The following is a 52159-nucleotide window of genomic DNA, read 5'->3' on the forward strand; positions in this document are numbered from 1 at the left end:
TTCGACGAGCAGGTGAGGCTGCTCGCGCAGCGCCGGACGATCATCGCCAGCATCGGCTCGGCGCTCCACACCGCCCTGTTCGCTCCGCCGGGCCGGTCGATGGTCGTCCTCACTCCGAATCCGGCCATCAACGCGACCTACCTGTTGATCGACGCCCTCAAGAGCAACCGGTCGCGCTACTTTCATCCGCAGAGCATGACCAGCGTCCAGGCCGGCTCGCGGCAGCTCCTCTATTTGGCCGATCCGAAGCGCACGGCCGAGGAGCTGCTGGTGCGGGTCGCGCATCCCGAGGTGTCGGATGCGTGGGACGAGCTCGACACGAGCCCGACCTGGCATACCTCGCCGTCGATCCCGCCGCTGCCGTCTCAGTTGCGGCGCAGGCGGCTGCTCAGGATGCGCGCGCCGTGACGGCCCGCCGCGTTCGCTCGCACGACTGATTCGCCCTGAACGTGGCGAGACAAGGGGGCTGCAGATGTCTCTGTATGAGATGTGAGGGACAGTACCGCGGCAGGGCGCGGCGGAATGTCCGCGGCCATCCGAATCCCGCATGACGCGCACCGCTGGGCTTCCGCGGGCGGGCTGCTGCCCACATGGCGGCGACCCCGCCTCGCCGCGGCAGACGACCGGTCGAGGCCTATGACGGTCGCGCTCAGGTGACGGCCAGCATCACGGGCGAGGCGAGAACACCGGAAGTGCGCTGCCGTTCGGCGCGAGCAATCATTCCGGCATCACATTCAAATATTATTTTCTGAAAAGAAGTAGGCGTATCCGTCCCTGCGACTCTAGCGCTCGGTTAAGCAGCCAGCAACAATTCAATGCCTCACCGCTTCGGGTCCGACTGCAAGGTGAGCAACTTCTTCAGCACGCTCGCGATGTGAACCTGTATCCTGTCCTTCTGCTCCGGAGGAGAAATGCCGGTGAAATCGTCGTCTGTCCTGGAAAGCATCAACATCAGCCCGTCTCCCATCTTCGAAGTCAAGCCCGCTTGCGGTAGACCGCTCACCCGCTTATTGTCGCTTTATCGAGTTGCGGTCGAGCATTCGCGCCGACTACCCATTTTTATCATAGTACCAATCCGAAAGAATGACAATCGCGGCGCAATTGTCGTTCTTGGATTGGTTGCCCGCGATTGAAGAACGCATGCGGGATATTTTGGTGTGGAGGGAAGGCTGTGGTTGACTGCGTAGGCGGGCGGCTACACGGTGGCCTCGTGAACCGGGCCGGGGAGAGCTGCGTGGCACAACGTTTCTACTTCGACCTGACTGATGGAAACACCATCATCCGCGACGAAGAGGGCGTTGAGGTCGACGACGCGCAGGCTGCCCTGGAACAGGCCGAAGCGGCGGTTCAGGAGATGCGGGTCGACGGCGAACTGGCCGGACTCAAAGGGTCGTGGAAGCTTCTCGTCCGGACGAGCACCGACACGGTTCTGGCCGTCATCACCATCCCGTGAGTCTGCCGCGACGATCGTCCAACAGAGCCGAGGGCAGATGACCGCAAGGCGCACGGCGTGGCCCATGGCCACCGTGCGGGTACGCCGACGGCAGCGCTGCCACGACGGGGTCGTGGCAGCGCTGCCGCACTGGGCGTTTCCTTCCTAGACGTGAGGCCGTTCGGCTGCCTTCTGTACGGCCTAGGCATCGGAACCGTAGCGTCTCGGGCAGGGCTCAGGCAAGCCCGCCAAGTGCAAAATCGTGCGCCATTGGCCGGAAGGTGGCACTTTCCTGCGCAGTCGCCCCGGCTTGAGCGGGGCTTCGCGACCATTCCGCTCGGACTCGTGCTCTTCGGCCGCCCGGTCGGCGGAGGCCGCCGGGCATTAGGCCTTGAGGCTGCGCAGGGCGGGCGTCACCACGTAATGGGCCAGCGGGATCAGAGCCGCGCCGAGGAGGAGGCCGAGCACCCCCGAGAGCGCCGCGGTGACGATCCAGGCGGCGGCACCGGCGAGCACGGGCAGCCGCTCGCCCGCGGCGTCCGCCGCGTGTGCGATCGCGTGGCCGAGGCCGGCGAGGCCGTAGCTCTCCAGGCCGTGCACGACGATGCCGCCGCCGACCCAGATCATCGCGGCGGTGCCGACGACGGCGAGGCCGCGCAGCAGGACCGGCATGCCGCGCACGAGGACGCGGCCGACGCCCTGCGTCACCGGGGCCAGCCGCCGGTCGCCGTCCGTCGGCGGGCCCTGAGGCGGAGCGCGCAGGCCGAGCGCGGTCGAGGCCGGCCGCGGCTCGCGGGCCAGCGCCACGCCCACGTCATCGGCCTTCACGATCAGCGCGACGATTCCATAGACGAACAGGGTGATGCCGGTGCCGACCACGGCGAGCACGATCACCTGGGTGAGGAAGGACGCCTCCGCCACGTTGGCGAGGGTGAGTGCCATGATCTCGGCCGAGAGAATGAAGTCGGTCTGGATGGCGCTGCGGACCTTCTGGTCCTCCAGGGCCTTCGGGTCGCCGGCCGGCTTGGCCGATCCTTGGTTGGCCGATTCGTGCGCCTCCGCGCGGTGCGGCCGGATCGCTTCGGCCACCTTCTCGGCCCCCTCGAAGCACAGATAGGCCCCGCCGAGCATCAGGAGCGGCGTGATCGCCCAGGGGGCGAAGAGGCTGAGGAGCAGCGCGCCGGGCAGCAGGAACAGGAGCTTGTTGCGCAGGGAGCCGAGGGCGATCTTCCAGACGATCGGCAATTCGCGGGCCGGGGAGAAGCCCGTCACGTAGCGCGGCGTCACCGCCGTGTCGTCGATCACCACGCCGACCGCCTTGCCGCCCGCGCGGGCCGCTTGGCCGGCGACGTCGTCGAGCGAGGCGGCCGCCACCTTGGCGAGGCCGGCGATGTCGTCGAGCAGGGCGAGGAATCCTGTGGCCATGAGGCGTCCGGGTCGGGGCTGTACCAGCCGGAGCAACTCCCGCTCCGCGGCTAGGATCCGGCCGGTGCAGCCCGGAGCCGGCGGGCAGGCTCAGTTCGGCCCGCGCGCCCTGGCCTCGAAGGCATCCGCCATCGTGTCGTCGTGCCGCCCCAGGGTCTCGAGCTGCTCGGCGCGCTTCGTCTGCGCGGCGCGGGCTTCCTCGCCGTCGCTCATCTCGGCGCCGAGCCGGACCCGGGCGGCCTCGCGGCGGTGGCGCTCGGCCTGCTCTCGGAAGAAGGCGGCCTGCTGCCCGGCCGTGGCGGCATATTCCCGGGCGTAGGAATCCGCGTCGTCCTTCACTGCCATCGCCCTCCTCGGCCTGCCGGTGCGCCGTCCGGGCCAGCCCGGCGGCGCCATCCCGCTCCCAAGGCCTGAGTTTAAGGCAGGTTCCCGCCCGATCAACCGGGCGGCCTGAGCTCAGCATCCCGTCAGGGGGCCTGCGCCGCCGCGTAGGCCATCACGCCCATCATCGAGCCGACGTCGCGGTAGCGGTCGCCGCGGGTCGTCATCATGGCCTCGAACTTGTCGTGCACCTGCGCCACCGTCAGGCTGCGGGCCTTCCGCCGCCCGACCCGCTCGTAGAAGATCGGCTTGTTGGCCCGGGCCGGCTTCGGCAGCAGGGCCGCGGCCTCCGCCTTGGGCTCCTCCACCACCTTGGCCATGAAGCGCTCGGCGTCGTCCGGCCCGAGGAAGTGGGCGAGGTAGGTCTCGCCGAGGCTGAGGGGGCGGCCGATGCGGGCCGCGATGCGGGCGCTGTCGCGCTTGAGCATCTCGCCCGCGAGCAGTGCCGACAGGGCGGGGTCGCGCCGCAGGTCGAGAATGCGTGCGCGCTCCGCGGCCTCCGCCACCGCGTAGTCCTCGGCGATCAGCGCCGCCTCGCGGGCGTAGCCGTGCTGCGCCCCGAACTCGCGCATCACCTGCAGCCACGTGCGCTCGATGAACTGGTAGAGGCCGGTGGCCGAGGAGGTGCGGGCCTGCACCTCGGTGAGGAAGCTCGATTCCTTGTCGGCCACCGCCATCAGGAGCACCGGATCCATGCCGGTGCGATAGGCCGCCTTGACGATGGTCTGCACGATGTGGCGGCGCACCTTCATCGGCCCGAACACCAGCACCTCGTTCGGATCGCCGCCGAGCGTCGCCGTGATCAGGTCGTCGTAGGAGACGCGGTCGACGCCCTCCGAGCCGAGCGCCGTGTCGAGATCGTGGACCGGCGCGCGCAGCGGCGCCTCTTTGGGCTGCGCCTGCACCCGCGGGCGCGGCATCACCAGCAGGTCGGCCATCAGGGTCACCGACGGGCGGCTCGTCGCGAGGTCCGGCCCGTAGGTGTTCAGAAGCGCGCCGAGCCCCGCCGCGAGGGCGCCTGCGATCAGCACCGTGCGGGCAATGAACGGCATCCCGCCATGCGCGCAGCCGGCGGATCCGCCGAGCGTCAGCGCGTCTCGCGGTGCAGCCGGAACCCACCGCGTGCCCCGTGCCGATGGTCCGATCGCGCGCTGATGCATCGTGTCCTGTGCCCCGGAAAGGCGCCGGGTGTGTCCGGCGCGTTTCCGGCAGGAAGCCGGGGAGTTGTGGCGACATGACGGCGGCGCTCGCGCTCCCGTGAGCGCGTCCAGGGCAAGCTTCGCCTTTTTCCCGTCAGGAAACGGCCGAGCTTACGGCCAAGCTTTGCTGTTCTCCCGTTCCGGTTAACGCGTTCGTCACCATGTTGCACTGCGAGGGGCGGCCCGTGGGCCGCCCCTGTGCTGGCCTCAGCGGGGCGCCGGCTGGGCGGCCTTGGCGCGGTCGCGCTTGTTCGTCTGGTGGCGTCCGACGACGCAGCCGGCGGCCGCTCCGGCGACGCCGTGACCGACGACGTGCCCCGCGGCCCCGCCCACGAGGGCGCCCTTGATGCAGCCCTTGGCCTCGGCCGCGCCGGCCGCCGACAGGGTGAGGGCCGCGGTGGCGGCCAGGATCGCGATCACTCTCATGCGGATCTCCTCGGGATCTCGATGCAGGATCGAAGAACCTCGCGGCACACCGCCCGGTTCCGCAGCGGCAGGCCAGCGCGGACGAAACCGGATCACAGCTTCACGACCAGCTTGCCGAAGTTACGCCCCTTGAGCAGGCCGATGAATGCTTCCGGCGCGGCCTCCAGACCCTCGACAACGTCCTCGCGGTAGCGGATGCGGCCCTCGCGCAGCCAGGACGAGACATCGGCCAGGAAGGCGGGCTCCTGCTCGGCGAAGTCCCAGACGATGAAGCCGCGGAAGGTCAGGCGCTTGCTCAGGGTGGCGCGCATCAGGGCGGGCACCCGGTCCGGGCCGGGGGGCAGCTCGGTCATGTTGTAGTTGGCCACGAGGCCGCAGACCGGGATGCGGGCGAAGTCGTTGAGGAGCGGCAGCACCGCGTCGAACACGGCTCCGCCGACATTCTCGAAATAGACGTCGATGCCCGCCGGGCAGGCCTCCGCCAGGGCCGCGGGCAGATCGGCCGCGCGATGGTCCACGGCGGCATCGAAGCCGAGGTCCTCGGTGAGGTGGCGGCACTTGTCGGCGCCGCCCGCGATCCCCACGGCCCGGGCGCCCTTGAGCTTGGCGATCTGCCCGACCAGCGAGCCCACCGGCCCCGTGGCGGCGGCCACCACCACGGTTTCGCCGGGCTTCGGCGCGCCGATGGTGAGCAGGCCCGTATAGGCGGTCATGCCCGGCATGCCGAGGACCCCGAGCGCCGTCGTGACCGGGGCCGCCGCGGGATCGAGCTTGCGCAGCCCCTGCCCGTTCGAGACGGCGTAATCCTGCCAGCCGCCATAGGCGAGCACAGTGTCGCCCACCGCGAAGCCGGGATGGTGCGAGGCGGCGACCTCCGCCACCGTGCCGCCGACCATCACCTCGTTGATCTCGACCGGCTTGGCGTAGGATTTCGCCGCGCTCATCCGGCCGCGCATGTAGGGGTCGAGGGACAGGTAGCGGTTGCGGAGCAGCACCTCGCCGTCGCGGGGCACCGGCACCGTGCCCCGCTCCAGCCTGAAATGGGCCGGACTCGGCTCCCCGTGCGGGCGCGACGCGAGAACGATGCGGCGGTTGACGTCGGACATGGCGGTCTCCCCTGGCATGGTGTCCCGAGCGGCGCTGCGGCCACGCCACCGACTTGGCGCCCCGCCCGCCCGCGTCAACGCCGCCGCGGCCCGGCGCTCCGCGCCCACGCCGCCCCGGCCGGCCCGCCGTCACGGGAGATGGGCCGCCCCCCGGACGCTCGAGGACGATCCCGTCATCCGCGCGCCGATCCAAATCCGTCCGTCGCTGCCCCTCGGACGCGAAACGGGCGCCGCGGCCAAGCCGCGGCGCCCGTCGTAGCGCGAATCGCGAGCGCGTGACGCGTCAGGCGCGCAGGCGCGTCCTGACGTCCCCGAGGCTGCGGCGGATGAGGTCCTGGGCGGCCTCGCCGCTGACCTTCTCGCGCAGGATGGTCTCCGAGACCCGCACGGCGGCCTCGGCGGCGGCGGCCCGAACCTCGGCGGCGGCCTGCGCCTCGGCCTGGGCGATCTTGGCCTCGGCGGCCTTGGTGCGGCGGGCCACGAACTCGTTGAGGCGGGCATGGCCTTCGGCGGCGGCGCGCTCGGCTTCCTCGCGGGCGCTGGCCACGATGGCCTCGGCCTCGCGCTCGGCCTCGCTCCGGCGGCGCTTGTAGTCGGCCAGCACGCTGGCGGCCTCCTCGCGCAGGCGGCGGGCCTCCTCCAGCTCGCGGCGCACGCGCTCACCCCGCCCGTCGAGGCCCTTGACGATCTGGGCGAAGCCGCCGGCCTTCCAGACGATGCCGCAGAACACCAAGAAGGCGACGGCGACCCAGAATTCCGCTTCCATCAGCATGATCGGTTCTCCGGGCTAGTGGACGGTCTGGGCGCGGTCGTAGGCGGCCTCGACCGCGGCGCGGTCGGGGGCTTGGCCGATCAGGCGCTCCACGATGGCGGTGGCGGCATCGGCCGCGACCTCGCGCACGTTGCCCATCGCGCTCGCGGTGCGGGAGCGGATCTGCTCCTCGGACGCGGCGAGCTTGGTGGCGAGATCCGCCTCCAGGGTCTTGCGGCGGGCCTCCGCCTCGGCGGCGAGCTGGTCGCGCGTCGACTGGGCGATGCCCTTGGCCTTGTCCTGTGCCTGCTTGAGGGAGGTCTCGTAGGCGTCGCGGGCGGCGTCGGCGTCGCTCTTCATCCGGGCGGCCTCGTCGAGGTCGCTGGAGAGCCGGGCCTGGCGCTCGTGCAGGATCGCGGTGATGCGCGGGATCGCGACCCGGGACATCAGGTAGTAGAGCAGCCCGAAGGCGAGGGCGAGCCAGAGGATCTGCGCCGCGAAGGTGCTGGTCTGGAACGGCGGGAAGCCGCCGCCGTGCTCGGAGGCCGGCTCTTGGATCAGGCCTTCCTGCAGGCCGGCGGGGGATTTGGGCTGCGCCATCGTGTCGTCCGGGTGTGCGAGGAGGGGACCCGCAGGTGAAGTCCGTCGGACCGCCGCGCTCCGATCCGGGGCGCGGCTTCGGAGAGAGGTGGGCGCCTCGGGCGCGCGCCGGGCCGGCGCGCGCTGAGGGCGCCCGCGGATCCGGCTGGGATCAGACCGCGAAGAGCAGCAGCAGCGCGACGAGCAGCGAGAAGATGCCGAGCGCTTCCGTCAGCGCGAAGCCGAGGAGCAGGTTGGCGCGCTGGCTGTCGGCGGCCGAGGGGTTGCGCAGGGCGCCGGCGAAGAACTGGCCGAACAGGTTGCCGAGGCCCACGGCGGCACCCGCCATGCCGAGGCAGGCGAGACCGGCGCCGATGTACTTCGCAGCAACGGGATCCATCTGAGTACTCCTGAGGTCGTCTAGTCGTCTGGCGGGTGGGATCCGGCCGCGACACGGCGAACCGGGGTGGGAAAGGGTGGCCCGGGCGCCCTAGTGGCCCGGGTGCAGCGCGTCGCTGAGATAGATCGAGGTCAGCGTCGCGAAGACGTAGGCCTGCAGCACGGCGACCAGCACCTCGAGGGCCGTGAGGGCGACCGCGAGGGCGAGCGGCAGCGGCGAGAGGATGCCGGCGGCTCCGGCCGCGAGCAGGGCCGGCACGAAGCCCGCGAAGATCTTCAGGGCGATGTGGCCGGCCAGCATGTTGGCGAACAGACGCACCGAGAGGCTGATCGGCCGCGAGATGAACGAGACCACCTCGATCCCGACGACCAGCGGCTTCAGCCAGCCGGGCACGCCCGGGGGCACGAACAGGTTCAGGAAGTGGGTGCCGTGCGCCATGAACCCGTAGATGACCACGGTCAGGATCACCACGAGCGCCAGCATGAATGTGACGATGATGTGGCTCGTCACCGTGAAGGTGTAGGGGATCATCCCGAACAGGTTGAGGACCAGGATGAACATGAAGAGGGAGAACACGAGCGGCACGAAGCGCTCGCTGCCGTGCCCGGCCGACTGGTGCACCGTGGAGGCGATGAACTCGTAGAAGGTCTCGGCGAGCGACTGCATGCGCCCGGGGACGAGGGAACGGCGGCTCGTCGCCACGATGGTGAGCAGCGCGATCACACCCACGGCGGCGAACATGTAGAGGGCCGACTGCGTGAAGGCGATTTCCTGGTGGCCGATGTGCCCGAACGAAATCAGCGGCTTCAGCTCGAACTGGTGGATCGGATCCATCTTCGCGGCCATGCCGGTCCCGCCCTTCCCCTGTCGGCACCGCGGGTGCGGCGCCTGATCCGTGCTGGCGGATGCACGGCATCCACCGGATGATCAAGTCCCCGTGCCGTCATTCTTCGTGTCCGTGACACGAAAAAACCCCGACACGCGCATCACGTTGTAGACCCCGGCCGCGAAGCCCAGCACGAGCAGGACGATCAACCCCCAGGGCTTGGTGCCCAGGAGCTGGTCGCAGCCCCAGCCGAGAAGGCCGCCCGCCAGCACGCCCGCCACGAACTCCGTCGAGAGACGCATGGCCTGGCCGAGGGGCGAGGGTTGGTCCGTCCGTCCCGAACGCGACGAAGGATCGGGAGCAGCCGGGGGCCGCTTCCGGTCGATCTGCGTTTCGAGACGTTTGAGCCTCGCGGAGAGATCGCTGTCGGCGGCAGGATCCCGACCGGTTTCGGTCTCGTCGCGCGGGTCTTTGCCGGTCATGGCGCGACCTCACGTCGGCGAGGCGATGGGATCGGACCCGGGTGCCCCCTTCGAGCGGGCGCACCATAGTTTCGCCCACCTTGGGAGTCAAGGACGCGTGAATTAGCCATAAGTCTTTGGTCCGCCTTGCTGATTCGCAACGGCCGCGCCGCCCTCACACCGCTTCGCGCAAGGACTCGGCGGTGGCGAGATCGACGGAGACCAGCTGCGACACCCCCCGCTCCGCCATCGTCACCCCGAACAGCCGGTTCATCCGCGCCATGGTGATCGGGTTGTGCGTGATGACGAGGAAGCGGGTGTCGGTGTCCCGCGCCATCGCGTCCAAGAGGTCGCAGTAGCGCTCGACGTTGGCGTCGTCGAGGGGGGCGTCGACCTCGTCGAGCACGCAGACCGGCGAGGGGTTGGTCAGGAACACCGCGAAGATCAGCGCGGTCGCGGTGAGCGCCTGCTCGCCGCCGGAGAGCAGCGTCATGGTCTGAGGCTTCTTGCCGGGCGGGCGGGCCAGGATCTCCAGGCCCGCCTCCAGGGGATCGTCCGAATCGACCAGCGTCAGCTCGGCGGTGCCGCCGCCGAACAGCGTCGTGAACAGGCGCTCGAAATGCCCGTTCACCGCCGCGAAGGCGGCGAGCAGGCGCTCACGGCCCTCCCGGTTGAGGCTGGCGATGCCGCCGCGCAGGCGGCGGATCGCCTCGATCAGATCGTCGCGCTCGCGCCCGAGATCGTCGCGCCGCCCCTCCGCCTCCGCCAGCTCCGCCTCGGCCCGCAGGTTCACGGCCCCGAGCCGCTCGCGGTCGGCCTTGAGGCCGGCGAGATGCGCCTCGATGCCGGCCGCTTCCGGCAGGGCGTCGCCCGGCGCCACCCCCGCCAGCCCGAACAGCCCCTCGGGGGTGGTATCGAGGGTGTCCTGGATGCTGCGGGCGATCTCGGCGAGGCGGCGCACCAGCGCCTCGTGCCCGGCGACGGCCGCCGCCCTCCCCTCGCGGGCGGAGGCGAGCGCGTCGAGGGCCTCGCGCGCCCGGGCATCGGCCCGGGCCTGCGCCGTCTCGGCGGCGGCGAGCCGGTCGGCGGCCTCCCGGCGCGCGGCCTCGGCGGCCTCGGTGGCGCCCGCGAGCCGGCGGCGCTCCAGCCGGAAGCCGTCGGGCGCCTCCGCGAGTTCGCCCTGCTCTTCTTCGGCCCGCGCCGCGCGCGCGGCTAAGTCCTCCAGCGCGGCCTCGGCGCGCCCGGCCCGTTCGCGCCAGCGCGCCCGGTCGGCCTCGAGCGTCTCGCGGCGGCGGCGGCGCTCGTCCTCGGCCCGCGCCAGGGCGAGTCGCGCGGCCTGCGCCTCCGCGGCCCGCGCCCGGCCCGCCTCGGCGCGAGCCCGCGCCGCCGCGAGGGCGTGGGCCGCCTCCGCGTCCTCGGGCAGCTCCGCCAGCGCTTCCGCCGCGGCCTCCATCCGGGCCGCGGCCTCCTCCGCCTCGTCGGTCACGCGGGCCAACGCCTCGGCGAGGGCGGCGCGTTTGGCCGCCCCGTCCGCCTCCCGGCGCTCGGCGCCCGCCAGGGCCTCGCGCGCCGCATCGAAGCCGCGCCGCGCCGAGCGGGCGCCGTCGAGCGCGCGCGCCTCCGCGGCGGCGGCCTCCCGGACCGCCTCCTGCACGGCCTCGAAGCGCGCACGCGCGGCCTCCGCGGCCGCCCGGGCGAGCGCCGCCTGCTCGGCGAGCGCGTCGAGGCGGTTGCGCTCGGCGAGCCGGCGCGCGGCCGGCGCCGGCGCCTCGGCGGCGGCCGTGAACCCGTCCCAGCGGTGGAGGTCGCCCTCCCGGGTGACGAGGCGCTGGCCCGGGCGCAGGGCGCCGCGCAGCGCCGCCGCCGCGGCGCGGGGGGCGACCGCGATCTGGGCGAGGCGCCGCGCGAGCGGGTCCGGCGCCGTGACGAATCGCGCGAGCGGCTCCGTCCCGGGCGGCAGGGGCGGATCCTCGGGCGAATGCGGCGCCCCCGCCCAGCGGGTGGGCGCCGCCGCATCGGTAGAGGCGTCGAGATCCTCGCCCAGCGCCGCCGCCAGCGCCGCCTCGTAGCCGGGCGCCACCGTGACGGCGTCGAGCACGGGGGCGAAGCGCGCCTCGGCCGCGGGCGCGACCAGCTTGGCGAGGGTGCGGGCCTCGGTGTCGAGCCGCGCCGCCTCGCGCTCCGCCGCACCCAGGGCCGGCCGGGCGCGCGCCTCGGCGTCGCGGGCGGCGGCCAGCCCCTCGCGCGCGGCCAGGGCGGCCTCCTCGGCGGACTCGCTCTCCTCGGCCGCCGCCGCCACGGCGGCCCCGAGATCCGCGAGACCCTGAGCGCCCGCGGGCACCCGCGCCGCCTCGCCGGACAGGCGGCCGCGCTCGGCCGCGAACCGCTCCGCCCGGATGCGCTCGTCCCGCAGGGTCCGCTCCAGGGCCGCACGGCGGGCCTGATGCTCGGCCGCCGCCGCCTGGGCGGAGGCGAGCGCGGCCTCGGCGTCGGCCAGCGCCGCGTCCGCCGCGGCGGCGCGCGCGGCGGCCTCCTCGCGCGCGTCCTCCGCCCCGGCCTCCGCCGCCAGGGCGGCGGCCTCCGCGTCGAGGCGCTCCAGCGTGGCGGCCGCGTCGGTGCGGGATGCCGTCTCGCGGGCGATGTCGCGGCGCAGGTCCGCGATCTGACGGGTGAGGTCGCGCAGGCGCTCGGCGGCGCGGCGCTCCTGCGCGTCGAGGGCGGCCGCGGCGTGCGTCAGGCGCTGGAGCGCGGCGGCCGCCTCCGTCTCGGCTTCGCGCAGGCGCGGCAGCGCGGCGGCCGCCACGGCCTGGATGCGCGCCGCCTCCTGCTGCTCGGCCTGGGCGGCGGCGGTGCGCTCCTGCGCCAGGGCCAGCGCCCGCTCGGCGGCCGCGGCCTCGGCGCGGGCGCCCGCATGGGTGATCAGCAGCAGCAGCGCCTCGTGGCGGCGGATCTCGGCGGCGAGCGCCCGGTAGCGCTGCGCTGCGCGGGCCTGCCGGCGCAGCGCGTCGACGCCCGAGGTGATCGCCGTCAGCACGTCCTCGACCCGCGCGAGGTTCTCCTCGGCGGCGCGCAGCCGCAGCTCCGCCTCGTGCCGGCGGGCGTGCAGGCCGCCGATGCCCGCCGCGTCCTCCAGGATGCGCCGGCGCGCCTGGGGCTTGGCGGCGATCAGCTCGGCCACCTGTCCCTGGCGCACCATCGCGGGCGAGCGCGCGCCCGTCGCCGCGTCGGCGAACAGCAGCTGCACGTCGCGCGCCCGCACCTCGCGGCCGTTGATGCGGTAGGTCGAGCCCGCCCCCCGGTCGATGCGCCGGGCGACCTCCAGCACGTCGGCGGCGTTGAAGGCGGCCGGTGCGGTGCGGGCGGCGTTGTCGAGGCTGAGGGTCACCTCGGCGTGGCTGCGGCCGGGCCGGTGGCCGGAGCCCGAGAAGATCACGTCGTCCATGCCGGACGCGCGCATGTTCTTGTGCGAGTTCTCGCCCATGACCCAGCGCAGGGCCTCGACGAGGTTCGACTTGCCGCAGCCGTTCGGGCCGATGATGCCGGTGAGGCCCGGCTCGATGAGGAACTCGCTCGGCTCGACGAAGGTCTTGAAGCCGACGATGCGCAGGCGGGTGAGCTTCATCGGGCGTCCGGGAGGCGCCGGTCAGGCCGGGCCGCGTTCCGGCCCGGCCCGGAGTCCCGGCCGACGGATCTGCTCGCCGCGCCTCACGCCCCGACGATCGGCTTGATGACCTTCTCCATCGCGTCGATCGAGGTCTCGCCCTGGTGCTTCTGCCCGTTGATGAAGAAGGTCGGGGTCGAGTTGACCTTGAACACGGTCATGCCCCGCTCCTTCACGGCATTGATCGCGTCGTAGAGCTTCTGGTCCTTGAGCGTGGCCTCGAACTTCTCGCGCGAGAAGCCGGCCTGCTTCATCATCTGCTCGAGGGCGTCGAGGGGCTTGGGCACGAAGGCCCAGGTGGCCTGCTGGTCGAAGAGCAGGTCGGTGATCGGGTAGTAGCGGGCGGAGTTGTCGGCACGGGCCAGCATGAAGGCCGCGGTGGCGAGCGGGTCGAGGGGGAACTCGCGCAGGGTGAAGCGCACCTTGCCGGTGTCGATCCAGCGCTCCTTGAGCGCCGGCCACGTGGTCTTGTGGAAGGCCGCGCAGTGCGAGCAGGTCATCGAGGCGTACTCGATGATCGTGCACTTCGCGTCGGCCGGGCCGAGCCAGACGTCGCCGAGCGGCCCGGGCTGCAGCAGGCTGTCGGCGGCCGGTCCCTGCGCGAAGGCGGGGAGCGCGAGGCGGGGAAAGAGCAGGGCCGCGCCGGTGAGCGTCAGCGCGTCGCGCCGGGTGATCATGGTCGTTCTCCGAAGGGAGCCGGGCTGTCGAATGAGCAGATCGGTAGAATCCCGGCCGTCGCAAGGCAAGGTTTGGCAGCGTCGCGGGGGTTCAGGCCCCGAGCGGGCGCGTCGCGCGGTCGAGCCACGCGCGGGTCTCGGGATCAAGGTCCGGCGACAGCGTCTCGCGGACCCGGGCGTGATAGGCGTCGAGCCACGCCGCCTCGGCGGGGGCGAGCAGCGCGGGCTCGATCAGGGCGCGGTCGAGGGGGGCCAGCGTCAGGGTCTCGAAGCCGAGCATCGGGCGCTCGGCGCCCGCGATCGCGCGCTCCTCCACCAGGATCAGGTTCTCGATGCGGATGCCGTAGGCGCCCGCCCGGTAGTAGCCCGGCTCGTTCGACAGGATCATGCCGGCCTGGAGCACGGTGGTGCCGGTCTTGGCGATGCGCTGCGGCCCCTCGTGCACCGACAGGAACGAGCCGACCCCGTGGCCGGTGCCGTGGTCGAAGTCGAGACCCGCCTCCCAGAGCGGGCGGCGGGCGAAGCTGTCGATCTGCGCCCCCGTGGTGCCGCGCGGGAACAGCGCGGTCGCCACCGCGATGTGGCCCTTGAGCACGCGGGTGAAGCGGTCGCGCATCTCGGGCGTCGGCGGGCCGACCGCCACCGTCCGGGTGATGTCGGTGGTGCCGTCGCGGTACTGCGCGCCGGAATCGATCAGGAAGAGCTCGCCCGGCCGCAGCCTGCGGTCGGTGGCCGCCGTCACCCGGTAGTGCACGATGGCGCCGTTCGGCCCGCTGCCCGCGATGGTCGGGAAGGAGACGTCGCGCAGATCCCCGCCCTCGGCCCGGAAGGCTTCGAGCCGGCAGACCGCCGCGATCTCGCTCACCGCGCCGCCCGGGGCCTCGCGGGCGAGCCAGGCGAGGAAGCGCGTCACCGCGGCGCCGTCGCGCCGGTGCGCCGCCCGGGTGCCGGCGATCTCGGCGGCGTTCTTGACCGCCTTCATGCCGGTGATCGGATCGGGGCCGACCTCCACCGTGCCGCCCGCCTCCTCGATGCGCCGCCGCAGGGCCACCGCCCCGGTGGCCGCGTCGAGCCGCACCCGCGCCCGGGCGGCCCCGAGCGCGTCGAGCGCCGCCGGGAGCGCCGCCGGGTCGGCCCGCTCGGCGAGGCCGGCCAGGGCCGCCTGCGCCTCCGGCGTCACCTTGGCGGCGTCGAGAAAGAGCGTGGCGCGGCCCTCCCGCGGGATGATCGCGTAGCCGAGCGGCAGGGGCGTGTGGGCGACGTCGCCGCCGCGCAAGTTGAAGGCCCAGGCGAGGTTGTGCGGATCGGAGACGACGAGGGCATCGGCCTTGGGCTTGGCGAGCGCCGCGCGCACCCGGTCGAGCTTCGCGGCCGCGCTCTCGCCGGCCAGCGCCTCCGGATGCGGGACGACGGACGCCCTGGGCGCGGCCGGCCGGTCGATCCAGATCTGGTCCACGAGGTTGAGGCGGGCCGGTTCGAGCCGCCCACCCGCGGCCTGCACCGCCCGCTCGAGGCGGGCGAGACCGTCCGGCGTGTGGAGCCAGGGGTCGTAGGCGAGGACGCCGCCCGGCGGCAGGTTCGCCTCGATCCAGGCCTCGGCGGAGGTCTCGGCGAGCGGCACCGGCGTGATCACCGCGGTGTCCACCTGCTCGGCCGCCTGCAGGGTGTAGCGCCCGTCCACCACCAGGGCGGCCCGGTCGGGCAGGATGACGGCGGTGCCGGCCGAGCCGGTGAAGCCGGTGAGCCACGCCAGCCGCTCGGCCTGGGGCGGCACGTATTCCGACTGGTGCTCGTCGGCCCGCGGCACCACGAAGCCCGAGAAGCCCTGCTGCAGCATCGCCGCGCGCAAGGCCGCGACGCGGGCCGCGCCCGCCTTGTGGCCGGGATCGTCGAAGGTCTGGAAGCGGGCGTGCATCATGCCTGCCTGGGTACGCCGCGGCCGGCGTGGCGGCAATGGGCGGCCCGCCCTCCGTCCCGGGCTCAAGGCGCCGTGACGATCGGGATCTCGTGCGCGAGCGCGACCTCCTGCGGGCTCAGCCGGCAGACATGGGCGCGGGTCTCGACGCCGGCCGCCCGGGCGCGCCGGAACGCCGCCGCGAAGGCCGGGTCGATGTCGCCCGCCACGTCGAAGCGCTCGGCGCGCATCTGCACCACCACGATCACCATCGCCCGCCCGCCCGCGCGCACGACGTCGGCAAGGTCGTCCATGTGCCGGGCGCTGCGGGCGGCGGTGCAGTCGGGGAACTCCGCGAGGCCGGCCCGGCGCATCATGTGGCAGTTCTTCACCTCGACGTGGCAGGGGCCGTCCGGCCCGTCGGCCAGGAAGTCGACCCGGCTCGCGCGGGCATAGCGCACCTCGGGCCTGAGCGAGACGGCGCCCCGCAGGGCGGGGAGCCGGCCCTCCCGGAAGGCCTCCGCCACCAGGGCGTTCGGGCGCAGGGTGTTGATGCCGACCCATTGCGGCCCGCCCGGCAGATCGGCCTCCACCATCTCCCAGGACCATGCGAGCTTGCGGGCCGGGTTGGCCGAGGCGGAGAGCAGCACCGGCCGGCCGGGCGCCACGAGGCCCAGCATCGCGCCCGGATTGGCGCAATGGGCCGTGACGACCGAGCCGTCCGCGAGGGCGACGTCGGCGAGGAAGCGCTTGTAGCGGCGCACCAGCCGCCCCTCGGTCAGCGGAGTCGGGAAGTGCACGGGAGACGGGCGGGGTTCGGCATCGCGCCCCGCTTAGCAGCCGCGCACCGGGCGGACCATGCTTGAGCGGCGCCCACCGCCGCGATAGAGCACACCGTCCTCGCCTGAAGGAGATCCGATGTCCGACCCGCAACCGGTCACGGCCGCCATCCTGGTCATCGGGGACGAGATCCTCTCGGGCCGGACCAAGGACAAGAACATCGGCTACATCGCCGAGTACCTCACCAACTCCGGCATCGACCTGCGCGAGGTGCGCGTCGTCCCGGACGTGGCCGAGGAGATCGTCGGCGCCGTCAACGCCTTGCGCGCCCGCTACACCTACCTGTTCACCACCGGCGGCATCGGCCCGACCCACGACGACATCACGGCCGATTGCGTGGCGGCGGCGTTCGGGGTCGGCATCGACGTCGATCCGCGCGCCCGGGCGATGCTGCTGGAGCGCCACGCCGAGGCCGACCTCAACGAGGCGCGGCTGCGCATGGCCCGCATCCCCTTCGGGGCGGAGCTGATCGAGAACCCGATCTCCAAGGCGCCCGGCTTCATGATCGGCAACGTGATCGTGATGGCCGGGGTGCCCTCGATCATGCAGGCGATGCTCGACCGGGTGGCGCCGCGGCTCAGGACCGGCGCGCGGGTGCTCGCCGAGACGATCGAGGCGGGGGCCCTGCCCGAGGGCGCCTACGCGTCCGACCTCGCCGCCGTAGCGGGGGCGCATCCGGGCGTGTCGATCGGCTCCTATCCGTCCATGACGGCCGCGGGCTTCCGCAACCAGATCGTGGTGCGCGGGCGCGACGCCGACATGGTGGCGGCGGCCCGCCGGGACATCGAGGCGGCGGTGGCGCGCCTGCACGCCGCGAAGGGCTGAGGGAGCGGGGCGATGGCGGCTGCCGGCGAGAAGGCGTTTCCGGTCTCCTGGGACCAGTTCCACCGCGACGCGCGGGCGCTCGCGTGGCGGCTCGCCGGCGCCGGGCCGTTCGAGGCGATCGTCTGCATCACCCGCGGCGGCCTCGTGCCCGCCGCCGTGGTGGCGCGGGAACTCGGCATCCGGCTGATCGAGACGGTCTGCATCGCGAGCTATCACGACTACCAGGAACAGGGCGCCCTCAAGGTCCTCAAGGAGGTGGCGCCGAGCATCCGGGCCATCGGCGACGGCAGCGGCCAGGGGGTGCTCGTCATCGACGACCTCACGGATACGGGCCGGACCGCGCAGGTGGTGCGCGACCTGCTGCCCCGGGCGCATTTCGCCACCGTCTATGCCAAACCCGCCGGGCGCCCGCTCATCGACACCTTCGTGACCGAGGTGAGCCAGGACACCTGGATCTACTTTCCCTGGGACATGGGGCTCGCCTATCAGGCGCCGCTGCATCCGGGCAGCTCGGGCTGACTGGCCCTCCCGTAGGGTAGCCCGCCGGAGAATTCCGGCCGATCGCGGAACCGAAGCGACGGTGGCGCTTTGCGCTGGACCGGGATCATCCGGCCGCCCGCGAGCCCCGCCATGCGCGATTCGACCGAGGACGCTCCCGATCCCGAGACGCGCAAGCGGGAGGTCGCCGAGGAGGTCGAAGAGGAGCGCTGGCCGAGCGCGGTCGTCATCCACGAGGTCATCCGCCACGAGGGCGTCGAGGATCTCGCCCGCACCGCCCCGGCCCTCGCGCTCTCGGGGCTCGCCGCCGGGCTGTCGATGGGCTTCTCGCTGGTCGGCGAGGGCATCCTGCTGGATCACCTGCCGGAGGCCAAGTGGAGCGAACTCGTCAGCGGCTGGGGCTACACCCTCGGCTTCCTCATCGCCGTGATGGGCCGCCAGCAGCTCTTCACCGAGAACACCCTGACGCCGGTGCTGCCGCTGCTGCACGACCGCACGCTCGCGGTCCTGCTCCGGGTGCTGCGCCTGTGGGGCATCGTGCTCGCCGCCAACCTCGTCGGCACCCTCCTGTTCGCCGCTTCCCTCGCCCATACGGAGGTGTTCGACGAGGGCGTGCGGGAGCATTTCCGCAAGCTCAGCCACCACGTCTACGCGTATCCGTTCGGGACCACCTGCCTGAAGGCGGTGCTGGCCGGCTGGCTGCTCGCCCTGATGGTCTGGCTCCTGCCCTCCTCGGGCGACGCCCGGCCGTTCGTGATCCTGATCCTCACCTACGTGATCGCGGTGGGCAATCTCGCGCATGTCGTCGCGGGGTCGGTGGACGCGTCCTACCTCGTGTTTCTCGGCGAGGCGACCTGGGGGGACTATCTCGGGCGCTTCTTCGTGCCGACGCTGATCGGCAACCTGTTCGGGGGCGTCGCGCTGGTGGCGGTCCTGAACTGGGGGCAGGTGGCGCCGGACGTGGAGTGAGGCGCGGATCGGCCGCATGAACGCATGGCCGCGACGTTCGTTGGGGTGGGGATTCCCACATACTCCCCACCAGGACGGAGACGCGACATGGCCCACGCCCACAAGCCCCTCGCCCAGCAGGTGATCGTCATCACCGGGGCGTCGAGCGGCATCGGTCTCGCCACCGCCCGCATGGCCGCCCGGCACGGCGCCCGCGTGGTGCTCTTCTCCCGCAACGCCGAAGCCCTGGCCGCCATCCAGGAGGAGATCACCCGCGAGGGCGGCGAGGCGACCCACGTGGTCGGCGACGTCGGCCGGCGCGAGGACCTGCAGGCCCTGGCCGACCGGGCGATCGAGCGCTTCGGCGGCTTCGACACCTGGGTGAACGACGCCGGCATCTCGATCTTCGGCCGACTGGAGGAGGTGAGCGACGAGGACAGCGACCGCCTGTTCCAGACCAACTTCTGGGGCGTGGTCTACGGCTCGCTCGTGGCGGTGCCGCACCTGAAGCGGCGCGGCGGCGCGCTGATCAATCTCGGCAGCATCGCCTCCGACCTGGCGATCCCGCTCCAGGCCATGTACTCGGCGAGCAAGCACGCCATCCGGGGCTTCACGGACGGCCTGCGGGCGGAGCTGGACATGGACGGCGCCCCGGTCTCGGTGACGCTGATCAAGCCCGGCTCGATCGACACGCCGCTGCCCCAGCACGCCCGCAACTACACCGACCGCGAGCCGCAGCTGCCGCCGCCGGTCTACCATCCCGACGAGGTCGCCCGCGCGATCCTGCACGCCGCCGTCCACCCGCAGCGCGAGATCTATGTCGGCGGCGGCGGCCGGGTGATGACCGGGTTCAAGAAGGTCGCGCCCCGCACCTTCGAGCGCCTCGGCTCCCGCCTCGCCGGGGCCCAGCTCAGCCAGGAGCCCCCGCGCGACCCGCAGGGCGCCCTGCACCGGCCCGGCCAGGACGGGCATGCCCGCGGCGAGTATCCCGGCTACGTCCGGCGCACCAGCACCTACACCCGGGCGCAGCTGCACCCGCTGGCGACCGGCGCCGTGATGGCGGGCGTGGGCCTGGCCGCCGCCGCGCTGATGAAGCGGCGGGCATGACGCAAGGCGGGGCGGGCGAGGTCGCTCCGGAGGACAAGGCCCCGCCCCGCCCTCACACCAGCACCGGCTGCGAGACCTGCGCGCCGACTGCGAAGACGCGCTTGTAGCGCTCCACCTCCTCCTCGGGGCCGAGCGCCTTGGTGGGATTGTCGGAGAGTTTCACGGTCGGCCGTCCGTTGGCGGAGATCACCTTGCAGACGATCGAGATCGGATCGAGCCGGCCCTCCGGCACGAGGCCGCGGAAGTCGTTGGTGAGCAGCGTGCCCCAGCCGTAGCCGATGCGCAGGCGGCCGTGGAAATGGTGGTGCACCGCCTCGATCGTCTCGATGTCGAGGCCGTCCGAGAAGATCGCCAGCTTGTCGCGCGGATTGCGCCCGCGCTCCCGCCACCACCGGATGACCTCCTCCCCGCCCGCGATCGGGTCCTTGGAATCGATGCGGATGCCGGTCCAGTCGGCCATCCAGGCCGGACCGTGAGCGAGGAACCCCGTGGTGCCGTAGGTGTCGGGCAGGATCACCAGCAGGTTGCCGGCATAGTCCTGCTGCCAGTCCGAGAGCACCGCGTAGGGCGCCGCGGCCAGCGCCCGGTCGTCCTCGGCCAGGGCCGCATAGACCATCGGCAGTTCGTGCGCGTTCGTGCCCACCGCCTCGATGTCGTGGCGCAGCGCGATCAGGCAGTTCGACGTGCCGAGGAAGGAGGAGCCGAGCCCCTCGATCATCGCCTCCACGCACCAATCCTGCCACAGGAAGCCGTGGCGGCGCCGGGTGCCGAAATCCGCAATGGAGAGATTCGGCAGCACCTTCAGCCGCTCGATCTTCTCCCAGATCCGCGTCATCGCCCGGGCGTAGAGCACCTGCAGGTCGAACTTGCCCATGCCCTTGAGCACCCCGCGCGAGCGCAGCTCGTTCAGGATCGCCAGCGCGGGTACCTCCCACATCGTGGTCTCGATCCACGGACCGTGGAAGGTCAGGACGTATTGCCCGTCCTGCTTCTCCAGGAGGTAGTCGGGAAAGCGGAATTTCTCGAGCCAGTCCATGAAGTCCGGCGAGAACATCTGCCGCTTGCCGTAGAAGGTATTGCCGCGCAGCCACGTCGACTCGCCCCGCGTCAGGCGCAGGGAGCGGCAATGGTCGAGCTGCTCGCGCAGTTCGCCCTCGTCGATCAGGTCGGCGAGGCGGATGCGGCTGGTGCGGTTCTGGATGCCGAAGGTGACGGCCACGTCCCGATGGCGGCGGAAGATCGTCTGCGCCATCAGGAGCTTGTAGAAATCGGTGTCGAGCACCGAGCGGATGATCGGGTCGATCTTCCAGGTGTGGTTGTAGACCCTGGTGGCGAGGTCGAGCATCACCCGTGCCTGACTGGTCCGGCGCCGTGCGCCGTGCGGGGTGGAGCACCCCGCACGGTTCTCAGGCCCGAGTCAAGCTTGCCGCTCCGGCGATCGTGCTAGTGGGCCGCGAGGTCCACGGCCTTCTTCTCGGTCTTGGGCGACTCGCCCGTCACCGCGGCCTTCACGTAGCCGTAGAGGTGCAGCATCGTGGCGTTGGGGCTGTCCCAGTACTCGCCCTTCTCGGGGTGAACCCGGATCAGGGTCACCGACGGGTCGTCCTTGCCCTTGGGAAACCACGTCTTCAGGCTCTCGTTCCACTTGGAATCGATCGTGGCCTTGTCGCGCACGATCTCGGCCTTGCCCGACACTGAGACATAGTTCTGGTTCGACGGGTCCGAATAGGCGAGGTTGACCTGGGAATCGCGGCTGATCTCGCCGGTCACCGGGGCATCGACCTTGGCGAAGAACCAGAGGTCGCCCGCCTCGTCCGCCTCCTGGTTCCACATCGGGCGGCTGCGCAGCTGGCCGTCCGAATCGACGGTCGTCATCATGGCGACCTTGACGTCCTTGATGAGGCTGAAGAGCTTCTTCGCGCCCTCGTGGTCGCGGTGGCTGCCCTGGTGCATGATCGTCCTCTCTCCGGTTGGCCGCGCATGCGCCGCCCCGGCGATCGGTGCGGACTGGCGGCTCGTGCGAAACTGCGGGACAACCGGCGAGGCCCGGCTTTGTTTCGAGCGCGGCGGATGCTCGCCGGCCGCGCAGTGTTCCCCTATGTCACGCCCCGCGGCCGGTGGGCCGCGCGATGGGAGAGCGTGGAATGAAGATCAGCGCGCGCAACGTGCTGTCGGGCACCGTGAAGGCGGTCCGCAAGGGCACCACCACGGCGCACGTGACGGTGGAGCTTCCCGGCGGGCAGGTCGTGACCGCGGCGATCACCAACGAGTCGGTGGACGATCTGGGGCTCGCGCCCGGCAAGGCGGCACACGTCGTCGTGAAGTCGAGCGACGTGATGATCGCGGTGGATTGAGCGCAGGCCCATGCCCCTCGACCGCCGCGCACTGCTCCTCGCCCTGGCCGGCCTCGGCGCCGGCGGGCCGCGCGCGGCGGCGCAGCCGCGGCAGGACGATGCGGGCCGGCCCCTGCCCGCGCTGGCGGCGCCGGTGGCGCGGGTCTTTCCGGCCGGGCCGCCCGCCGCCATCCTGCTCTACACCCTCGCGCCGGACCTTCTCGCGGGCTGGCCCCGGGCGATCCGCCCCGCCGAGCGGCCCTACCTGCTGCCCGAGACCCTGGGATTGCCGGAGGTCGGACGTCTCACCGGGCGGGGCAACACCGCCAACCTCGAATCGGTGCTGGCCCTCAGGCCGGACCTGATCCTCGACGTCGGCGACACCACCGAGACCTACCGCTCGCTCGCCGACCGGGTGCAGCAGCAGACCGGCCTGCCCTACCTGCTCTTCGACGGGCGCCTGCCCGCCGTGCCGGCCACCTACCGCACCCTCGGGACCCTGCTCGGACGCCGGGAGGCGGGAGAGCGCCTGGCGCAGGCCTGCGAGGCGACGCTGGCGACGGTGCGGGCGCGGGTCGCCGCGATCCCGGTCGCTGAGCGCCCGCGGGTCTACTTCGCCCGCGGACCGCGGGGGCTCGAGACCGCCCGCACGGGCGCGATCAACGTCGAGGCGCTGGAACTGCTCGGCGCCGTCAACGTGGCGGGGGCCGGCGGCGGCCTCGCCCGGGTCTCGCCCGAGGACGTGCTCGCCTGGGCGCCCGAGGTGATCGTCGCCCTCGATTCCGCCTTCGTGGCGGGCCTGCGCGGCGACCCGCTCTGGCAGGGAGTTCCGGCCGTGCGCGCGGGCCGGGTCCATCTCGCCCCTGCCCTGCCCTTCGGCTGGGTCGATTCCCCGCCCTCGGTGAACCGCATCCTCGGCCTGTGGTGGCTCGGCCAGGCGCTCTACCCGGCGCGCTTCCCGGAGGATCTGCGGGCGGTCGCCCGGGAATTCCACCGCACCTTCTATCACGTGACGCCGGACGAGGCGGCCCTCGATCGCGTGCTGGCGGGCGGCGCGTGAGCGGCCCCGAGGCCAGGGCCGAGAGCCGCCTCGGGGCGCGGATCGGGGCGGGCGCCGGCACGGCGCTGGCCCTCGGCCTCCTCCTCCTCGCCGTGGCCGTGGCCTTCGGGGTCGGGCGCTTCCCGGTCGGGCTCGGCGAGGTGGCGCAGGTGCTGCTCGCCAAGCTCACCGGCCGGCCGGCCGCCGTGCCGCCCGCGGTCGAGGCGGTGGTGATGCAGATCCGCGGCCCGCGCATCCTGGCGGCGATCCTGATCGGCGCCGCCCTGTCGGTGGCGGGCGCGGCCTTCCAGGGCCTGTTTCGCAATCCGCTCGTCTCGCCCGACATCCTCGGCGCCTCCTCGGGGGCGGCCTTCGGGGCGGTGCTCGGCATCTGGCTCTCGCTCGGCGTGCTCGCCATCGAGGCGCTCGCCTTCGCGGGCGGGCTCGCGGCGGTGGCGGCCGTCTACCTCGTGGGCGCCACGCTGGCCCGGCGCGACCCGGTGCTGGTGCTGGTGCTGGCCGGCGTGGTGATCGGCTCGCTGCTCGGCGCGGGGGTCGGCCTCGTGAAGTACCTCGCCGATCCCTACAACCAGCTCCCGGCCATGACCTTCTGGCTGCTCGGCAGCCTCTCGGCCACACATGCGCTCGACCTCGCGGCCCTGGCCCTGCCGGTCGTCCTCGGCACCGCGGTGCTGCTGCTGCTGCGCTGGCGGCTCGACGCGCTCTCGCTGCCGGAGGAGGAGGCCCGCGCCCTCGGCCTCGCCACCGGCCCGCTGCGGCTCGCTATCGTGGCCGCCGCCACCCTGGTGACGGCCGCGAGCGTGGCGGCGGCCGGCATCGTCGGCTGGGTCGGCCTCGTCGTGCCCCACCTCGCCCGCTTCCTCGTCGGGCCGGGCTTCGCGCGGCTGATCCCGACCGCGGCCCTGCTCGGAGCGGGCTACCTCCTCGTCATCGACACGCTGGCGCGCACCATCGCCCCCGTGGAGGTGCCGCTCGGCATCCTGACCGCGGTGGTCGGCACGCCGGTCTTCCTCTGGCTGCTCGCCGGCGCGGAGCGGGACTGGCAATGACCCTGCTCGCCGCGACGGATCTCGCCTTCGGGTATCCGGGCCGGGTGATCGGCCGCGGGATCGACCTCGCGGTCGCGCCCGGCGAGGTGCTGGCGCTGCTCGGCCCCAACGGCGGCGGCAAGACCACGCTGCTCAAGACCCTGCTCGGCCTGCTGCCGCCGCGCGCCGGCAGCGTGACGGTGCTGGGCCGGCCGCTCGCCGCCCTGCCGGCCCGCGAGCGCGCCCGGGCGCTCGCCTACGTGCCCCAGAGCGCCGGCAGCGCCTTCGCGTTCACCGCACGGGCCGTGGTGCTGATGGGGCGCAGCGCCCATGCGGGCCTGTTCTCCGCCCCCTCCCGCGCCGACCGCGCCAGCGCGGAGGCGGCGCTCGCCCGGATGGGCGTCCTGCACCTCGCCGACCGCGCGGTCACCCGCATCTCCGGCGGCGAGCGCCAGCTCGTGCTGATCGCCCGCGCGCTCGCCCAGGAGCCGCGCCTCGTGATCCTCGACGAGCCGACTGCCAGCCTCGATTTCGGCAACCAGGGGAAGGTGATGCGCGAGATCACCCGCCTGCGCGACGACGGGCTCGGCGTGATCTTCACCACCCACGACCCCAATCAGGCGGCGCGCTACGCCGACCGCGCCCTGCTGCTGCGGGCGGGCGGACGCCTCGCCGAAGGCCCGGTGGCGGAGGTGCTGGCGGCGGAGCGTCTCGAAGGGCTCTACGGAGCGCCGGTCGAGGAGGTGCGGGACGCGGGCACGGGGGCGCGCGCCTTCCTGCCGGGCTGAACGCCGCCGTTCGGCGCGGGAGCGTTCCACTCTCGTTGCAGGATACGTCATCCACGCGTCGCCGGCTCGGGGGCGGCGAGACGCGATGGCGTTGCCGGCACGGGAGAGCGGTCCGCCGCACAGGGTTCGGCAACGATACGGCCCTATCCTGGCGGTCCTCCGCCGCCGGGGCCGCCGCCATGTCGCTTCGCCTGCTCGCCACCATCCTGGCCCTCTGCCCGCTCCCGGCTCTGGCCAACGGCACCGATTGCGGGGGCGACGCGCGCTCCTCCGCGCAGGTGGTCGAGAACCGTCCCGCCCGGGCCGGGCCGCTGACGGCCGTGCCCGACACGCTCTGCGCCGACCTCCAGGACACCAAGCGCTCGCGGCTGCGCATCGACGTCTACAGCGGGCCGTATGGCGGGACGGGGTCCGAGACCCCATATGACGGGTCGGAGCCGGGCGGAGGGCGCCTCCGCCGCGGCGACCGGAGCCGCTAGTCCCGCGGCGCCTGCGTCGGGACCGCCGTCCGGCGGCCGCCCCGAGGATCTGCCCGATCTTGATGAACCGCCGCTCCCTTCCCCCGCAGGCCCGCGCACGCGGCGTCACGGCGGTGCTCGGCCCGACCAACACCGGCAAGACCCATCTCGCCATCGAGCGGATGCTGGCCCATCCGACCGGGATGATCGGGCTGCCGCTGCGGCTGCTCGCCCGCGAGGTCTACCACCGGGTGGTGGACCGGGTGGGCCCGGAGCGGGTCGCCCTGGTCACCGGCGAGGAGAAGATCAAGCCCGACCGGCCGAGCTACTGGATCTGCACCGCCGAGGCGATGCCGCGCGACCGAACCGTCGACTTCGTCGCCGTCGACGAGATCCAGCTCGGCGCCGACATGGACCGCGGCCACACCTTCACCGACCGCCTGCTGCACCAGCGCGGGCGCGAGGAGACGCTGCTGATCGGCTCCGGCACCATGGCGCCGCTGGTGCAGGCGCTGATCCCGGGCGTCGTCGTCACCAGCCGTCCGCGGCTGTCGCAGCTCTCCTTCGCCGGCGAGAAGCGCCTCTCGCGTTTGCCCCACCGCACCGCCATCGTCGCCTTCTCGGCCGAGGAGGTCTACGCCATCGCCGAGCTGCTGCGCCGCCAGCGCGGCGGCGCCGCGGTGGTGCTCGGCGCGCTCTCGCCGCGCACCCGCAACGCCCAGGTCGAACTCTACCAGTCGGGGGACGTCGACTACCTCGTCGCCACCGACGCGGTCGGCATGGGGCTCAACCTCGACGTCGACCACGTCGCCTTCGCGTCGAACCGCAAGTTCGACGGCACGCGCTTCCGCGGCCTGACCCCCGCCGAGATGGCGCAGATCGCCGGGCGCGCCGGACGCCACCTGCGCGACGGCACCTTCGGCTCCACCGGCCGCTGCCCGCCCTTCGAGCCCGAGATGGTGGAGGCGCTGGAGAGCCACACCTTCGAGCCGACCCGGGTGCTGCAATGGCGCAACCCCGACCTCGACTTCTCCTCCGTCGAGGCCCTGCAGGCGAGTCTCGCCGAGCATCCTGGCGAGCGCGGCCTGGTGCGCGCGCCGCGCGGCGACGACGAGGCCGCGCTCGACCTGCTGGCCCGCGAGGACGACATCCGCGACATGGCCGCGGCCCGCGGCGGGGCGGTGGAGCGGCTCTGGGCCGTCTGCGGCGTGCCCGACTACCGCAAGACCCCGATCCAGACCCATGCCGACCTCGTCGCGCAGCTCTACCGCTTCCTGATGCGGGGCTTGGCCGGGCGCATCCCATCCGACTGGTTTGCCAAGCACGTCGCGATGGTCGACCGCACGGACGGCGACATCGACACCCTCTCCCAGCGCATCGCCCAGGTGCGCACATGGACCTTCGTCGCCAACCGCCCCGACTGGCTGCAGGAGCCGGAGCATTGGCAGGGCGAGACGCGTCGGGTAGAGGACAGGCTGTCCGACGCCCTCCACGAGCGGCTGGCGAGTCGGTTCGTGGACCGGCGCACCAGCGTCCTCATGCGGCGCCTGAGAGAGAACACCATGTTGGAAGCTGAGATCACCGCAGGCGGCGACGTCACGGTCGAGGGCCAGCACGTCGGCCACCTGCACGGGTTCCAGTTCGTGCCCGACCCCGGCGCCGAGGGCCAGGAAGCCAAGACCCTCCGCAGCGCGGCCGAGAAGGCGCTGGCGAGCGAGATCGAGGCCCGCGCCGACCGCTTCGCGGCCGCGGCCGACGCCGCCCTGGTGCTCTCGAACGACGGCACCATCCGCTGGACCGGCGACCCCGTCGCCAAGCTCGTCCCGGGCGACAAGCTCTACGCCCCGGGTTTTCGCATCCTGGCCGACGAGCAGCTCACCGGCCCCGCCCGCGACAAGGTCGAGGGGCGCCTCGCGGCCTGGCTCAAGGCGCACATCGTGCGGCTGCTCGGCCCCGCGCTCGAACTCGAGACCGCCGAGGATCTCACGGGCCTCGCCCGCGGCATCGGCTTCCAGGTTTCGGAGGCGCTCGGCGTGCTGGAGCGCGCCAAGGTGCTGACCGAGATGCGCAGCCTCGACCAGGAGGGCCGCGGGGCGCTGCGCAAGCGCGGCGTGCGCTTCGGCGCCTACCACATCACCATGCCGGCCCTGCTCAAGCCCGCCCCGCGCACGCTGGCGGCTCAGCTCTGGGCGCTGAAGAACGGCGGCCTCGACCAGCGCGGCCTCGACGAGATCGCGCATCTCGCCGGCAGCGGCCGCACCTCGATGCCGGTCGATCCCGAGATCGCCAAGGGGCTCTACCGGGCGGCCGGCTTCCGGGTCTGCGGCGGCCGGGCCGTGCGCGTCGACATCCTGGAGCGCCTCGCCGACCTGATCCGTCCGGCCATCGCCTACGTGCCGGGCACCACGCCGGGCGAGCCCCCGCCCGGGGCCGCGGACCGCGACGGCTTCGTGCCCACCGTCGGCATGACCTCGCTGGTCGGCTGCTCGGGCGAGGACTTCGCCTCGATCCTGAAATCGCTCGGCTACGTGGCGGAGAGCCGCCCCGGCCCGGCCATCACGGTGCCGCTGCGCCCCGCCGCCGCGACCGTGCCGCTGCGGCCGGCGGGCGAGGCCGCGCCGGAACCGGGCGCCGCGGCATCGCCCGAGGGTGAGGCGGCCGATGCCGCCCCCGATCTGTCCGCCGAGGCCGTGCCGGGCGAGGCGTCGGTCGACGAGACGGCGAGCCGGGAGAGCGAGGCCCCCGAGGCCGAGACACACGAGGTCGAGACCCAACAGGCCGAGACACACGAGGCAGAGCCCCAGGAAGCAGCGACGCAGGGGCCGGAGACCCAGCAGGCCGAGATCCGGGAGGCCGTGCCCGAGCCGGAGGCCGCGGCGGCCCTGGAACCGGAGGCGGCATCGGCCGAACAGGACGCCCTGCCTGAGGCCGTCGGGGAGCCCGAGCCCGTCGCGGCCGAAGCGGCGATTGTCGCGGCGGATGAGCCGGCCTCCGGCGACACGGCCACGGCCGAGGGGGCGACCATCGAACCAGCACCGGAGGGCGCCGTTGCCGAGGCCGTGCCGTCCGCCGAACCGGCGCCGGAGGATGCCGCCGCCCCAGCGGCGGCAGCCCAGCCGGTCCTCATCGAGGTCTGGCGGATGCACCGCCACCAGCGCGGCGCCGTCCGCCACCAGGGCCGCGGCCGTCCCCACGCGCAGGGCGGGCCGCAGCAGCGGGGCGCGCCGCAGCAGCGCACCGGCGAGGGCCGTCCGCCGCGGCGCGACGGCCAGGACCAGGGACCGCGGCCGCAGGGCCGCACCTCGCCGCGCTGGGGCGAGCAGCGCCAGGCCGACGGCGCCCGGGCGGAGGGCCGCCCGCCGCGGCACGGCGGCAATGGCCGCGGACCCGAGGGTGAGCGCGGCGGACGGCCCCCGCAGGAGCGGCGCGACGGCTATCGCGGCGCCCCGGACGCCCGGCCGCCCCGCCGCGAGCGGGCGCCGGACCCGGATTCGCCCTTCGCCAAGCTCCTCGCCCTCAAGGCACAGATGGAGGCGCGGGACGGCGACAAGCGCTGAGCCCGTCCGTGCGCCAGGACCGTCAGCGTCTCGACAAGTGGCTGTGGTTCGCGCGCTTCGCCAAGACGCGCAGCCTCGCCGCCCGCCTGATCGCGGATGGCTACGTGCGGGTGAACGGCCAGCGCGCCGAGGCCGCTGCCAAGCCCGTCGCGGTGGGCGACGTCGTGACGGTGGCGGCCGCGCATGCGACCCTGGCGGTGCGGGTGCTGGGCCTCGGCGAGCGCCGCGGCCCGGCCCCGGAGGCACGCCTGCTCTATGCCGATCTCTCCGCCGATGCCCCGGCCGACCCGCCCGCCGGGAGCGTGACGCGCGGGTGACGTTCGCGGCACGAATGGCGGGGGCGGCGTCGCGGCGCTTGCCAGCGTCCCGGGCAGGGGCTAGAGCGCGCCGGAACGCGCTCAGGGCCCTCGCACCCCGTTCCGCTCACGCCCAAGGACCGACCGTCCCATGACCTACGTCGTCACCGACAACTGCATCAAGTGCAAGTACATGGACTGCGTGGAGGTGTGCCCGGTCGACTGCTTCTACGAGGGCGAGAACATGCTCGTCATCCATCCCGACGAGTGCATCGATTGCGGCGTGTGCGAGCCGGAATGCCCCGCCGAGGCGATCAAGCCCGACACCGAGCCGGGCCTCGAAACCTGGCTGAAGCTCAACGCCGATCTCGCCAAGACCTGGCCGAACATCACGCAGAAGAAGCCCGCCCCCGACGACGCCAAGCAGTGGGACGGCGTCGCGGGCAAGTTCGAGGCGCATTTCTCGCCCAATCCCGGCTCGGGCGATTGATCCCCGCCCGGAGCGGGCTCCCGCCCGGACTCGGGCGGCTCATCCCCGGCCGCGGCAGGCCCGCCGCAGCGCCGCAGACCTGATGAAATACCATGCACGGTGCGCTGCCATGCGCGCCGCGCACCTGAATTTTTTTGATTTTCGAGCCCTCGCGTGCTAGGGTGCCGATCACCGTCGCTTACGTTCGACGTGCGGCACCTGCCTGCCGAGCGGGACTTTTTCTCGACGGGGTGGAGCCGCATGCAGTCAGGCGTGGAGGGTTTTTCCCGATCCGCGCTCTGCTCGGGCGTTTCTTAGCTATCGGTTGACAGGGACTGGCGGACGCCTCGCGGGGCGTCCGACGGGCACGTATTTTCAGCCGGGCGCCCTGACCCGGACGAATGACCGGCCCGCGGCGCAATGACCGCGGACGGTGACCTGGAGGCCACCCCCGCATGACGACCGCCAAGAAGACGACAGCCGCCCGGCAGGGCTTCAAGACCGGCGAAGCGATCGTGTATCCGGCTCACGGTGTCGGCCGCATCACGGCCATCGAGGAGCAGGAGATCGCCGGCTACAAGCTCGAGCTGTTCGTGGTGTCGTTCGAGAAGGACAAGATGGTTCTTCGGGTCCCGACCGCCAAGGCGAATGCGGTCGGCATGCGCAAGCTCGCCGAGCCGGATCTCGTCAAGAAAGCCCTCGACGTGCTCACCGGCCGCGCCCGCGTGAAGCGCACGATGTGGTCGCGCCGCGCCCAGGAATACGAGGCCAAGATCAACTCGGGCGACCTGATCGCCGTCACCGAGGTGGTGCGCGACCTCTACCGCTCCGAGGCCCAGCCCGAGCAGTCCTATTCCGAGCGCCAGCTCTACGAGGCCGCCCTCGATCGGGTGGTGCGCGAGATCGCGGCGGTGAACAAGATCACCGAGACCGAGTCCCTCAAGCTCATCGAGCAGAGTCTCGCCAAGTCGCCGCGGCGCGCCAAGAGCGCGGATGCCGACGGCGAGAGCGAGGCCGAGGACCTGCAGGACGAGGCCGAGGCCGCCTGACGCCTCTCACCCCTGGGATTTTCGGAAAGCCCGGCCCTCGTGCCGGGCTTTTTCGTTGCCGATCTGCCACAGGCAGCAGGCACTGCGCTCACCGTTCCGCAATGCGGGAACCATCCTGCGCCTCGCGCCGTTGTCGCAGGCCCTGCGAGGACGGTGGCTGGCTGCGCGCGCCGGTATGTCTCTTCACGGGCCGGAGCACGCGACCGAAGCGGCGGAGGCAGGCATGGCGGAAATCGCAGGCATACGTCGACAGTTCGTGCGGATGGCGATGGATGCGCCCTTCCTCGAGCGGGAAGAGGAGCGAGGCCTCGCGGTCCGCTGGAAGGACGAACGCGACGAGCAGGCCCTGCACCGCCTGATCTCGGCCCATATGCGCCTCGTCATCGCTCTGGCGGGCCGCTTCCGCCATTACGGCCTGCCGATGGCCGACCTCGTCCAGGAAGGGCATGTCGGCCTGATGGAAGCCGCCGCCCGCTTCGAACCCGAGCGGGACGTCCGGTTCTCCACCTACGCCACGTGGTGGATCCGCGCCTCGATCCAGGATTACATCCTGCGCAACTGGTCGATCGTCCGCGGCGGTACCTCCTCGGCCCAGAAGGCCCTGTTCTTCAACCTGCGCCGGCTGCGTGCCCGCCTGATGCAATCGACCGACGAGCATGTCGGCGACGAGATCCATCGGCGCATCGCCACCGCCATCGGCGTATCCCGCGAGGACGTGGCGCTGATGGATGCCCGCCTGTCGGGTCCCGACATGTCCCTCAACGCGCCGATCACCGACGAGGGCGATGCCTCCGCCGAGCGCGTCGACTTCCTGGTTGATACCTCGCCCCTGCCCGACGAGGCGGTCTCGGACGCCGTCGACGGCGAGCGGCGCCTCACCTGGCTGCGCCAAGCCCTCACGGTGCTCTCCGAGCGCGAGCTGCGCATCCTGCACGAGCGCCGTCTCTCCGAGGATCAGGCCACCCTCGAAGCGCTCGGGCACCGCCTCGGCATCTCGAAGGAGCGGGTGCGCCAGATCGAGAACCGCGCCCTGGAGAAGCTGCGCCGCGCCCTCGCCGAGCGCTTCCCGCAGCCCTCCGCCTCCGGCATGAGCGCCTTCGTCTGAGCCTCGGGCCTCCGGACCGGTCTCCGGTTCGGCGACGACGATGCGGGAGACGAGGAGCCGGGCAGCCCTGCGCGGCACCGGCCGCTAAGCAGATTTCGCAAAAGTGGTCGCCGGTTTTGCGATCAAAATCTGCGAAGAAACAAGAACCTAAGCGGACGAAGCGTTGGCTTGCCAACGCTAGTCTGCTTAGACGACGAGCAGGGGCCTCAGCCGCAGCCCGTGCTCGGCCGCCCAGGCGAAGCGGGCTCCATCCGCCAGCACGCAGGAGCCTGCCCGCAGGGACAGGCCGCGATGGTCGAGCCGCCAGCCCTCGCCCTCCGCGACCACGTGCACGCGCTGGGGCGCCGCCGACAGCCCCTCCCCGCTCGCCTTCAGGCAGGCTTCCTTCACGGCCCAGAGTTCGAGCGCCCGCGCCGGCCGCGCCGCGGCGGGCAGGCCGCGGAAGGCGGCGAGTTCGGCCGGATGCATCACGTGCGGCGCGAGGCTGTCCCAGTCCACCGGCCGGGCCGCCCCCTCGACATCGACGCCGAGCCGGCCGCCCCGCGCGACGGCCGCCGCCACCCAGCCGGCCCCGTGGCTCAGGTTGAGATCGAGATCATCCGCGCCCGGCAGGAACGGCCGGTCGAAGCCGTCGCGCGCCAGAACGAGGGTTTCGGGGGCGCGGCCGAGCAGCCCCCCGAGCAGATGGCGCAGCAGCCCGTGCGCCGCCTCGCGCTCCAGCCGGTCCTGCGGCTGCTGGAAGCGGGCGATCCGGGCCGTCTCCTCTGGCGGCAGGGCGCGCCGCGCCGCCGGCAGCGCCGCGACGGCCTCCGCCCGCATCGCGACGGCGATGCCCTCGCGCGCGGCGAGGCCAAGATCCTCCAGGGCCGCGAGGGCTTGGCCATCGATGCAGCCCGCCGCACCCTGCATCGGCATGTCCCTCCCCAGCTGCGCGACGACGGAGCGCCCGGCGGTTCTCCACCGGACCGGCGCCCGGAGACAAGGCCCCGCCGCAGGAGCCGGCCGGATCAGCGCGTCACCACCACGGGCGTGCCCACCTGGACCCGGGCGTAGAGGTCGACGACGTCCTGATTGAACATCCGGATGCAGCCGTAGGACGCGAAGGTGCCGATCGAACTCGGGCGGTTGGTGCCGTGGATCGCGTACTCGCCCCGGTCGAGGGTGAGGGCCGCCGCCCCCATCGGGTTGCGCGGCGAGCCGCCCGCGATCACCGCAGGCAGGCGCGGATTGTCGCGCTTGACCTCGGAGGGCGGCGACCACGCGGGCTGGACGTACTTGCCCTCGATACGGGCGAGCCCGGTCCATTGCTTGCCGGCCTTGCCCACCGCGACCGGATAGCGGATCGCCGTCCCGTCGCCGTTGACGTAGTAGAGCCGGCGCTCGGTGGTGCGCACCACGATGGTGCCGGGCGAGGCGCCGACGTCGAACGGCACCACCTCGCGCGCCGCCGCCGGGCCGCACGCCATCGTCGCCACGACGCTCATCGCCGCGACCCATCCACTCTGCTTGATCATCCCTGCGGTCCTCGAAGCGTGACCTTGAAGCGGGACGATAATCCGCAGCCGATCCTGTCGTTCCGGTTGGCGAGAATGATTGCCGGGGGGTGAACGAAGGCGTTTCGCGCGCGAGGCTTAAGGGCCCGCATAGGGGCCGGTGAGAAACCGGCGCGACGCCTTGACGAAGCGTTGAGCTTGGGCTCCGGCACCGCGTCGCCGCCGCCGCGTTGACATGCGAACAAAGTGTGAACAAATTACCCGTCACGGCGCTTTACCAGGGGACGGACCGGATGACGACCTACCGCTTCCACTGCACCAACGGCCTGGAATTCTACCTCGACACCCGCGGCCAGAGCGTTGCGCCCGGAGAGTCGCTCCGCGGCCGGGCCGAGCAGGTGGCGCAGGGCCTGCGGCGGCGCGGCGGCGACTGGTCGACCTGGAGCGTCAGCGTCCACGATCTCGACGGCCGTCGGGTGCTGCTGCTGCCGGTCGAGGCCGCGCTGCCGCTGGCGGCCTGAGCGGCAGCGCGGGAACCGACGTCGTTCCGCGCGTTGATGGGGCGTTCCCTCTCCCGCGCAGATCGAGGCCCCGCACCCGGACGGAGTCCCGCGACGCGCCGAGCGCCGAGGTGCCCGTTGCCGCCCGTATCCCCACCGCAGGATCTCGCCCTCGTGCTCGGAGGCGGCAACGCGCTCGGCGCCTATCTCGGCGGCGCCTGCGAGACGCTGTTTGACCGCGGCTTCGCTCCGTCCCGGATCGTCGGGGCCTCGATCGGCGCGGTGACGGGCGCGATCCTGGCCGGGAACCGGCCCGAGGAGAGGCTGGCGAAGGTGCGGGCGTTCTGGGACGAGGCGGTCATGCACACCACCCGGGCGTCGCACCTTCCGCTGCGGCTGCGCCAGACCTACAACGGCCTGCACTCCGTCCTGGCGCTCGCCGCCGGCCGGCCGACGATCTTCCGGCATCGCTTCCCCGGCCTGTGGTCGGTGCTGCCCTGGATGCCCAACGACGTCGCGCTCTACGATCTCGCCCCCTTGCGCGAGACGATCCTGCGCCTCGTGAATTTCGAGCGCCTGAACCGCGCCGATCCGCCGCTCGCGGTCTGTTGCGTCGACATCGAGACCGGCGAGGAGGTGGTGTTCGACTCAGCGCGCGGTCCGCTCGCCCCCGAGCATCTGCTGGCGAGCGCCTCCATCACGCCGGCCTTCCCGCCGGTGGAGATCGACGGACGCCTGCTCTGCGATCCCGGCTACACCAACAACCTGCCGCTGGATCTCGTCCTCGCGGAGCCGCCGCCGCAGGACCGCCTCTGCGTCGCGGTCGAGCTATTCGGCCTGCGGGCGCCGCGCCCGCGCTCCCTCGACGCGGTGCTGGAGCGCACCCACGATCTCGTCTTCGCCAGCGCCACCCGCCGCACCATCGCGGCCCTGGAGCGCACCTACGCGCTGCACGCGCGGCTCGATCCGCAGGGTGCGCGGGCGACGCTCCTGCATGTGGCCTACGAGACCCAGGCGGACGAGGTCGCGGGCAAGACCCTGGACTTCTCGCCCGCCTCGATCCGCGACCGCTGGGCGGCCGGCGCCCGCGACATGGCGCAGGGTCTCGCGCGCCTCGACGAGGCCGGGCCGCCGGATGGCCGGTTCAGGTACCTGCCGGCGCACACGCCGTCGCGGTGAGCGCCCGGCCGCCTCACGCCCCCTCCCCTTCCAGCCCGAGATGGGCGCGGAGCGTGCGACCCGCATAGGCCCCGGGCACCAGCCCGCGGCGGCGCAGTTCCGGCACGAGGTTTTCCACGATCTCGTCGAGGCAGGCGGTGAGCGGGGGGATCGTCAGGGCGAAGCCGTCACAGGCGCCCTCCCGCCACCACGCCTCCAGGGTGTCGGCGACCGCGCCGGGCGGACCGAGCAGGCGCAGGGGCGGCGCGGAATCCGGGCCGGGGCGCAGGGTACCGGCGCGGCCGGTCGCCGCGATGCGCTGCGCCTTGTCGGCGGCCTCGGCCTCGCTCGCGCCCAGCACCACCGCCGCCTTCTGCAGCACGCGCGCGCCCGGTGCCCGCCCGTGGGCGGCCGCCTGCGACAGCAGGTCCGCACGGATCGCCCGCGCCGCGTCGCGCTCCCGCGCGCCCATCACCACGAGGTCGGCCTGTGCCGCAGCGAGGCGGCGCGCCTCGGCCGTCGCCGCATCGAGCACGATCACCGGGTGGCCGCGCCCGGGCCGCGGCGTCTCGGCGGGCGCCGCGTAATCCCGCCAGAGCGCGGTGACCACCCGCAGGAACTCGGCGGCGCGCGCCGCCCGCGCCTCGGCCTCCGCCCCATCGCCGGCGGGCGCGGCGGCGAACCAGCCGGCGCGCCCGCCGGTGAGCCGGTCGAGGGACAGGAACTTGCGGGCGACGTGAGCGGGCTCGACCAGGGCCACCGGTGCGGGCGCGATGAGACCGAGATGCTCGGTGGCCATGGCGAGGGCCGGCAGCAGCGTGAGCGGGTCGATCGCCGACGGGGCCGTCCCCGGCGGTTCCGCCACCAGGGCGGCATCGAACACGCCGCGCTCCAGCGTCCGGGCGACCCGGGCGAGATGATGGAGCGTGAAATCCGCCTCGGGGCCGCCGGGGCTGCGCCGCCCACCCCCGGCGTTCAGGCCGGCCGGCCGCAGGACCGCGACGAGGTGCAGACGGGACGAGGTCATGACGGGGCCCTCTTGGCCGCGGCACAGGGGCGTCGGGCACCGGCGCGCTCCGGACGGAGCCTGCGGGCATGGCCGCCCAGCGTCAACGTCAGCGACAATCGGGCGAAGCCCGATTGTCGCTGTGATGGGCGCGAAGAGTGCCCCGCGGAGCGGGTCCGAGAGGATGAATGTCCGCCCGGACGCAGAGCGGAGCGAAGCCAAAGCCGCGGATGCGGCCGCCGGCGCTCGAGGCCAAGCCATCAACCAGGGCTATCGGGTTCACCCGACTGCCCTGGTGTCAACGTGGCACCCCCTTGCGCGCGCCGCTGGATCGGGCATACTTTGCGATACAAAGTCGGCGGAGGGTATCCGGCCCATGAACGCGGTCAGCAGACGCCGCCAGGAGCGCCGATCCGGGAGGCAAGGGTGACGCCCCCGCGGGACCTCGACCGGGCGCTCGCCGACATCGTGGCGATCCGCAGCCAGATCGCGCGCGACACCCATTTCCGCGGCCTCGGCCCGGCCACCATCGCGGCCACGGGCGTGCTCGCGCTCGGCGCCGCGGCCGTTCAGGCAATCTGGTTCGCAGGCAGCGGGCCGCTCGCCTATTTCGGGCTCTGGATCGCGGTGGCGGCCGTGGCCTTGGGGCTGATCGGCGCCGAGACGGTGACGCGGGCGCGCCGGATCCATTCCGGCCTCGCCGACGCGATGATCCTGGCAGCCGTGGAGCAGTTCCTGCCCGCCTTCGCGGCCGGCGCCCTGGTGGCCCTGGTGCTGGCGCGGCTCGCCCCCGAGAGCCTGTGGCTGCTGCCGGGCCTGTGGCAGGTCTTCGTCAGCGTCGGCCTGTTCGCCGCCGCCCGCACGCTGCCCCGGGGCACGTCGCTCGCCGCGGCCTGGTACCTGCTGGCGGGCCTCGCGGTCATCGCCGTCTCGGCCGGCACGCCCGTCCTCTCGCCCTGGGCGATGGGCCTGCCCTTCGGCATCGGGCAGGTGCTGCTGGCCGCCATCCTCCACCTCGCGCGCCGGGACGCCGATGACTGAGCCGAGCGGCCGCTTCTCCTACGAGGGCCTCGACCGGGTGATCCACGAGAAGGCGCGCCTGGGCCTCCTCACCTCGCTGGCCACCCACCCGGAGGGTCTCGTCTTCGCCGACCTCAAGCACCTGTGCGGCCTCACCGACGGCAATCTCAGCCGGCACCTCGGGGTGCTGCAGGAGGCCGGCCTCGTCGAGATCCGCAAGGGCTACGCCCGCAACCGCCCCCAGACCGTCTGCTGCCTGACCCCGAGCGGGCGGCGGCGCTTCCTCGACTACCTCGCGGTGCTGGAGCAGGTGGTGCGGGACGCCGCCTCCGCCGCCGAGCCCGGCCTCAGCACGCGCCCGACCTGACACCCGTTGCGCCGCGTCCCGCCTCCGGGAGACGCGGCTTCGCCTGGAGACTTTGTGATGCAAAGTTCTTGTGACCACCGATCCGGGCTGCATGTCGCGGCGATCATGGACGGCAACGGGCGCTGGGCCAGCGCCCGGGGCCTGCCCCGCACCGCCGGGCACCGGGCCGGCGTCGAGGCGATCCGGCGGGTGGCCGAGGCCGCCCCGGATCTCGGCATCGGCACGCTGACGCTGTTTGCCTTCTCGGCCGACAACTGGCGCCGCCCGCCCGGGGAGGTGGCGGGCCTGATGGGCCTCCTGCGCCGCTACCTGCGCCACGAGACCGGACGGCTCGCCCGGACGGGCACGCGCCTCACGGTGATCGGCCGGCGCGACCGTCTGCCGGCCGGGCTGCCGGATGCGCTGGCGCGGGCGGAGGCCGAGACGGCCGCGGGCGAGCGGCTGCATCTGCGCATCGCGGTGGATTACTCGGCCCGCGACGCGATCCTGGCCGCGGCGGCGGCGGGGCCGGCGGAGAGCCGCGAGGCTTTCGGGCGGCGTGTGTCGGGCGGCGCGCCGGACGTCGATCTGCTGATCCGCTCGGGCGGCGAGAAGCGGCTCTCGGATTTCCTGCTCTGGGAATGCGCCTACGCCGAACTGCATTTCAGCGATCGGATGTGGCCCGATTTCGGCGCCGACGACCTTGCGGGGGCGCTGCGCGACTTCGCGACGCGCGAGCGGCGCTTCGGGGGCCTGGGCCCGATGCCGGAAGCGGCCTGAGGCGGGACACCGCTCCCGCACGCTCGGCGCCGCCGGACCGGTGACCGCGTCCGGGAATGATGCTTAGAGAGGGGAGACCCAACTTCCGCGAGACCGCCATGCCGCTCTACGCCCTCGACGACCATCGCCCCCGCTTCGCCGATCCGGCGAGCATCTGGATCGCGCCGGACGCGCACGTGATGGGGCAGGTCGAACTCGGGCCCGACGTGAGCATCTGGTTCGCGGCCGTGCTGCGCGGCGACAACGAGCCGATCCGCATCGGCGCGCGCACCAACATCCAGGACGGGGCGATCCTCCACACCGATCCGGGCTTCCCGCTCGACCTCGGCGAGGACGTCACCATCGGTCACCGCGCGATCGTGCACGGCTGCACGGTGGGAGCGAACTCGCTGATTGGCATGGGCGCGACGCTGCTCAACGGCGCCCGGATCGGCCGCAACTGCATCGTGGGGGCCAACGCCCTCGTCACGGAAGGCAAGGTCTTTCCCGACAACAGCCTCATCGTCGGCGCCCCCGCCAAGGTGGTGCGCAACCTCGACGAGGCGGCCGCCGAGGCGCTGCGCACCTCGGCGGCCCGCTACGTCGCCAATGCCCGCCGCTACGCCGCCGGGCTCAGGCGCATCGAGGGCTGAGGCCCGGGCGGACCGCCCGAGCCCCGTGCCGGGCCCCGTGTGCCGGCCTCGTCACCGGTGCGGCGCAGGGGACGGAACGCGACCGGATCGCTCAGCGGTCCGCCTTGTCGCCCGAGAGGGTGAGCTGGAGGTAGCGCTGCGTCGTCGGCTTCACGAGGTCCGCGACGGTCTGCGCCATCGCCAGTTCCTCCTTCAGGGATTGCTGGAAGCCGGTGATCGGACCGGCTTGGCCGGCGGCTTCCGCGATGGTGATCAGGGAATCGTAGGCTGCCGCCTCGTAGTTCTCGAAGGCCCGGTTGGCGAAGGCGTTCTTCAGAATCTTGTCCTGGGCCGGGGTATGCGCGATGGCCGCGAGATTGCCCATCAGGCCCAGCACGCCTTCCTTGAGCGCCGAGGGGCTCTCGCCGAGGGCGGAGAGCGCCTCCTCCAGGCGGTCGCGCTGGCCGTGGGTTTCGGTGATGTGCCGGCGCAAGGCCGCATCCATCTCAGGGTAGCGCTCCAGGCGCTCGACCTGCCGTTCCATGATCTGCAGGGCCTGCAGTTCGAGGGCATGCGTGTTCTTGAGTGCCGTCACGTAGAGCGAGCGGAGATCCTCGGCCATGCGGTCAGCCTCCCAGGTGAGGGATTGTGGGGTAGGGTGAAGCGCTGGGCCAACGCGCCGGGGCAGTGCCGGTTCTGGAGATTACCCCTACTGAGACAAAGTATCCGATGCCCCCCTGCCCTGCCCACCCTGGGGCACGATCGTGATCCCGCCGCCACCCTGCGGAAGAGGGTCCGGGCTCCCGTCAGACGCGACACGGCCGAGGATCGGCTGCACCGCCATCGCACCCCGATCCTCCGCGCCGCGGCTGGGCTGCCATGCGGCCTCGGACCGGCAGTGCGGTCGGCCCGTTCCCCCTCGCGCGGCGCCGTGTCTCAGGCGGCGTCGCCGGCCGCCGCGAGGCGGTCGAGCAGCGCGCGCTCATGGGCGACGAGGTCGCGCCCGCGCTTGAGGGCGCGGTGATACTGCCTGGCGGCGATCTCGTCCTGAATGGCGAGGAGGTAGGGGGCCGAACTCGGCATCGCCTTCAGGATCTCGGTGGATTGCCGCACCAGCAGGTCCTCCACCTCCGCCGGATTGTCGGCGAGGTAGATCACCTGGAGGGTGACGCAGAGGCGCTTGCCGGCGGTATCCGCCTCGCTCTCGCGGATGATCTCGCTCTCGCGCAGGAAGCGGCACTGCGTCTCGATCAGGAAATCGGCGGCCCGGTCGCCGTTGCGGATCGCCGCGCCGTTGATGATCAGGCGCTCGTGGGGCTTGAGGGTGATGCGCAGCGGCATGGCGGCTCCTGTCCTGGACCGCCCTGTCCTGCCTCATGATTCGTTAAGGTTCCCGTTAAGGCACGGGAGTCTCGGCAATCGGTTTAAGCCCGCCGCAACACTTGGAGGCGCACGGTCGAGGCGTCGTCAAAATGACGCACGCGAAAGATCGAAAAAGGATCGACCCCCATGGCCTCCAGCATCACGCTGTCCGCCGCGACGCGCCAGAACCTGCTCTCGCTCCAGGACACCGCCAACCTCCTCTCCACCACCCAGTCCCGCCTGTCGACCGGCAAGAAGGTCAACTCGGCGCTCGACAACCCGACCAACTTCTTCACCTCGCAGAGCCTGACGGCGCGGTCCTCCGACCTCTCCAACCTGCTCGACGGCATCTCGAACGGCGTCCAGACCATCCAGGCCGCCAACCAGGGCATCACCTCGATCCAAAAGCTGGTCGATTCGGCGAAGTCCACCGCGAACCAGGCGCTCGCCGACAAGAGCGCGACCTCCAGCGGCCAGGCCGCCACCGCCGCCACCGTGTTCGGCAGCAAGTCCTTCCAGGGCCTCGCGGGCACGCTCGACGGCACGCAGGACTTCTCGTCGCTGAGCAAGGACGGCTCGATCGACATCTCGCTCGACGGCGGCAAGACCTCGACCACGATCCGGCTCGACTCCTCGACCCTGAAGACCTCCGCCACCGACCTCACCAAGGTCACGGCCGCGCAGGTCTCCTCGGCGATCAACAGCCAGATCGCCAACAGCACCGCGCTCAAGGGCAAGGTGAGCGCGTCGGTCGGCTCCGACGGCCGCATCTCGTTCTCGACCACGTCGGCGGGTGCGACCCAGCAGCTCAAGGTGTCGGGCGCGGCCTCCTCGACCATCGACATCGGCTTCGGCAAGGCGACGAACACCACCGCCGCCAGCGCGACCGCCGGCACCGCCCTCGCCGCCACCGTCACCCTCGGCCGCACGAACTCCGACAGCGCGAGCTTCACGGTCAACGACGGCTCGAAGTCAGTCGACATCAAGCTCGACCAGGACACGGTCTACGACACGGCCGGCAGCACGCTCGGCGCGACGGCGACCCGCGCCAACATCCTGTCGGCGATCAACAAGCAGCTCAGCGACGCCGGATCGTCCGTCACCGCGAGCCTGGACAGCGGCAACAAGCTCGTCTTCACCAGCCAGGATCTCGGTCCCTCGGCCGCGGTGAGCGTGATCGACAAGGGCGGCGACGCGACGATCGGGCTGTTTACTCAAACGGGATTCGACTTGGGCACGTTCACAAGCGGTACCGTGAACGCGGGCGCGATACGCCAAGCCGACACAGCGCTTGGCGCCACAAACAACTTTGACACCGGCTCGGCAAAATTCACGATCAGCGATGGCACCACTGCGGCCGAAATCGTCCTTGATACCAATTCGGCCATCGATACGGCGTCACCGCCTACCACACTCGGCGCCGCTGCCACTCGGGCGGACGTCGTCGCCGCAATCAACATCCAGCTGGCCGCAAAAGGCGTGAACATTACGGCGAGCCTCGATGGCGGCACAAACGAGTTGATCTTCACGAACGGAACAGCCGGTGCGTCTGGCGTCGTCGATGTTTCGGGCATCCGCGGCACGATCGATATCGGTTTCGGCGCTACGACATCGACCAGTGGTACCCAGACGTCGGGCACCGGCACCGCGGCGAGTGGCCTGTCGGCCACCGGCTCGGACGCCACCGACGGCTCGGCCAAGGCCGTCATCACCGGGTCGAAGGCGCTGACCACCGTCGACCTGAACACCGTGGGCAACAACGCCAGCTTCTCCATCCAGCTCGGCAGCGGTCAAGCCAAGACGATCACCCTGAATTCGACCACCGTCGCGCCGGTCAACGCCGCCGCCACCACGGGCGCCGAGCTGGTGGCCGCGATCAACAAGCAGTTCGATGCCGATACCGGCCTGTCGGGCCAGATCAAGGCGAGCCTGGACGTCAACAACAAGCTGGTGATCAGCTCGACGGCCGGCGGCTCGTCGCAGAAGATCACCATCACCCCGGCCCAGGGCACGACCCAAGCCAACAACGTCGATATCGGCTTCGGCTCGCAGACCTCGCTGATCAACTCCGTCGCCACCAACACCGCGACGGCGATCACCGCGACCGGCAAGGACAGCACCGGCAGCACCAACACCACCCGCGAGTCGCTGGCCAAGCAGTTCAACGAGCTGCTGAACCAGATCACCCAGCAGGCCAAGGATTCGAGCTACAACGGCGTCAACCTGCTCTACCGCACCACGGACGACGCCAGCGAGAACACCCTGCGGGTGACGTTCAACGAGAACGGTTCGTCGAACATCGACATCAAGGGCGTGAAGTTCGACTCCGACGGCCTCGGCCTCACCTCGGTGACCGGCGGCTTCCAGTCGGACGACGAGATCAAGGCGACCCTGACCGCGATCACCTCGGCGACCAACAAGCTGCGCTCGCAGTCCTCGACCTTCGGCTCGAACCTCTCGGTGGTGCAGAACCGTCAGGACTTCTCGAAGAACCTGATCAACATCCTCGACACCGGCTCGGCGAACCTGACCAACGCCGACCTGAACGAGGAGGCGGCGAACTCGCAGGCCCTGTCGACCCGCAACTCGCTGGCGATCTCGGCGCTCTCGCTCGCCAACCAGGCGCAGCAGGGCATCCTGCAGCTCCTGCGCTGATCGGCACTGACAGATCCGAACAGGCGAACGGCCGGGGCTCGCGCCCCGGCCGTTTCCCGTTGTGCGAGGCGCCTCAGGCGGCGCCGGCGAACATCTCGTCGAAGGAATAGCCGGAGCCGCGCACGGTGCGGATCGGGTCCGGGCTGCGGGGGCGGTTGATGGCTTTGCGCAGGCGGCCGATATGGACGTCGACGGTGCGTTCGTCGATGTAGACGTCGTGGCCCCAGACCCCGTCGAGGAGCTGCTCGCGGGAAAAGACCCGCCCGGGGCTCTGCATCAGGAATTCGAGCAGCTTGAACTCGGTCGGGCCGAGATGGAGCTCGCGGCCCTCGCGGCGCACCCGGTGGCTGACGCGGTCGAGTTCGATGTCGCCCGCGACCAGGAGATGCGCGACGTGGGCGGGCTTGGCGCGCCGCAGCAGGGCGCGGACCCGCGCCAGCAGCTCGGGCACCGAGAACGGCTTGACGATGTAGTCGTCGGCCCCGGTGGCGAGCCCGCGCACCCGGTCCCCCTCTTCGCCGCGCGCGGTGAGCATGATCACCGGCAGGCGCTCGGTCTCGCGCCGCGCGCGGATGCGCCTGCACAGCTCGATGCCGGACAGCCCCGGCACCATCCAGTCGAGCAGGACGAGGTCCGGCACCTGCTCGCGCAGGCGCAGGTCGGCCTCGTCGCCGCGGGCGACGGCGTCGACCTCGAAGCCCTCGGCTTCGAGGTTGTAGCGCAGGAGGAGCGTGAGCGGCTCCTCGTCCTCGACGATCAGGATACGCGTCGACATGCCGGTTTCTCGGGGACGGGCGGCCTCACGCCCCCGGCCCGGCCGACACCGTGGCGTAGTTCGAGGCGTCGTTCTTGGGGCGGTCGGTGGGCAGGGTCTCGCCGGTGACGAGGTAGTGGATCGTCTCGGCGATGTTGGTGGTGTGGTCGCCGATCCGCTCGACGTTCTTGGCGCAGAACAGCAGGTGCGTGCAGAAGCTGATGTTGCGCGGATCCTCCATCATGTAGGTCAGGAGTTCGCGGAACAGCGAGGTGTAGAGCGCATCGATGCCGCCGTCGCGCTCCCAGACGTCGCGGGCGGCCTTGACGTCCTGGGTCGCATAGGCGTCGAGCACGTCCTTGAGCTGCTCCTGCACCAGCTCGCTCATGTGCTGCACGCCGAGGACGATTTTTTGCGGCTGCATCTGGTCGCTGATGGCGACCACGCGCTTGGCGATGTTCTTGGCGAGGTCGCCGATGCGTTCGAGGTCGCCCGAGACGCGGATGGCCGAGATGGTCTCGCGCAGGTCGATCGCCATCGGCTGGCGCCGGGCGATGAGCAGGATCGCCTTCTCCTCGATCTCGCGCTGGAGCACGTCGAGGCGCTGGTCGGCGGCGATGATGGCCTGGGCGAGGGAGGCGTCGCGCCGCACGAGGGCGGTGCCGGCATCCGCCATCATCTTCTCGGCGATGCCGCCCATCTCGGCGATGCTGCGGCGCAGGTTCTGCAGGTCCGTGTCGTAGGAGGACACGATATGCTCGGACATGGCATGGTCCCGGTTCGCGAGAGGGGGATCAGCCGAAGCGGCCGGTGATGTAGTCCTGGGTCTGGCGCTTCGTCGGATTCATGAACAGGCGGTTGGTGGGCCCGAACTCGATCAGTTCGCCGAGATACATGAAGGCCGTGAATTGCGAGATGCGCGCCGCCTGCTGCATGTTGTGGGTGACGATCGCGATGGTGAACTCGGAGCGCAGCTGCTCGATCAGCTCCTCGATGCGCCCGGTCGAGATCGGGTCGAGGGCCGAGGTGGGCTCGTCGAACAGGATCACCTCGGGGCGCTGGGCCACCGTGCGGGCGATGCAGAGGCGCTGCTGCTGGCCGCCCGACAGGCCCATGCCGGATTGCCGGAGCTTGTCCTTGACCTCGTCCCAGAGGGCCGACTTGCGCAGGGCCTCCTCCACGCGGGCGTCGACCTCGGCCTTGGGCAGCCGCTCGTAGAGCCGGATGCCGAAGGCGATGTTGTCGTAGATCGACATCGGGAACGGCGTCGGCTTCTGAAACACCATGCCGACCCGGGCGCGCAGTTCGTTGAGGTCGATCGAGTTGTCGAGGATGTTGCGCCCGTCGAGCAGGATCTCGCCCTCCGCGCGCTGCTCCGGATAGAGGCTGTAGATCCGGTTGAAGGTGCGCAGCAGCGTGGACTTGCCGCAGCCCGACGGCCCGATCAGGGCCGTGACCTGCCGGTCGTGGAAGTTGAGGTCGATGTTCTTCAGGCCCTGGAACGAGCCATAGTAGAAGTTGAGGTTCTTCACGGCGACGCGGATCGGGGCGGTCTCGTCGGCCTTGCTGGACCCGACGACGGGCGCGGCGGTGGCGGTGGCGGTGGCACTCATCGGTGTTCTCCGGCAGGGGTCAGCGTCAGCGGGCCTTGCCGCCGCGCAGGAAGACGCGGGCCGTGATCGACAGGGCGAGGATCGCGACCGTGATGAGCAGCGCCCCCGCCCAGGCGAGCTGGCGCCAGTTCTCGTAGGGCGAGAGGGCGAACTGGTAGATCATCACCGGCAGGTTGGCGACGCCGCCCATCAGATTGGGGCTGAACCAGGAATTGTTGTTGAGCGCGGTGAAGAGCAGCGGCGCGGTCTCGCCGGCGATGCGGGCGAGCGCGAGCAGGATGCCGGTGACGATGCCGGCCTGCGCGGCGCGCCACGTCACGTGGCGGATCACCAGCGAGGGCGGGGCGCCGAGCGCCGCGCCGGCCTCGCGCAGGGGGCCGGGCACGAGGCGCAGCATGTCCTCGGTGGTGCGCACGATCACCGGGGTGGCGATGATGGCGAGCGCGACGCCGCCGGCCCAGCCCGAGTAGCCGCCCATCGTGCGCACCATCACGGTGTAGACGAACAGGCCGATCAGGATCGAGGGCGCCGAGAGCAGGATGTCGTTGAGGAAGCGGATCAGGTCGGCGAGCTTCGAGGTCTTGCCGTACTCGGCGAGGTAGGTCCCCGCCATCACGCCGACCGGCGTCGCCACCACGATGCCGAGCGTCGTCATCACGAGGCTGCCGAGGATCGCGTTGGCGATGCCGCCGCCCTCGGAGCCCGGACCCGGGGTCGGCTCGGTGAACAGCGCGAGCGAGAAGCCGCGCAGCCCCTCGACGATCAGCATGAGCAGGATCGAGCCGAGCACGACCGCGCCGAGCAGGGTCGCGAGGGCGCACAGGATCTTGAGCGCGCGGTCCGCGGTGCGGCGGCCGGCGCGCACGCGGCCCCAGGTCGGAGCGGCCAGCGCGGCGGCGCCGTGGGACGCCGGGGCGAGGTTCGGGCGGGCATCCATGACGGGGCTCCCTCGGGGCTCAGGCCACCTTCACGCGGCGCACCAGCAGCCGGGCGATGATGAGGACGATGAAGGTGACGACGAACAGGATGCAGCCGAGGGCCAGCAGCGCGTGGAGCTGCATCCCGTCCGCCTCGTTGAACTCGTTGGCGATGCGCGAGGCGATGGTCGAGCCCGGATCGAAGATCGAGGCCGAGAGCCGGTTGGCGTTGCCGATCACGAAGGTCACCGCCATCGTCTCGCCCAGCGCGCGGCCGAGCCCCAGCATGATCGCGCCGATGATCGACACGGAGGCCTGCGGGATCAGCACATGGCGCACTACCTCCCAGGTGGTGCAGCCGATTCCGTAGGCGCTCTCGCGCAGCACGGTCGGGATCTGGTCGAGCATGTCGCGGGTGATCGAGGCCACGAAGGGCACGATCATGATGGCCAGGATGATGCCGGCCGTGAGCACGCCCACGCCCGAGGGCACCTGGGCGTAGAGCAGCGTGCCGACGATCGGCAGCCCCTCGACGAGGTTCGACACCGGCACCTGCACGAAGCGGGCGAAGAGCGGGGCGAAGATGAACAGGCCCCACATCCCGTAGATGATGCTCGGGACCGAGGCGAGCAGCTCGATCGTCATCGCCACCGGGCGGCGCGCCCAGCCCGGGCAGAGCTGGGTGAGGTAGATGGCGATGCCGAGCGAGATCGGCACACCGATGACGAGGGCCAGCGCCGCCGAGGCCAGCGTGCCGATGATGGCCACGAAGGCCCCGTATTCCTCGCGCCCGACATTCCAGGCGCTCGACGTGATGAAGCCCGGCCCGAAGGTCTGGAAGGCCGGCCAGCCGCCATAGGCGATCGAGGCCAGGATCCCGGCGAGCACCAGAAGGACGAGCAGCGCGGAGGCGTAGGCGGCAAGGTGGAAGATGCGGTCCGCGATCGGGCTCGGGGCGCTGCGTGCGCGCCGCGGCGCGGCAGCGAGTGCGACGTTCTCAGACAACGCGACCATCCGGGTTTCCCTTCAGTGAGCTGCCTGTAGCGCGTGGAGCGAACCGGCGCGAGCGGGACGAGGATCGATGACGGTGTGCAGGGGCGGGCCTGCCCGCCCCGACGAGGGATCCACGCGGCGCCTCTGAGGCTGCGGGGCTACCCCTCCCGAGGGGAGAGGCAGCCCCGCGCCTCGCGTCGGGCGCCCGGCCGGCTTACATGCCGAGGACCGGCTTGCCGTCCTTGCCGGTGACCTTCTTCCACTCGTCCTGGACGAGGCCGACCACCGCGTCGGGCAGCGGCACGTAGTCGAGGTCGCTCGCCAGCTTGTCGCCGCTCTTGTAGGCCCAGGAGAAGAACTTCAGCACCTCGGCGGCGCGGGCCGGGTCGTTGGGGGTCTTGGGCACGAGGATGAAGGTCGCGGCGGTGATCGGCCACGCCTTCTCGCCGGCCTGGTTGGTCAGCGCGATACCGAAGCCGGGAGCCGACTTCCAGTCGGCGTTGGCGGCCGCGGCCTGGAACGACTCGTCGCCCGGCATCGGGAACTTGCCGGCCTTGTTCTGGATCAGCGCCACCGGCAGGTTGTTCTGCTTGGCGTAGGCGTACTCGACGTAGCCGATCGCGTTCGGCACCTGCTTGACGACGGCGGTGACGCCCTCGTTGCCCTTGCCGCCCTGGCCGGCCGGCCAGCTCACCGCGGTAGCGGCGCCCAGTTCCTTCTTCCAGTCGGCGGAGACGTCCGACAGGTAGGTGGTGAAGATGTTCGTCGTGCCCGAGGCGTCCGAACGGTAGACCGGGGTGATCGCCGCGTCGGGAAGCTTCACGCCCTCGTTGAGCTTGGCGATCTTCGGATCCGACCACTTGCGGATCTTGCCCTGGTAGATCTCGGCCAGAAGCTCGCCGGTGAGCTTGACCTCGCCGGTCCTGACGTTCGGCACGTTCACCACCGCGACGACGCCGCCCATCACGGTCGGGAACTGCACGAGCCCGTCCTTCTCCAGGGCTTCGCCCTTGAGCGGCGCGTCGGTGGCGCCGAAATCGACGGTGCGGGCCTGGATCTGCTTGATGCCGCCGCCCGAGCCGATGGACTGGTAGTTCAGGCCGGTGCCGGTCTCCTTGCGGTAGGTCTCGGCCCACTTGGAATAGACCGGGAACGGGAAGGTGGCGCCGGCTCCCGTGATGTCGGCGGCCGAGGCCGGGACGATCGGGGCGGTCGCGAGCCCGATGGCGAGCGCGAAGGCGAAGGGTTTCACGATGCTCTCCATGTTTCTGTCGGTCTGGCGCGCGGCGGAGTCTGGAGGTCCGGCAAGCCGTTCATCGCCGCGGCGAGCGATACGCCCGTACGGCGCTGGCCCTATGACAGTTGCATGACGGATCGATGACACACGCGGTCCGCTCGAACCCGCGCCGATTCGCATGGGACGGTCGGGGGCCTTCGTGCGTTGTTCTGTCGATGGCAACACGGGAACATCGAGGGTCGCAGGCCGTGCGGAACGCGGACGCGAGAGAGATCGGGAACGGAGACGACCAGAACCGGTCGGCCCTGCTGGCCCTGCATGCGGAGCGGGAGGCGCTGGAGCGCCGCCTCGCCCTCGCGCGGCAGCAACGGCTCTACCTGTCGGATCCGGCGGCGATCGCGGCGGCCCAGACCGCCGAGCAGGACCTGCTGGTTCAGCTCGACCGGCTCCTCACCCGCATCCGCGCGGCAGAGTACCGACACCGGCCGGGCGGCCGGCCCTGGTAGGGGGCCGCGGCGCGCGGGCCCGGGAACCTTGCCGGGAACCTTGGCCGTGCCCAGCCGTTGCCGCACCGGCGGCTCCCGGGGTCCGGGCGCCGCGTGCCACGCGTGCGAGGAGGAGAGGCCGATGAGGGTCGGACCGGATCGAGGCGGCAGGGCCCGGACGTGGCCGATGGGACCCGTCTGACCCGCGTGCCGGCGTCGCACCGCGTCTGGACGGGCGCGGTCCCGGCCCCAGTTCCCGCAGCGATGCGCCAGCCGTCCTCCGGCCCGCGGCCGCCGGCGCCGCCGTCCGGACCTCCGCCCGACCTTCGCCAGCCCCGTGAGAGTAGCGCATGATCTCCAATCCGAACGCCGTCGCGGCCCTGCATCCCGTGACCAAGCCCGGCCTGCCCGCGACGGTGCAGCACCATCTCGGCCGCCATCTGCGCGAGGCCTACGGGTCGGTCGAGACGACGATTCCCGACGCCTTCGTGGCCCTGATCGCCAAGCTCGAATCGGCCCTCGCCGCGCAGGGCCGCACGGTGGAACCCGAGTTCCGCGACGGCCTGCTCACCGCCCTGCCGTCGCTGCGCGCCTTCGCGCTGTCGCTGACCAACAATGCCGCCCGGGCGGACGACCTCGTGCAGGACACCATCCTGCGCGCGTGGCAGAACCAGCACCGCTTCCAGCCCGGCACCAACCTCAACGCGTGGCTGTTCACCATCCTGCGCAACGCCTTCTACTCCGAACAGCGCAAGCGCATGCGCGAGGTGCAGGACGAGGACGGCTCCTACGCGGCCCGGCTGTTCACAGCGCCGGACCAGGGCCATCGGCTCGACGTGCAGGATCTGCGCGCGGGTCTCGCCAAGCTGCCGCACGATCAGCGCGAGGCGCTGATCCTGGTGGGGGCCGAGGGCCTCTCGTACGAGGAGGTCGCGCAGATCTGCGGCGTCGCCATCGGCACGATCAAGAGCCGGGTCAACCGCGCCCGCAACCGGCTCGCCGAGCTCCTCGGCTACACCGAGGATGACCTCAATGCCGACCGGATGATCCAATCGGCGATGAGCGAGGGTGCCTGAGCGCGAGCGCCCGGGCTCGTCGCAGGCAGCCGCCGCGCCCGGATCGGTGATTCCCATCGCCGATCCCGCGGTGCTCTCCGCATTTTCCGCCCTCGCCTTCCCGAGGGTCAATCTGTCATGAGGTGGGGGCTGCCGCTTGCCGAGCCCGCACGATGACGATCCTGACGCAGACGATCACGCCAAACCGCCTCCAGATCATCGCCTATGTCCTGGCGGCCTTCGCGTATTTCGTCGTGCTGATACGGCTCGAGGCGAGTTGCTTCTGCCCCTGATTCCGCCCTGCGAAGCCGGCAGCGCGGCCGCCGCGGACCAGAGGGCTCGGTATCCCCAAGAGAAAGAACCCCGCCGGCGGGGGCTCAGCGGGGTTGATCAGAGTGTCGCCTTTGAAGCGCGGCCGATGCTACCTGGGCGCAAGCGATTGTCCAGTCCCTTCCTCTCACGCCACCCGTCCCGATCGTCGTCAGGGCCCGCTCAGCGTCCCGGCGCGGGTCGCGGCGGCCTCGCGGTCGACCAGGAAGGCGACGAGGACCGAGGGCACCTCGGCATGGAGGGGCGGCAGCGGCTCTCCGGTCAGCCGGATGCCGTCGCCCTTGGCGAGGTAGAGGCCCTCCCCCGCGACGACGCCGTCCAGCACGTAGACGAAGACGTCGTGCCCCGCAGGCAGGGCGGCTAGCGCCGTGCCGGGCGCCGGGTGCGCGTCGAGCACGCTTACCTCCTGGCGCACGACGAGCGGCGCGCCGCGGCCCTCCGGGCCGGCAAGGAGACGCCAGGTGCCGTCGCGTGGGGCCGGCGCCGGCGGCTCGTGGAACTGCACCCGCGGCGCGAGGCCGGCCTCGCGCGGGCGGATGACGATCTGCAGCATCTCGACGGGATCGTCGGGGACGGATTCCTCGTGCCGGACGCCGCAGCCGGCATTCATCAGCATGAGGCGGCGGGCCGAGACCGTCACGCGGTGTCCGGCGGAATCCGCGTGCACCAAGCTGCCGCGCCAGACATAGCTCAGGATCTCGTCGTCGCGGTGCTCGTGCATACGCACCAGGGCGCCGGCGCCGAGCGCGGCGTGATCGATCCGCGCGAGCGGCCCGAAGGCGTCGTCGCCGGCCTCGGCGAGCCCGCGCCCCGGGCGTACGATCCGGAGCCGAAACAGGCCCGTCCCGGCCGTCTGCCGCTCGTGCGCCCGCACCACCTGCCGCATCGCCGCTCCCCCGCCGCTCCGCCTTCCGATCTCGGGCGGCGGCGCGGCACGGACAGGGTGCCGGCCGCGATGCCGCGCCGGCGGGCCGGCCGGCCGGCGGGCCGGTCGGCCGGCGGGCCGCGCGTGGACGACCCGGCCCGGTTCAGGCTATCGTCCGCCCACCATGGTGAATGCCCTGCTGCAGCCGCTCACCAGGGACGACCTGGCCTTCTCGTCGGATGATTTTCTGCGCCTGCTGGAGAGTATCGGCCTCACGGGCATCTGGGGCTGGCGCTTCGCCGGCGACGAGCATCGGTGGACCGCGGGCCTGCTGCGCATCCTGGGTCTGGAGCCCGGCGAGATGCGGCCGGGCTACGAGAGCTTCCTGCGCCTCGTCCATCCGGAAGACCGTGCCGCCTTCGGCTGCGCCGCGCAGATCCGCCAGCAGGGGCTCGTGCGCGATGCGACCTTCCGGGTGATCCGTCCGAACGGGGCGCTGCGCACGCTGACGAGCCGGGGCGCGGTCTACGTGGCGCCGGACGGCCGCCCGCGGGGCGCGGCATGGACGGTGCTGGACGTCACCGACCGGGATCTGCTCGCCCGCGCGCAGATCCGTCAGACCCAGGCCCGCCGGGCCGCGTTCGAGCGGACCCGTAGCTGGATGCACAATTCCCGCTACACGCTCTCCCACCGGGTCGCCTCGTCCGAACTGCTGCAGCTGACCGGGATGACGCAGGCGGAGTTCCAGGACGACTGGGCGCGCGGGCTCGTCCGGGAGGACCGAGCGCATATGCGCGCCTTCGTGCGGTCGCGGATCGAGGCCGGGGCTCCGTTCATCGCCGACACCCGCTTCCTGCTGGCGGAGGGCGGGACGGGGCTGTTCCGGGGGGTGTTCGTGCCGGTGCGCGACGCCCGGGGGCGGATCGAGAGCTGGACGACGCTGTCCTTCCCGCGCGGGCGGCCGCCGGGGCTGCCGGCCACGGGCGCGCTGCGGCGCGGGCTGGAGGAGAGCCTTGGCGGCCGCCACCTGCACGCCGCGCGCGCGCTGCTGGGCTGGTCGATGACCGACCTCGCCCGGGCGAGCGGGCTGTCGGCGTCGACGATCCGGCGGCTGGAGACCGATGGCGAGGGCGCACGCAGCCGCCACGCCGCGGTCGCGGCCCTGCGGGCGAACGGGGTGGTGTTCGGGCTCCTGCCGACCGGGACGATTGCGGTCGGGCGGAGGTGAGCCGCCGCGGCGCCTTGACGGTAGCCGGATCCCCCGCGCCGAACCGCTGACCACTGCCGCACCGGTCGCTCGCGACCGGCGGAATGATGCCTAAGCAGATTTCGCAAAAGTGGTCGCCGGTTTTGCGATAAAAATCTGCGAAGAAACAAGAACCTAAGCGGACGAAGCGTTG

The 52159-nt window shown here is 72.1% G+C and carries 54 protein-coding genes and 1 pseudogene; 26 read left to right on the plus strand and 29 right to left on the minus strand.

From position 1 onward, the window contains the following. Positions 1 to 408: pseudogene (locus tag MFF61_RS28555) on the plus strand (hypothetical protein); the annotation flags it as partial. Between the two features lie 412 nt (positions 409 to 820). Here the strand turns inward: MFF61_RS28555 and MFF61_RS33945 are convergent. Beyond that, positions 821 to 952, minus strand: coding sequence for a hypothetical protein (locus MFF61_RS33945; RefSeq protein ID WP_283206050.1), 132 nt, complete (start codon positions 950 to 952; stop codon positions 821 to 823). A gap of 282 nt (positions 953 to 1234) precedes the next feature. Here MFF61_RS33945 and MFF61_RS28560 point away from each other — a divergent pair, with 282 nt between their 5' ends. Next, complete coding sequence (locus MFF61_RS28560; protein WP_238241073.1) at positions 1235 to 1453, plus strand: DUF6894 family protein; 219 nt, start codon at positions 1235 to 1237, stop codon at positions 1451 to 1453. Between the two features lie 363 nt (positions 1454 to 1816). Here the strand turns inward: MFF61_RS28560 and MFF61_RS28565 are convergent, their stop codons facing one another. The 14 genes from MFF61_RS28565 to sfsA form a co-directional block, all read right to left on the minus strand. Beyond that, on the minus strand, positions 1817 to 2857 hold the full coding sequence (locus tag MFF61_RS28565) for a DUF808 domain-containing protein (protein WP_238241074.1): 1041 nt from the start codon (positions 2855 to 2857) through the stop codon (positions 1817 to 1819). 90 nt (positions 2858 to 2947) lie between these two features. After that, complete coding sequence (locus MFF61_RS28570) at positions 2948 to 3202, minus strand: hypothetical protein (RefSeq protein WP_238241075.1); 255 nt, start codon at positions 3200 to 3202, stop codon at positions 2948 to 2950. Between the two features lie 122 nt (positions 3203 to 3324). Then, entirely contained in the window at positions 3325 to 4398 is a 1074-nt protein-coding gene (locus tag MFF61_RS28575) for a transglycosylase SLT domain-containing protein (protein ID WP_238241076.1), read from the minus strand. Positions 4399 to 4644: 246 nt separating this feature from the next. Then, entirely contained in the window at positions 4645 to 4863 is a 219-nt protein-coding gene (locus tag MFF61_RS28580) for a hypothetical protein (RefSeq protein WP_238241077.1), read from the minus strand. Positions 4864 to 4955: 92 nt separating this feature from the next. Further along, complete coding sequence (gene curA, locus MFF61_RS28585) at positions 4956 to 5969, minus strand: NADPH-dependent curcumin/dihydrocurcumin reductase (protein ID WP_238241078.1); 1014 nt, start codon at positions 5967 to 5969, stop codon at positions 4956 to 4958. A gap of 283 nt (positions 5970 to 6252) precedes the next feature. Next, a complete protein-coding gene (locus tag MFF61_RS28590; protein WP_238241124.1) occupies positions 6253 to 6738 on the minus strand; it encodes a F0F1 ATP synthase subunit B family protein in 486 nt (161 codons plus the stop codon). An 18-nt stretch (positions 6739 to 6756) separates the two neighbouring features. After that, positions 6757 to 7320, minus strand: coding sequence for a F0F1 ATP synthase subunit B (locus MFF61_RS28595; RefSeq protein ID WP_238241079.1), 564 nt, complete (start codon positions 7318 to 7320; stop codon positions 6757 to 6759). 151 nt (positions 7321 to 7471) lie between these two features. Then, the gene (locus MFF61_RS28600) at positions 7472 to 7699 is read right to left on the minus strand and encodes a F0F1 ATP synthase subunit C (protein ID WP_012336551.1); all 228 of its coding nucleotides are present in this window, start codon (positions 7697 to 7699) and stop codon (positions 7472 to 7474) included. Positions 7700 to 7789: 90 nt separating this feature from the next. Beyond that, on the minus strand, positions 7790 to 8545 hold the full coding sequence (locus tag MFF61_RS28605) for a F0F1 ATP synthase subunit A (RefSeq protein ID WP_238241080.1): 756 nt from the start codon (positions 8543 to 8545) through the stop codon (positions 7790 to 7792). Positions 8546 to 8626: 81 nt separating this feature from the next. Next, positions 8627 to 9007 carry an AtpZ/AtpI family protein gene (locus MFF61_RS28610; protein WP_238241081.1) on the minus strand — a complete coding sequence of 127 codons (381 nt, stop codon included), beginning with the start codon at positions 9005 to 9007 and terminating at the stop codon, positions 8627 to 8629. A gap of 154 nt (positions 9008 to 9161) precedes the next feature. Continuing rightward, on the minus strand, positions 9162 to 12608 hold the full coding sequence (locus tag MFF61_RS28615; RefSeq protein ID WP_238241082.1) for a chromosome segregation SMC family protein: 3447 nt from the start codon (positions 12606 to 12608) through the stop codon (positions 9162 to 9164). A gap of 83 nt (positions 12609 to 12691) precedes the next feature. After that, on the minus strand, positions 12692 to 13324 hold the full coding sequence (locus MFF61_RS28620; RefSeq protein ID WP_238241083.1) for a DsbA family protein: 633 nt from the start codon (positions 13322 to 13324) through the stop codon (positions 12692 to 12694). Positions 13325 to 13415: 91 nt separating this feature from the next. Continuing rightward, complete coding sequence (locus tag MFF61_RS28625) at positions 13416 to 15242, minus strand: aminopeptidase P family protein (RefSeq protein ID WP_238241084.1); 1827 nt, start codon at positions 15240 to 15242, stop codon at positions 13416 to 13418. Between the two features lie 62 nt (positions 15243 to 15304). Further along, positions 15305 to 16018 carry a DNA/RNA nuclease SfsA gene (sfsA, locus tag MFF61_RS28630; protein WP_238241085.1) on the minus strand — a complete coding sequence of 238 codons (714 nt, stop codon included), beginning with the start codon at positions 16016 to 16018 and terminating at the stop codon, positions 15305 to 15307. 118 nt (positions 16019 to 16136) lie between these two features. Between sfsA and MFF61_RS28635 the strand changes: the two genes are divergently transcribed. The 4 genes from MFF61_RS28635 to MFF61_RS28650 all read left to right on the plus strand — a co-directional run bounded on the left by MFF61_RS28635 (position 16137) and on the right by MFF61_RS28650 (position 19436). Continuing rightward, entirely contained in the window at positions 16137 to 16883 is a 747-nt protein-coding gene (locus MFF61_RS28635; protein ID WP_238241086.1) for a competence/damage-inducible protein A, read from the plus strand. A 12-nt stretch (positions 16884 to 16895) separates the two neighbouring features. Beyond that, a complete protein-coding gene (gpt, locus tag MFF61_RS28640) occupies positions 16896 to 17402 on the plus strand; it encodes a xanthine phosphoribosyltransferase (RefSeq protein ID WP_238241087.1) in 507 nt (168 codons plus the stop codon). Between the two features lie 111 nt (positions 17403 to 17513). Beyond that, the gene (locus MFF61_RS28645; protein WP_238241088.1) at positions 17514 to 18350 is read left to right on the plus strand and encodes a formate/nitrite transporter family protein; all 837 of its coding nucleotides are present in this window, start codon (positions 17514 to 17516) and stop codon (positions 18348 to 18350) included. An 87-nt stretch (positions 18351 to 18437) separates the two neighbouring features. Beyond that, a complete protein-coding gene (locus MFF61_RS28650; protein ID WP_238241089.1) occupies positions 18438 to 19436 on the plus strand; it encodes an SDR family oxidoreductase in 999 nt (332 codons plus the stop codon). A 52-nt stretch (positions 19437 to 19488) separates the two neighbouring features. On the opposite strand, the gene pncB is transcribed toward MFF61_RS28650, so the two are convergent. Then, on the minus strand, positions 19489 to 20781 hold the full coding sequence (gene pncB / locus MFF61_RS28655) for a nicotinate phosphoribosyltransferase (RefSeq protein WP_238241090.1): 1293 nt from the start codon (positions 20779 to 20781) through the stop codon (positions 19489 to 19491). Positions 20782 to 20879: 98 nt separating this feature from the next. Beyond that, positions 20880 to 21389 carry a pyridoxamine 5'-phosphate oxidase family protein gene (locus tag MFF61_RS28660; RefSeq protein ID WP_238241091.1) on the minus strand — a complete coding sequence of 170 codons (510 nt, stop codon included), beginning with the start codon at positions 21387 to 21389 and terminating at the stop codon, positions 20880 to 20882. A 191-nt stretch (positions 21390 to 21580) separates the two neighbouring features. Here MFF61_RS28660 and MFF61_RS28665 point away from each other — a divergent pair, with 191 nt between their 5' ends. The 10 genes from MFF61_RS28665 (at position 21581) to MFF61_RS28710 (ending at position 31579) form a co-directional block, all read left to right on the plus strand. Further along, the gene (locus tag MFF61_RS28665) at positions 21581 to 21790 is read left to right on the plus strand and encodes a TOBE domain-containing protein (protein ID WP_238241092.1); all 210 of its coding nucleotides are present in this window, start codon (positions 21581 to 21583) and stop codon (positions 21788 to 21790) included. 10 nt (positions 21791 to 21800) lie between these two features. After that, positions 21801 to 22829 (plus strand): iron ABC transporter substrate-binding protein, encoded by a 1029-nt coding sequence (locus MFF61_RS28670; RefSeq protein WP_238241093.1) that lies wholly within the window; start codon positions 21801 to 21803, stop codon positions 22827 to 22829. Then, positions 22826 to 23878 carry a FecCD family ABC transporter permease gene (locus tag MFF61_RS28675; RefSeq protein WP_238241094.1) on the plus strand — a complete coding sequence of 351 codons (1053 nt, stop codon included), beginning with the start codon at positions 22826 to 22828 and terminating at the stop codon, positions 23876 to 23878. Before MFF61_RS28670 ends, MFF61_RS28675 begins: the two co-directional genes overlap by 4 nt. Next, positions 23875 to 24645 carry an ABC transporter ATP-binding protein gene (locus tag MFF61_RS28680; RefSeq protein ID WP_238241095.1) on the plus strand — a complete coding sequence of 257 codons (771 nt, stop codon included), beginning with the start codon at positions 23875 to 23877 and terminating at the stop codon, positions 24643 to 24645. Before MFF61_RS28675 ends, MFF61_RS28680 begins: the two co-directional genes overlap by 4 nt. Before the next feature lie 179 nt (positions 24646 to 24824). Then, entirely contained in the window at positions 24825 to 25124 is a 300-nt protein-coding gene (locus MFF61_RS28685; RefSeq protein WP_238241096.1) for a hypothetical protein, read from the plus strand. 62 nt (positions 25125 to 25186) lie between these two features. Then, entirely contained in the window at positions 25187 to 28660 is a 3474-nt protein-coding gene (locus MFF61_RS28690) for a helicase-related protein (RefSeq protein WP_238241097.1), read from the plus strand. A gap of 8 nt (positions 28661 to 28668) precedes the next feature. Beyond that, complete coding sequence (locus MFF61_RS28695) at positions 28669 to 28977, plus strand: RNA-binding S4 domain-containing protein (protein ID WP_238241098.1); 309 nt, start codon at positions 28669 to 28671, stop codon at positions 28975 to 28977. Between the two features lie 130 nt (positions 28978 to 29107). Beyond that, a complete protein-coding gene (fdxA, locus tag MFF61_RS28700; RefSeq protein ID WP_238241099.1) occupies positions 29108 to 29446 on the plus strand; it encodes a ferredoxin FdxA in 339 nt (112 codons plus the stop codon). A 434-nt stretch (positions 29447 to 29880) separates the two neighbouring features. Beyond that, positions 29881 to 30474, plus strand: coding sequence for a CarD family transcriptional regulator (locus MFF61_RS28705; RefSeq protein ID WP_238241100.1), 594 nt, complete (start codon positions 29881 to 29883; stop codon positions 30472 to 30474). 223 nt (positions 30475 to 30697) lie between these two features. Beyond that, entirely contained in the window at positions 30698 to 31579 is an 882-nt protein-coding gene (locus MFF61_RS28710) for an RNA polymerase factor sigma-32 (RefSeq protein ID WP_238241101.1), read from the plus strand. A 186-nt stretch (positions 31580 to 31765) separates the two neighbouring features. On the opposite strand, the gene MFF61_RS28715 is transcribed toward MFF61_RS28710, so the two are convergent. After that, positions 31766 to 32494 (minus strand): 4'-phosphopantetheinyl transferase family protein, encoded by a 729-nt coding sequence (locus MFF61_RS28715; protein ID WP_238241102.1) that lies wholly within the window; start codon positions 32492 to 32494, stop codon positions 31766 to 31768. A gap of 92 nt (positions 32495 to 32586) precedes the next feature. After that, positions 32587 to 33093, minus strand: coding sequence for a L,D-transpeptidase (locus MFF61_RS28720; RefSeq protein WP_238241103.1), 507 nt, complete (start codon positions 33091 to 33093; stop codon positions 32587 to 32589). 272 nt (positions 33094 to 33365) lie between these two features. Here MFF61_RS28720 and MFF61_RS28725 point away from each other — a divergent pair, with 272 nt between their 5' ends. Next, positions 33366 to 33593 carry a DUF6894 family protein gene (locus MFF61_RS28725; protein WP_238241104.1) on the plus strand — a complete coding sequence of 76 codons (228 nt, stop codon included), beginning with the start codon at positions 33366 to 33368 and terminating at the stop codon, positions 33591 to 33593. Positions 33594 to 33710: 117 nt separating this feature from the next. After that, a complete protein-coding gene (locus MFF61_RS28730; RefSeq protein ID WP_238241105.1) occupies positions 33711 to 34751 on the plus strand; it encodes a patatin-like phospholipase family protein in 1041 nt (346 codons plus the stop codon). A gap of 13 nt (positions 34752 to 34764) precedes the next feature. Here the strand turns inward: MFF61_RS28730 and MFF61_RS28735 are convergent, their stop codons facing one another. Beyond that, positions 34765 to 35757 carry an LLM class flavin-dependent oxidoreductase gene (locus MFF61_RS28735; RefSeq protein ID WP_238241106.1) on the minus strand — a complete coding sequence of 331 codons (993 nt, stop codon included), beginning with the start codon at positions 35755 to 35757 and terminating at the stop codon, positions 34765 to 34767. A 405-nt stretch (positions 35758 to 36162) separates the two neighbouring features. Here MFF61_RS28735 and MFF61_RS28740 point away from each other — a divergent pair, with 405 nt between their 5' ends. From MFF61_RS28740 to MFF61_RS28755, 4 genes are all read left to right on the plus strand, one after another. Continuing rightward, entirely contained in the window at positions 36163 to 36777 is a 615-nt protein-coding gene (locus tag MFF61_RS28740; protein ID WP_238241107.1) for a hypothetical protein, read from the plus strand. After that, complete coding sequence (locus MFF61_RS28745) at positions 36770 to 37123, plus strand: transcriptional regulator (RefSeq protein WP_238241108.1); 354 nt, start codon at positions 36770 to 36772, stop codon at positions 37121 to 37123. The genes MFF61_RS28740 and MFF61_RS28745 overlap by 8 nt, the downstream gene beginning before the upstream one ends. A 57-nt stretch (positions 37124 to 37180) precedes the next feature. After that, positions 37181 to 37882 carry a di-trans,poly-cis-decaprenylcistransferase gene (locus MFF61_RS28750; protein WP_238241109.1) on the plus strand — a complete coding sequence of 234 codons (702 nt, stop codon included), beginning with the start codon at positions 37181 to 37183 and terminating at the stop codon, positions 37880 to 37882. 98 nt (positions 37883 to 37980) lie between these two features. Next, positions 37981 to 38514 (plus strand): gamma carbonic anhydrase family protein, encoded by a 534-nt coding sequence (locus tag MFF61_RS28755; protein ID WP_238241110.1) that lies wholly within the window; start codon positions 37981 to 37983, stop codon positions 38512 to 38514. A 91-nt stretch (positions 38515 to 38605) separates the two neighbouring features. On the opposite strand, the gene MFF61_RS28760 is transcribed toward MFF61_RS28755, so the two are convergent. Together MFF61_RS28760 and MFF61_RS28765 are read right to left on the minus strand one after the other, a co-directional pair. Further along, the gene (locus MFF61_RS28760) at positions 38606 to 39115 is read right to left on the minus strand and encodes a ferritin-like domain-containing protein (RefSeq protein WP_238241111.1); all 510 of its coding nucleotides are present in this window, start codon (positions 39113 to 39115) and stop codon (positions 38606 to 38608) included. Positions 39116 to 39429: 314 nt separating this feature from the next. Next, complete coding sequence (locus tag MFF61_RS28765; RefSeq protein ID WP_238241112.1) at positions 39430 to 39834, minus strand: flagellar biosynthesis repressor FlbT; 405 nt, start codon at positions 39832 to 39834, stop codon at positions 39430 to 39432. Between the two features lie 168 nt (positions 39835 to 40002). On the opposite strand from MFF61_RS28765, the gene MFF61_RS28775 reads away from it, so the two are divergent. Continuing rightward, entirely contained in the window at positions 40003 to 42510 is a 2508-nt protein-coding gene (locus tag MFF61_RS28775) for a flagellin N-terminal helical domain-containing protein (protein ID WP_435404801.1), read from the plus strand. Positions 42511 to 42583: 73 nt separating this feature from the next. Here the strand turns inward: MFF61_RS28775 and phoB are convergent, their stop codons facing one another. The 6 genes from phoB to pstS form a co-directional block, all read right to left on the minus strand. Further along, the gene (gene phoB / locus MFF61_RS28780) at positions 42584 to 43285 is read right to left on the minus strand and encodes a phosphate regulon transcriptional regulator PhoB (RefSeq protein ID WP_238241115.1); all 702 of its coding nucleotides are present in this window, start codon (positions 43283 to 43285) and stop codon (positions 42584 to 42586) included. Between the two features lie 25 nt (positions 43286 to 43310). Continuing rightward, a complete protein-coding gene (gene phoU / locus MFF61_RS28785) occupies positions 43311 to 44030 on the minus strand; it encodes a phosphate signaling complex protein PhoU (protein ID WP_238241116.1) in 720 nt (239 codons plus the stop codon). A 28-nt stretch (positions 44031 to 44058) separates the two neighbouring features. Further along, complete coding sequence (gene pstB / locus MFF61_RS28790) at positions 44059 to 44877, minus strand: phosphate ABC transporter ATP-binding protein PstB (protein ID WP_238241117.1); 819 nt, start codon at positions 44875 to 44877, stop codon at positions 44059 to 44061. Positions 44878 to 44902: 25 nt separating this feature from the next. After that, positions 44903 to 45814 (minus strand): phosphate ABC transporter permease PstA, encoded by a 912-nt coding sequence (gene pstA / locus MFF61_RS28795; protein WP_238241118.1) that lies wholly within the window; start codon positions 45812 to 45814, stop codon positions 44903 to 44905. A gap of 19 nt (positions 45815 to 45833) precedes the next feature. Continuing rightward, positions 45834 to 46808 carry a phosphate ABC transporter permease subunit PstC gene (pstC, locus tag MFF61_RS28800; RefSeq protein ID WP_238241119.1) on the minus strand — a complete coding sequence of 325 codons (975 nt, stop codon included), beginning with the start codon at positions 46806 to 46808 and terminating at the stop codon, positions 45834 to 45836. 193 nt (positions 46809 to 47001) lie between these two features. Then, the gene (pstS, locus tag MFF61_RS28805) at positions 47002 to 48039 is read right to left on the minus strand and encodes a phosphate ABC transporter substrate-binding protein PstS (RefSeq protein ID WP_238241125.1); all 1038 of its coding nucleotides are present in this window, start codon (positions 48037 to 48039) and stop codon (positions 47002 to 47004) included. Between the two features lie 233 nt (positions 48040 to 48272). Between pstS and MFF61_RS28810 the strand changes: the two genes are divergently transcribed. Both MFF61_RS28810 and MFF61_RS28815 read left to right on the plus strand, forming a co-directional pair. Beyond that, positions 48273 to 48530 carry a hypothetical protein gene (locus tag MFF61_RS28810; RefSeq protein WP_238241120.1) on the plus strand — a complete coding sequence of 86 codons (258 nt, stop codon included), beginning with the start codon at positions 48273 to 48275 and terminating at the stop codon, positions 48528 to 48530. Positions 48531 to 48859: 329 nt separating this feature from the next. Beyond that, positions 48860 to 49585 (plus strand): sigma-70 family RNA polymerase sigma factor, encoded by a 726-nt coding sequence (locus MFF61_RS28815; protein ID WP_238241121.1) that lies wholly within the window; start codon positions 48860 to 48862, stop codon positions 49583 to 49585. Between the two features lie 460 nt (positions 49586 to 50045). Here MFF61_RS28815 and MFF61_RS28820 read toward each other — a convergent pair whose 3' ends face one another. Beyond that, positions 50046 to 50780, minus strand: a complete 735-nt coding sequence (locus MFF61_RS28820; RefSeq protein ID WP_238241122.1) for a pirin family protein — start codon at positions 50778 to 50780, stop codon at positions 50046 to 50048. A 163-nt stretch (positions 50781 to 50943) separates the two neighbouring features. On the opposite strand from MFF61_RS28820, the gene MFF61_RS28825 reads away from it, so the two are divergent. Continuing rightward, a complete protein-coding gene (locus tag MFF61_RS28825) occupies positions 50944 to 51987 on the plus strand; it encodes a PAS domain-containing protein (RefSeq protein ID WP_238241123.1) in 1044 nt (347 codons plus the stop codon). The last annotated feature ends 172 nt before the right edge of the window (positions 51988 to 52159 follow it).

It is taken from the genome of Methylobacterium isbiliense, assembly GCF_022179325.1.
Taxonomy (GTDB): domain Bacteria; phylum Pseudomonadota; class Alphaproteobacteria; order Rhizobiales; family Beijerinckiaceae; genus Methylobacterium; species Methylobacterium isbiliense.

Coding starts and splice junctions, on each gene's coding strand:
- MFF61_RS33945 (WP_283206050.1), bottom strand. CDS start 952: ATGTTGATGCTTTCCAGGACAGACGACGATTTCACCGGCATTTCTCCT.
- MFF61_RS28565 (WP_238241074.1), bottom strand. CDS start 2,857: ATGGCCACAGGATTCCTCGCCCTGCTCGACGACATCGCCGGCCTCGCC.
- MFF61_RS28570 (WP_238241075.1), bottom strand. CDS start 3,202: ATGGCAGTGAAGGACGACGCGGATTCCTACGCCCGGGAATATGCCGCC.
- MFF61_RS28575 (WP_238241076.1), bottom strand. CDS start 4,398: ATGCATCAGCGCGCGATCGGACCATCGGCACGGGGCACGCGGTGGGTT.
- MFF61_RS28580 (WP_238241077.1), bottom strand. CDS start 4,863: ATGAGAGTGATCGCGATCCTGGCCGCCACCGCGGCCCTCACCCTGTCG.
- curA (WP_238241078.1), bottom strand. CDS start 5,969: ATGTCCGACGTCAACCGCCGCATCGTTCTCGCGTCGCGCCCGCACGGG.
- MFF61_RS28595 (WP_238241079.1), bottom strand. CDS start 7,320: ATGGCGCAGCCCAAATCCCCCGCCGGCCTGCAGGAAGGCCTGATCCAA.
- MFF61_RS28600 (WP_012336551.1), bottom strand. CDS start 7,699: ATGGATCCCGTTGCTGCGAAGTACATCGGCGCCGGTCTCGCCTGCCTC.
- MFF61_RS28605 (WP_238241080.1), bottom strand. CDS start 8,545: ATGGCCGCGAAGATGGATCCGATCCACCAGTTCGAGCTGAAGCCGCTG.
- MFF61_RS28610 (WP_238241081.1), bottom strand. CDS start 9,007: ATGACCGGCAAAGACCCGCGCGACGAGACCGAAACCGGTCGGGATCCT.
- MFF61_RS28615 (WP_238241082.1), bottom strand. CDS start 12,608: ATGAAGCTCACCCGCCTGCGCATCGTCGGCTTCAAGACCTTCGTCGAG.
- MFF61_RS28620 (WP_238241083.1), bottom strand. CDS start 13,324: ATGATCACCCGGCGCGACGCGCTGACGCTCACCGGCGCGGCCCTGCTC.
- MFF61_RS28625 (WP_238241084.1), bottom strand. CDS start 15,242: ATGATGCACGCCCGCTTCCAGACCTTCGACGATCCCGGCCACAAGGCG.
- MFF61_RS28635 (WP_238241086.1), top strand. CDS start 16,137: ATGTCCGACCCGCAACCGGTCACGGCCGCCATCCTGGTCATCGGGGAC.
- gpt (WP_238241087.1), top strand. CDS start 16,896: ATGGCGGCTGCCGGCGAGAAGGCGTTTCCGGTCTCCTGGGACCAGTTC.
- MFF61_RS28645 (WP_238241088.1), top strand. CDS start 17,514: ATGCGCGATTCGACCGAGGACGCTCCCGATCCCGAGACGCGCAAGCGG.
- MFF61_RS28650 (WP_238241089.1), top strand. CDS start 18,438: ATGGCCCACGCCCACAAGCCCCTCGCCCAGCAGGTGATCGTCATCACC.
- pncB (WP_238241090.1), bottom strand. CDS start 20,781: ATGCTCGACCTCGCCACCAGGGTCTACAACCACACCTGGAAGATCGAC.
- MFF61_RS28660 (WP_238241091.1), bottom strand. CDS start 21,389: ATGCACCAGGGCAGCCACCGCGACCACGAGGGCGCGAAGAAGCTCTTC.
- MFF61_RS28665 (WP_238241092.1), top strand. CDS start 21,581: ATGAAGATCAGCGCGCGCAACGTGCTGTCGGGCACCGTGAAGGCGGTC.
- MFF61_RS28670 (WP_238241093.1), top strand. CDS start 21,801: ATGCCCCTCGACCGCCGCGCACTGCTCCTCGCCCTGGCCGGCCTCGGC.
- MFF61_RS28680 (WP_238241095.1), top strand. CDS start 23,875: ATGACCCTGCTCGCCGCGACGGATCTCGCCTTCGGGTATCCGGGCCGG.
- MFF61_RS28685 (WP_238241096.1), top strand. CDS start 24,825: ATGTCGCTTCGCCTGCTCGCCACCATCCTGGCCCTCTGCCCGCTCCCG.
- MFF61_RS28690 (WP_238241097.1), top strand. CDS start 25,187: ATGAACCGCCGCTCCCTTCCCCCGCAGGCCCGCGCACGCGGCGTCACG.
- fdxA (WP_238241099.1), top strand. CDS start 29,108: ATGACCTACGTCGTCACCGACAACTGCATCAAGTGCAAGTACATGGAC.
- MFF61_RS28705 (WP_238241100.1), top strand. CDS start 29,881: ATGACGACCGCCAAGAAGACGACAGCCGCCCGGCAGGGCTTCAAGACC.
- MFF61_RS28710 (WP_238241101.1), top strand. CDS start 30,698: ATGGCGGAAATCGCAGGCATACGTCGACAGTTCGTGCGGATGGCGATG.
- MFF61_RS28715 (WP_238241102.1), bottom strand. CDS start 32,494: ATGCCGATGCAGGGTGCGGCGGGCTGCATCGATGGCCAAGCCCTCGCG.
- MFF61_RS28720 (WP_238241103.1), bottom strand. CDS start 33,093: ATGATCAAGCAGAGTGGATGGGTCGCGGCGATGAGCGTCGTGGCGACG.
- MFF61_RS28725 (WP_238241104.1), top strand. CDS start 33,366: ATGACGACCTACCGCTTCCACTGCACCAACGGCCTGGAATTCTACCTC.
- MFF61_RS28735 (WP_238241106.1), bottom strand. CDS start 35,757: ATGACCTCGTCCCGTCTGCACCTCGTCGCGGTCCTGCGGCCGGCCGGC.
- MFF61_RS28745 (WP_238241108.1), top strand. CDS start 36,770: ATGACTGAGCCGAGCGGCCGCTTCTCCTACGAGGGCCTCGACCGGGTG.
- MFF61_RS28750 (WP_238241109.1), top strand. CDS start 37,181: ATGCAAAGTTCTTGTGACCACCGATCCGGGCTGCATGTCGCGGCGATC.
- MFF61_RS28755 (WP_238241110.1), top strand. CDS start 37,981: ATGCCGCTCTACGCCCTCGACGACCATCGCCCCCGCTTCGCCGATCCG.
- MFF61_RS28760 (WP_238241111.1), bottom strand. CDS start 39,115: ATGGCCGAGGATCTCCGCTCGCTCTACGTGACGGCACTCAAGAACACG.
- MFF61_RS28765 (WP_238241112.1), bottom strand. CDS start 39,834: ATGCCGCTGCGCATCACCCTCAAGCCCCACGAGCGCCTGATCATCAAC.
- MFF61_RS28775 (WP_435404801.1), top strand. CDS start 40,003: ATGGCCTCCAGCATCACGCTGTCCGCCGCGACGCGCCAGAACCTGCTC.
- phoB (WP_238241115.1), bottom strand. CDS start 43,285: ATGTCGACGCGTATCCTGATCGTCGAGGACGAGGAGCCGCTCACGCTC.
- phoU (WP_238241116.1), bottom strand. CDS start 44,030: ATGTCCGAGCATATCGTGTCCTCCTACGACACGGACCTGCAGAACCTG.
- pstB (WP_238241117.1), bottom strand. CDS start 44,877: ATGAGTGCCACCGCCACCGCCACCGCCGCGCCCGTCGTCGGGTCCAGC.
- pstA (WP_238241118.1), bottom strand. CDS start 45,814: ATGGATGCCCGCCCGAACCTCGCCCCGGCGTCCCACGGCGCCGCCGCG.
- pstC (WP_238241119.1), bottom strand. CDS start 46,808: ATGGTCGCGTTGTCTGAGAACGTCGCACTCGCTGCCGCGCCGCGGCGC.
- MFF61_RS28815 (WP_238241121.1), top strand. CDS start 48,860: ATGATCTCCAATCCGAACGCCGTCGCGGCCCTGCATCCCGTGACCAAG.
- MFF61_RS28820 (WP_238241122.1), bottom strand. CDS start 50,780: ATGCGGCAGGTGGTGCGGGCGCACGAGCGGCAGACGGCCGGGACGGGC.
- MFF61_RS28825 (WP_238241123.1), top strand. CDS start 50,944: ATGGTGAATGCCCTGCTGCAGCCGCTCACCAGGGACGACCTGGCCTTC.